Genomic DNA, 55,360 nt, shown 5'->3' on the forward strand with positions numbered 1-55,360 from the left:
GGCGTCAGTTCCAAGGGGCTGGATGCCAAGACAAGGCTCCTGCTGACGCTGGCGGGGCTGACCATGCTGGGGGCACAGAACGACACGCAGATCCGCATGACAGTGCGCCACGCGCTGGAAGCGGGCGCCACCAAAGACGAGATAGCCGAGACCATCGCTCAAATGGCGGTGTTCGCGGGCATCCCCTCCATGAACCGGGCGATGGATTTCGCCCGCGAGGTTCTGGACGAGAGCGAGGAAAAGGATACCGACTCATGAGCATGACGGTGATGTCATTCTACCTGTTCGCGATCTCGGCGCTGGCCGGGGGGCTGTTCACGGTAATCAGCCGAAACCCGGTGCACTCGGTGCTGTGGTTGATCCTTGCCTTCATCAGCTCTGCGGGGCTGTTCGTTCTGCTGGGGGCGGAATTCGTGGCGATGCTGCTGATCATCGTCTATGTCGGCGCCGTGGCAGTGCTGTTCCTGTTCGTCGTGATGATGCTGGACGTGGATTTCGCCGCCCTCAAGGCCGAGATGGCGCGCTACATGCCGCTGGCGCTGCTGATCGGGGTGATCCTGCTGATGCAGTTCGGGCTGGCCTTCGGCAACTGGCAGATGTCGGAAGGGGCCGAAGCCGCGCGCGCGGCGGTCACTCCGGACGGGGTCGAGAATACCGCCGCTTTGGGCATGCTGCTTTACGATAAGTATTTCCTGCTGTTCCAGACATCGGGGCTGATCCTGCTGGTGGCGATGATCGGCGCGATCGTGCTGACGCTGCGGCATCGCTCGGACATCAAGCGGCAGGATGTTCTGGCGCAGATGTATCGCGATCCGGCCAAGGCGATGGAACTCAAGGATGTGAAGCCGGGGCAGGGGCTCTGACCGGCTGAACGGGGGCCGCGCACGGCGCGACCGGACAGATGACAGATATACCCCGAAGCAGGGCTTTGGGGCGCAACAACGAAAAGACGGACGGGCACGGCCCGGAGGGACACGAATGATTGGACTGGAACATTACCTGACGGTTGCGGCGGCGCTGTTCGTCATCGGGATATTCGGCTTATTCCTGAACCGGAAGAACGTGATCATCCTGTTGATGTCGATCGAGCTGATGCTGCTGGCGGTGAATATCAACCTCGTGGCCTTTTCGGCGCATCTGGGGGATCTGGTGGGGCAGGTGTTCACGCTCTTCGTGCTCACGGTTGCCGCCGCCGAGGCCGCGATCGGCCTTGCGATCCTTGTCTGCTTCTTCCGGAACCGCGGCACCATCGCCGTGGAAGACGTCAACGTGATGAAGGGCTGACCCGATGGAACTGACCATTCTTTTTGCGCCTCTCATCGGGGCCATCATCGCAGGCTTCGGCTGGCGGATCATCGGAGATCAGGGCGCACGATGGGTCGCGACGGGCTTGTTGTTCCTGTCTTGCCTTCTGTCTTGGATCGTCTTTCTGGGCCATGACGGCCAGACCGAGATCGTGCATATCCTCGACTGGATCGAATCCGGCACGCTGAATTCCTCCTGGGCGATCCGGCTGGACCGTCTGACCGCGATCATGCTGATCGTCATCACGACCGTCTCGGCGCTCGTGCATCTTTATTCCATGGGCTACATGGCGCATGACGAGAACTTCCGCGAAGGCGAGACCTATCGCCCGCGGTTCTTCGCCTATCTGTCGCTCTTCACCTTCGCGATGCTGATGCTGGTGACGGCGGACAACCTGGCGCAGATGTTCTTCGGCTGGGAAGGTGTGGGCCTGGCCTCGTATCTGCTGATCGGCTTTTACTATCGCAAGCCAAGCGCCAATGCCGCGGCGATCAAGGCCTTCGTGGTCAACCGGGTGGGCGATTTCGGTTTCATCCTGGGGATCATGGCGCTCTATTTCCTGACCGACTCGATCCGGTTCGAGGATATCTTCGCGGCCGCCCCAGAGCTGGCCGAGACGCAACTGACCTTCCTGTGGACGGAATGGAACGCGGCCAATCTGGTGGCCTTCCTTCTGTTCATCGGTGCGATGGGCAAATCGGCGCAGCTGTTTTTGCACACATGGCTCCCGGATGCGATGGAAGGCCCGACCCCGGTGTCGGCGCTGATTCACGCGGCCACTATGGTGACGGCAGGGGTGTTTCTTGTCTGTCGCATGTCGCCGATCATGGAATTCGCGCCCGAAGCGATGGCTTTCGTCACGTTCCTTGGCGCCACTACCGCATTTTTCGCGGCCACCGTCGGGCTTGTGCAGAACGACATCAAGCGCGTGATCGCCTATTCGACCTGTTCGCAGCTTGGCTACATGTTCGTGGCGGCGGGTGTCGGCGTTTATTCGGTGGCGATGTTCCACCTCTTCACCCATGCCTTCTTCAAGGCGATGCTGTTTCTGGGCGCGGGGTCGGTCATCCACGGGATGCATCACGAGCAGGACATGCGCAACTATGGCGGCCTGCGCAAGAAGATGCCCTATACGTTCTGGGCCATGCTGATCGGGACGCTGGCCATCACCGGGGTGGGTATCCCGCTCACCGGCTGGATCGGCTTTGCGGGTTTTGCGTCGAAGGATGCGGTGATTGAATCCGCTTATGCCGCGGGGCCGATGGGCTATGCGTTCTGGATGCTGGTCATCGCGGCGCTGTTCACCAGCTTCTATAGCTGGCGGTTGATGTTCCTGACCTTCTGGGGCACGCCGCGAGGCGACAAGCACACGCATGACCATGCGCATGAAAGCCCCAAGGTGATGTTGATCCCGCTCGGCGTTCTGGCGCTTGGCGCGGTGTTCGCCGGGGCGATCTGGTATGGCAGCTTCTTCGGCAAGACAAACGAGGTGGTTAAGTTCTTCGGCGGCACCTATGGCGAGCCTTCGCAGGAATTGGTCGAGGCGGTGGCGGAACGCAGCCCGAAAGCCTCGGAGCTGCATTATGTCATGGAAAGCGGACCCGGCGAGGCGGCGATCTATATCGCTCCCGAGAACACGATCCTGCATGAGGCGCATTACGTGCCGACATGGGTCAAGCTGTCCCCCTTCGTGGCCATGCTGATAGGTCTGATCGTGGCGATCTGGTTCTACATCTGGGATCCGGCCATGCCGCGCCGTCTGGCCGAGAACCAGCGCCCGCTGTATTTGTTCCTGCTGAACAAGTGGTATTTCGACGAGATCTACGATTTTCTTTTCGTCCGTCCGGCAAAAGCGCTTGGCCAGATGCTTTGGAAGAGAGGCGACGGCGATGTGATCGACGGGTCGATCAACGGCGTGGCGATGGGGATCATCCCCTTCTTCACGCGCCTCGCAGGGCGCGCGCAGTCTGGCTATATTTTCACCTACGCCTTCGCGATGGTGATCGGGATCGCGGTGCTTGTCACCTGGATGAGCTTCATCGGGGGGGCTGAATAATGGATAACCTTCTGTCCATCACAACCTTCATTCCCGCCATCGCCGCAGCGATCCTTGCGATCTTCCTGCGGGGCGAGGACGCCGCGGCACAGCGCAGCGCCAAATGGGTCGCCCTGAGCGCCACATCGCTGACATTCCTCGTGTCGATCTTCATCCTGACCGGGTTCGATCCCAATGATACCGGCTTCCAGATGGTGGAAGAGCGTGAGTGGCTTCTGGGCCTGCAATACAAGATGGGTGTGGATGGGATCAGCGTGCTGTTCGTGATGCTGACGACCTTCATCATGCCGATCACGATCGCTGCGTCCTGGAACGTGACCAAGCGGGTCAAGGAATACATGATCGCCTTCCTGCTTCTTGAAACGCTCATGCTGGGCGTGTTCATGGCGCTGGATCTGGTGCTGTTCTACCTGTTCTTCGAGGCAGGACTCATTCCGATGTTCCTCATCATCGGCATCTGGGGCGGCAAGGAACGGGTCTATGCCTCGTTCAAGTTCTTCCTCTACACCTTCCTCGGCTCGGTTCTGATGCTGATCGCGATGGTGGCGATGTTCTCGGATGCGGGCACGACGGATATCGTGGACCTGATGAACCACCAGTTCGGCTCTGAAAGCTTCTCGGTTCTGGGCATTCATATCGTGGGGGGCATGCAGACGCTGATGTTCATCGCGTTCTTCGCCAGCTTCGCAGTCAAGATGCCGATGTGGCCCGTGCATACCTGGCTGCCGGATGCGCATGTGCAGGCGCCCACCGCGGGGTCGGTCGTGCTGGCCGCGATCCTGCTGAAGATGGGCGGCTACGGTTTCTTGCGCTTCAGCTTGCCGATGTTCCCGGTCGGGGCCGAGTTGCTGACGCCGCTCATTTTGTGGATGTCGGCCATCGCCATCGTCTATACCTCGCTGGTGGCGCTGGCGCAGGAGGACATGAAGAAGCTGATCGCCTATTCCTCGGTCGCGCATATGGGATATGTCACGATGGGGATCTTCTCGGTCAATCAGCAGGGGATCGATGGTGCGATTTTCCAGATGATCAGCCACGGCTTCATCTCGGGTGCGCTGTTCCTGATCGTCGGCGTGATCTATGACCGGATGCACACCCGCGAGATCGACGCCTATGGCGGGCTTGTGAACCGGATGCCGGCTTATGCGCTTATTTTCCTGCTGTTCACCATGGCGAATGTCGGCCTGCCTGGCACCAGCGGCTTCATCGGCGAGTTCCTGACGCTGGTCGGTGTCTTCCAGGTCAACACCTGGGTCGCATTGGTGGCGACCACCGGCGTGATCCTGAGTGCGGCCTATGCGCTCTGGCTTTACCGGCGCGTGATGCTTGGCGATCTGATCAAGGAAAGCCTGAAGTCGATCAACGACATGACCGGGCGCGAGCGGGCGATCTTTGCGCCGCTTGTGGTGATGACCCTGCTTCTGGGCGTCTATCCAAGCCTTGTGACCGATATCATCGGACCCTCGGTGGAAGCCCTGATTTCAAATTACGACACGGCTCTGGTCGAGGCGCATGGCGCCAACCAGCTGGCCGCGGCGCAGCAGTAACGGAGGCCCTGAGACATGCAGGCTGATCTGAATGTTATCCTGCCCGAGATCGTGATCTCGGTCTATGCGATCGCCGCGCTGCTGTTCACGGCCTATACAGGCCGAGACCGTATGGCCGGGATGTTGTTGTGGCTGACCGCAGGTCTGTTCACCGTGATGGCGCTGTGGATCGGTACGACGGGGCAGGGCACGCGCACCGCCTTTGATGGCATGTTCAACGACGATGCCTTTTCGCGCTTTGCCAAGGTGATGATCCTGCTCAGTGCGGCCGCCGTGATGGTGATGGGGCAGGAATACATGATGCGCCGCAAGATACTGCGGTTCGAGTATCCGGTGCTCATCGCGCTCTGCGCGGTTGGCATGATGCTGATGGTCAGCGCGGGCGATCTGATGGCGCTATACATGGGGCTGGAGCTGCAGTCTCTGGCGCTTTATGTCGTGGCCTCGCTGCGCCGTGACAGTGCGAAATCGACCGAAGCCGGTCTGAAATATTTCGTTCTCGGCGCGCTGAGTTCGGGGCTGCTGCTTTATGGGGCGTCCTTGACCTATGGCTACGCGGGCACGACGCTGTTTTCCGGCATCATCGTCGCGGCGGACGGTCAGGCGCCCGTTGGGCTGCTGATTGGCCTTGTGCTGGTGCTGGCGGGTCTTGCCTTCAAGGTTTCGGCGGTGCCGTTTCACATGTGGACACCAGATGTGTATGAGGGCGCGCCGACGCCGATCACCGCCTTCTTCGCCACGGCGCCCAAAGTGGCGGCAATGGCCCTGTTTGCGCGGGTCGTGCATGATGCCTTCGGCAATGTGGTCGGCGACTGGCAGCAGGTGCTTGCGGTGCTGGCGCTGTTGTCGATGTTCCTCGGTGCGGTGGCCGCGATCGGCCAGACCGATATCAAGCGGCTGATGGCCTATTCCTCGATCGCGCATATGGGCTATGCGTTGATGGGGCTTGCGGCAGGGACGGCCTTTGGCGTGCAGTCCATGCTGATCTACATGGCGATCTACGTGACGATGAATATCGGCACCTTCGCCTTCATCCTGTCGATGGAGCGTGATGGCCAGCCGATCACCGAGATCGCGAGCCTCAACATGTATTCCCGTGCCCACCCGGGCCGTGCGCTGGCCATGCTGATCCTGCTGTTCAGCCTCGCGGGCGTGCCGCCGCTCTTGGGTTTTTTCGGCAAGCTCTATGTGCTGCGCGCCGCCTATGAGGGTGGTCTGGCATGGCTTGCCATTGCCGGGGTCATCGCCAGCGTGATCGGTGCGTTTTATTATCTTCGGATCGTGTATTTCATGTATTTTGGGGAAGAGCGGGAACCTCTCGAAACGGCGCGGTCGCCCGTGCAATGGAGCTTCTTGATGGTCTCGGCGGCGTTGATGTTGTTGGGTATTATCAACATGTTCGGGATCGAAGCTATGGCTCAGGCGGCGGCAGCGACCCTTGTCAACTGACCGCGTTCAGCCACGAAACCTTGACCGTGACGCGCCAATGGCGCGTCACTTCGTTTGGGATGGCCGCTGTCCTGCGGTGGCGGTGGGTTCATGATGGGCGCGGTGCGCGGTGACACGACCTGGCCCATGGGCGTGGGGCGACGGGTGCTGGCTGAAGTGGACAGCACCAATGCCGAAGCGGCGCGGCTTGCCCCCGGCCTGTCCGGTCCGGAATGGATACTGGCGCTCAACCAGACCGCCGCGCGCGGAAGGCGCGGCCGGCCGTGGACGCATCCGAAGGGCAATTTCGCCGCCACGCTCGTCATGCGACCGACGGAAAGCCCCGATCAGGTGGCGCTGCGGTCCTTTGTGGCATCGCTGGCCTTGTTCGACGCATTCGTGGCCGCCACCGGGCAGAGCGGTGGGCTGAGCCTGAAATGGCCTAACGACGTGCTTCTCAATGGCGGAAAGCTGGCGGGGATCCTGCTGGAAAGTGCTGGCACCCGCGAGGGGCTGTCGTATTTCGCAATCGGCATCGGTGTGAACCTTGCGCAGGCGCCGGGCCGCGACATGGTCGAAGCGGGGGCGCTGCAGCCTGTGTCGCTTTTGTCCGAGGCCGGTGTAACGATCACTCCAGAAGAGTTTCTGGACCTTCTGGCGCCCGCCTATGCCCGGTACGAGGCGCAATTCACGACCTATGGTTTCGCGCCGATTCGCAGAGAATGGCTGGCGCGGGCGGCGAAACTTGGGCAGACGATCACCGCGCGTACCAGCCGCGATGCGATCACCGGCGTCTTCGAGACGGTGGACGAGGCGGGCAATCTTGTTCTAACTACGCCGCAAACCCGGCACGCCATTCCGGCGGCCGAAGTGTTTTTCTGAAGGAGCGCCAAATGCTTCTGGCCATTGACTGCGGCAATACGAATACCGTGTTTTCGATCTGGGACGGCACGTCCTTCTTGTGCACGTTGCGCACCTCGACCCACCATGCGCGCACGGCAGATGCTTATTTCACGTGGTTTTCGACACTCGTGAAGCATTACGGGATCGAGGCGAACATCACCGATGTCATCATCTCGTCGACGGTGCCACGGGTTGTGTTCAACCTGCGGGTCTTTGCCGACCGGTTCTTTGGATGCCGGCCGCTGGTGGTGGGCAAGCCTGAATGCCTGTTGCCGCATCCGCCCCGGGTCGATCCGGGCACGCAGGTGGGGCCGGACCGGCTGGTGAATTCAGAAGGGGCCTATGAGCGGCATGGAGGCGATCTGATCGTGGTGGATTTCGGCACGGCGACCACATTTGATGTGGTGGCGCAGGATGGCGCTTACGTGGGTGGTGTGATCGCGCCGGGCGTGAACCTGAGCCTCGAGGCGCTGCACATGGCGGCGGCGGCGCTGCCGCATGTGGACGTGACCAAGCCTCAAAAAGTCATTGGAACCAATACGGTAGCCTGTATGCAATCGGGTGTGTTCTGGGGCTATGTGGGGCTGGTCAATGGCGTATGCGAGCGCATCAGGGCTGAGTATGATCGCCCGATGCGGATCATCGGAACGGGCGGTCTGGCCTCGCTTTTCGCGCAGGGCGACATGCTGTTCGACGCGATCGAAGACGATTTGACAATGCACGGGCTGACCGTGATTCATGATTACAACAAGAAGGCACAAACCTCATGAGCAGCGATAGACTGATCTACATGCCCCTTGGCGGGGCCGGCGAAATCGGCATGAACGCCTATGTTTACGGCTATGGACCGAAGGGCAAGGAGAGGTTGATCCTTGTCGATCTGGGGGTGACCTTTCCGGACATGGATTCATCCCCCGGCGTGGACCTGATTTTCCCGGATATTCAATGGCTTGCGGCGCGACGTGAGCAGCTGGAGGCGGTCTTCATCACCCATGCGCACGAAGATCACGTGGGTGCGGTGGCGCATTATTACGAGCAGTTGGGCGCGCCGGTTTATGCGCGGGCGTTCACGGCCAATATTGCGCGACGCAAGATGGAAGAGTTCGGCTATTCCGAAAAGGCGGTGCGGGTTGTGTCGCCCTGGCCCGAAGTGACTAAGGTGGGGCCGTTCACGGTCGGGTTCGTGCCGATTTCTCATTCGATTCCAGAGAGTTCCGGGCTGGTCATCGACACGCCCAAGGGCCGCGTGGTGCATTCGGGGGATTTCAAGATCGACGCCAACCCCGTGGTGGGCGAGCCGTTCGATCCAGAGCTTTGGGCCAGTCTGGCCAAGCCCGGCGTCAAGGCCCTGATGTGCGATTCCACCAATGTTTTCAATACACATGCGGGGCGTTCTGAAAGTACTTTGGCCGAGGATATCCAGGCCCTGATCGCGGGTGCCAAGGGGATGGTCGTGGCCACCACCTTTGCCAGCAACGTGGCACGGCTCAAGACACTGGCCGAGGCGGCGGATCGGGCGGGACGGTCGGTGTGTTTGTTGGGGCGCGCGATGCGTCGGATGATCGAGGCGTCGGTGGAAACGGGGGTTCTGACCTCGTTCCCGAAAACCGTAAGTCCCGAAGAAGCAAAGGATATTCCGCGGGAAAACCTGATGCTGATCGTCACCGGCAGTCAGGGTGAGCGGCGCGCGGCGAGTGCGCAGCTGGCACAGGGGAATTATCTGGGGCTGTCGATGAAAGAGGGCGACATGTTCCTGTTTTCATCCAAGACGATCCCCGGCAATGAACGCGGCGTCATCAAAATCATGAACCAATTCAGTGAGATGGGCGTCGATGTTGTGGACGACTCAGACGGCAAGTATCACGTCTCGGGTCATGCCAACCGACCGGACCTCGAAAAGCTGCACGATTTGCTGCAACCACAGATCGTGGTGCCGATGCATGGCGAGCACCGGCATTTGCGAGAACACGCAAAATTGGCCAATTCCAAGAGGATGCAGGGCGTTCTTGCAGTGAATGGAACGATGGTGGACCTGACCGGGAACCGCGCGGAAATCTGCGACTATGTCGAGACGGGCCGGACCTATCTGGATGGCTCGGTCAAGATCGGGGCGCTGGATGGGATCGTGCGGGATCGTATCCGCATGGCGCTGAACGGGCATGTCACGGTCAATGTGATCCTTGATGAAGAGGATGAGCCCTTGGGCGAACCTTGGTGTGAAATCAAGGGCTTGCCGGAGACGGGCAACAGTCGCGCGCCGCTTGTGGATGTGCTCGAAGAGGATCTTGGCCAGTTTCTCGGACGCGCCGGGGCGAAGGTTCTGACGGATGACGAGAAGCTGGAAGACGCGCTGCGCAAGATCACGCGGCAATCGGCGCAGAACGAGATCGGCAAGCGCCCGGAAGTGACCGTGGTGATCAGCCGTCTGGCCGAGTAGCGGCGTACGATCCGTACGAAACCTACGCGCGTTCAGGACGAAACCGGGCTTCAATCCCGGAAATTGTGTCCATCTTGTACGCAAACACCAAAAAACCTGCCTTGGCCCGAGGGGTGGAGGCAGGTTTTTTTCAATTCGGTGCCTTGAGGCTGCGCGAGGCTGCGCGCCTCAATCGGTGCGGCGTTCCTCGAAGCTTAGAGCGATGAAGCTGGGCATGTGATCGCCCATGCCGACAACCGCGTTGCCGCCGCCGCCGGACCTGCCACGACCACCACCGCTGCCGCTGCCGCCACCGCGGCGAGAGCCGGAGCGCGCGCTGTCTTGCGATCTGTCGTCGCGGCGCGGCTCGGAGGGGCGCTCGGGCGCGGCCTGAACCGGTTCAGGCTGCTGCGGCGCCTCGGCGACGTCGGCCTGCGGGGCAGGTGCTGTGTCGGTCTTTTCGGATTTGGAGCGCGAGGTGCGGCTCCGGCTTCTGCGGGCGGGCTTGTCGTCGGACTTTGCTTCGGGCCGTGCGTCGGGGGATGCGGCGCTGTCCTCGTCGCTGGGCGAGGTGCCGGCAACGGGGTTCTCGAGCCGGGGGATCTGTTTCTGGATCAGCCGTTCGATCGCGTCGAGGTTCTTGTCGTCGCGCGGACCGGAGATCATCATCGCCTTGCCGGACCGGCCGGCGCGGCCGGTGCGCCCGATGCGGTGCACATAGTCTTCGGCATGGCCCGGCACATCGTAGTTGAACACGTGGCTGACCGAGGGCACATCGAGCCCGCGCGCGGCCACGTCGGAGGCCACGAGAATTTTCAGGTCGCCCGCGCGGAAGCCGTCAAGGGTGCGTGTGCGCTGTGATTGATCGAGATCGCCATGGATCGGGGCGGCGTCATAGCCGTGTTTCTTGAGCGACTTGGAGACGATATCCACATCGACCTTGCGGTTGCAGAAGACGATGGCGTTGGTGCAGGCCTCGCCTTCGGCGTCGATGATGGCGCGCAGGATGTCGCGCTTTTCAGAGTCGGCCCGTTCGCGGCGCGAGGGCTTGAACATGACCACGCCCTGTTCGATCGTTTCGGAGGCGGTGGCCTGACGGGCGACTTCGATCCGCACCGGGTTTTGCAGGAAGGTGTTGGTGATGCGTTCGATCTCGGGCGCCATGGTGGCCGAGAAGAAGAAGGTTTGCCGGGTGAAGGGCGTCAGGCTGAAGATGCGTTCGATATCGGGGATGAAGCCCATGTCGAGCATGCGGTCGGCCTCGTCCACGACCATGATCTGAACGCCGGTCAGCAAGAGCTTGCCGCGTTCGAAATGATCCAGCAGGCGACCGGGGGTGCAGATCAGCACATCCACGCCCTTGTCGATCAGCTTGTCCTGTTCCTTGAAGCTGACACCGCCGATCAGCAGCGCCTTGGTCAGCTTGAGGTTCTTGGAATAGGTGTCGAAGTTTTCGGCCACCTGTGCGGCCAGTTCCCGCGTCGGGCAGAGCACAAGGCTGCGCGGCATGCGCGCCCGCGCCCGGCCCCGCGCCAGCAGCGATAGCATGGGCAGGGTGAAGCTGGCGGTCTTGCCGGTGCCCGTCTGGGCGATGCCGAGGATGTCACGGCCTTCGAGGGCAGGGGGGATCGCGCCGGCCTGAATGGGCGTCGGATCTGTGTAGCCTGCTTCTTCGACGGCTTTGAGGACTTTGGGGTTCAGATTGAGATCGGAAAATTTTGTCATGTGTGTCCGTGGTTTGCGGACACTATCCTGGCCCGCACGTCATGTCAGGGTCGGACCCGTCTGGCCCCGTGGCGCATCACGTCTGTGACCCTTGAAGCGGCGTTTACCGGATATTGGGGGGTATGGTCAATGGAGCCGGTTGCTTAGGTGATAATCTGCCCTTGAACATAGGGATAGTTGCCGAAATGGCAACAGTCATGCGTGATCGGGGAAATGGCGGGCGCGTTTGGCGTCAAGATCAAGCGCGATGCGGCGCAGATGGCCGTATGCGTCGAGCCGGGCGCGCAGATCGGGGGTGGCGATGCAGACCTCGGCGAAGAAGTCGGCAAGGGCGGCCTCGCCCCGGTCTTCTTCCAAAAGCGCAAAGAGCGCGTTCATGGTGAGCGCCTCGGGGCCGGAGGCGGGGGGCGGTTTGAGCCCCGCGCGATAGGAGCCTTGCGCCAGCCGGAAGCGGTAGGCCTCGCGCCAGCGGTCCCAGTCGGGGGCATGGAGGTGGCACAGCTCGGTCTCGTCGAGCGTGGCGGGCGATGGGTCCTTGTGGCCGTCGATGAAGGCGTTGTGAATCCGCAGGCTCAGATCGGGGCGGTCGGTGCGCACGAAAATCTTGCCCGCCACATGGCTGAGAAAGCCGCCGTTCAGATGCGGGCCATAGGTGGGATAGATCTCGGCCGTTTCGTTGCGGCGCTGACCGGGGAAGGGGGCGCAGGCCTTGAACCAGGTGACGCCGGGCGGCGGCGGATCGGAGGGATCGGGGGCCATCGCCTCGAGCGGGCGGATGCGGGCGCTGATCGCGTCGGGCGGCAGGGCGGCGAGCTGCGCGGGAAGGGGGCGGGAGGGCCAGAGGAACTCGTCCACGTCGATATGGGCGAGCCAGTCGACCTGCGGGCGCTTTTGCAGGCAATGGGTGGCGTTGATCGACTGGCGCGGCTGATGGGTGTCGGGACGCTTGCCGCGACGGTCCCAATAGGTGGCGTCGCAGAGCGTCACGCGGCATTTGGGATGCGCCTTGAGGGCGGCGAAGGCGTGAGGCGCGGGGGCGTCGAGATAGACATGCACCCGGTGCGCGCCCAGATCGAGATGATGGGCGGCGAAATTCAGGATCGCGGTGGTGTCGGCCTTGATCGTTGCGACAAGGCCCCATGTGGGCGTGCTCATGGCGACAGGATGCGGCGGGCCGGGGCGGGGCGCAAGGTGCTGAATGCGTGATGAAAGCCCCCGGGGGGCCGGGGGCTTTGACGCAAGAGTCCAGCTTGGGTTCTCAGACGGTCTTGCGCCGTTTGATAGCGGCCAGCCCGCCTAGTGCGCCGAGCAGGAGCCAGCCTGCGGCGGGAAGCGGGATCGGGGCCGAAACGGTGGGCTGGGACCTCAGGCCGAAGCTGGAGATCGTGATCGGGTCCTGCACGAAGGCGCCCACGGCGTTTTCACCTTCGAAATTCGTGGCAAAGGCGCGGGCGGTCAGGGTCGAGGTGATGTCGAATGTTTCGCCGGCGCCGAAATCCCCAAGGGCGATGCTGCCGGATAAATCATCGACCGAGAATTCGAAGGCTTCGATGAAGCCGCCGCCGAGGCCGAGCGAGCTGATCGAGGGGGTGAAGTTCTGGACGTTGTCGAAAATGTAGGTCTGGACAAGATCGAAGGAGGCGTTGAAGGTGGCCAGCCCCAGAACGTCGGCGCGGGCGTTGAAGATGTCGGTGCCGTTGATCTGGATCGCGTATTCGAAGGACGCAGCGGTATAGGCGCTGTCGGTGTCTACGAATTCAGGGTCTGGGTTGGCGAAGGGGTTTGTCAGGTTCGGGCCGTATTGGCGGCTGGTCGAGATTTCGGTGGACAGGCCCGACAGCGTGAAGTCGAGCGTATAGGTCCGGGTGCCGTTGGTGGCGTTGGTTTCGCTGAAATCGAGCTGTGCTTCGGAGGTGACCCGCGTGGAGCCGGTGTTTCGGCCGAAGGGGTCGATCACCGCACTGACGGCGGATGTGCCGTCGGCGTTCTGGATGGCGCTGCTGGCGCCGAGCGTTGCCGTCGCGGTGCCATCGGACACGGTTTGGAAGTCGGTCGTTATGATGACGGGGTCGCAGCATCCTTGATTGGCGGATGTCACCGTGGCGGTGCTGACCGTGGTTGCGAGGGCTGCTGTGGTGGAAAGAAACGTGGCGATAACGCCAGATGTGACAATAGAGTGGATACTCATACCGCGTACTCCTAAAAAATTGCGATCGTCAAATAAGCTCCACAACCTTACAGCGATTCGCGGATCGCGCAAGTCGCAAGATTGCTGTCGCAGTTTCAAACTGTCGTCATCGAAATCAGCGATGCGCCCCGCCGGTCGGGTTTCGCGATGCGCAAGCCGCGGCGCGATTTGGCTGGGGTCAGGCCATCATTTCCTTGGTCGCTTGCAAGGTCACGTCTGGGTGATCGCGTTCGATGCGGTCGATGTCCCATTGCAGGCGCGTGAGGTAAACGATGTCGCCGTCATGATCGTGGGCGATATGGCTTTTGTTGGCGGCGGCGAAGGCGTCGACCTTGTCGCGCGGGCCTGCGACCCACCGGGCGGAGGTGAATTGCGACGGCTCGAATCGCACGGGCAGGCCGTATTCAAGCTCGATCCGGCTGCCCAGAACCTCGAATTGCAGCGCGCCCACGACGCCGACGATGAAGCCCGAGCCGAAGGAGGGCTTGAAGACCTTGGCGGCGCCTTCCTCGGCGAATTGCATGAGGGCCTTTTCGAGATGCTTGGCCTTCATCGGATCGCCCGCGCGGCAGGACTGCAGAAGTTCCGGCGCAAAGGACGGAATCCCGGTGACGCGCAGGCTTTCGCCTTCGGTCAGGGTGTCGCCGATGCGCAGCTGGCCGTGATTGGGAATGCCGATGATATCGCCTGCCCATGCCTCTTCGGCAAGTTCGCGGTCGGAGGCGAGAAACAGCACCGGGGCCGACACAGTCATCGGCTTTTTCGAGCGCACATGCATCAGCTTCATGCCGCGCCGGAAATGGCCCGAGGCAAGACGCACGAAGGCCACGCGGTCGCGGTGCTTGGGGTCCATGTTGGCCTGCACCTTGAAGACGAAGCCGGTGACGTTGGTTTCCTCGGGGGCGATCTGGCGCGGTTCGGCAGATTGCGGCTGTGGTTCGGGGCCATAGGTGCCGATCCCGTCCATCAGTTCCTTGACGCCGAAGGAGTTGATCGCGGAGCCGAACCAGATCGGGGTCATATGGCCTTCGAGCACCGATTGCGGGTCGAGGGCGGGCAGCAGTTCGCGGGCCATCTCGACCTCTTCGCGCAGCTGGCCGATTAGGTCGGCGGGCACATGCGCGGCAAGGGCGGGATCGTCCAGACCGTTGATCTTGATGCTTTCGGCCACCTTGTTGCGGTCGGCGCGGTCCATCAGTTCCAGCCGGTCGTTGAGCATGTCGTAACAGCCGATGAAATCGCGGCCCTTGCCGATTGGCCACGAGGCGGGGGTCACGTCGATGGCGAGGTTTTCCTGAATCTCGTCGATGATGTCGAAGGTCTCGCGGCTTTCGCGGTCCATCTTGTTGCAGAAGGTCAGGATCGGCAGATCGCGCAGGCGGCAGACTTCGAACAGCTTGCGCGTCTGGCTTTCGACGCCCTTGGCGCCGTCGATCACCATGACGGCGGCATCCACCGCGGTGAGCGTGCGATAGGTGTCTTCCGAGAAATCCGAGTGACCGGGCGTGTCCACCAGATTGAAGCGGAAGCCGCTGAAATCGAAGGACATGGCCGAGGCCGAGACGGAAATGCCCCGGTCCTTTTCCATCTGCATGAAATCCGAGCGCGTGCGGCGGGCCTCGCCCTTGGCGCGCACTTGCCCGGCCATCTGGATCGCACCGCCATAGAGCAGGAATTTCTCGGTCAGAGTCGTCTTGCCCGCATCGGGATGCGAGATGATCGCGAAGGTGCGGCGCCGCGCGATTTCGGGCGGCAGATCGGGGCGGTTGGGGGTCATGTCCAGCATGGATGCGCATATAGAGGCGCGCGGGAGGCGGTGCAATACGCCAGTGCCGCGCGCAAGGGCCGAAGGATCAGCGCGTGGAGGCGCGGCGCAGGATGGCGGCGGCGTCGGGGTGGTCGAGAAGTTTCTCGCTCACCTCGCAGTCGAGATGGGCGCGCGGCCCGTGGCCGGTGAGCGAATTGGCCAGAGCCTCGCACAGATCGTCGGGCAGGGCCGGGCGGGTGCGGGTATCGACCAGCAGCGTTTCGGCGGCAATGCCTTCGGCATAGATGATCTGATGCTCGTCGAAGAGCAGCTGGAAATAGTCGATGAAGCCGCCGTCTTCGCGCAGCACGGTGTCGCCATTGACCAGATAGCGCGCCCGCACCAGCAATTCGGCCCGGCCCGCGCCGAGAGCGTCGGAGCGCTGATAGATGAAGAGGCGGTGGTCGGGGCTGAGCAGGAGGTCGTTTTCGTTGTGCAGCGTGCCCGCCTTGATGCGGATCGGGGCGAAGTCGCCCACGGCACGCACGGTCGAATGCCCGATCCAGCGCACCGCTTGGGGGCCGTCGTCGCGGGTGAGGACCATGTCGCCCACCTTGAGCGTCTCGATCGGGGCCTGCCGGCCCGAGGCCAGCGTGATATGGGTGCCACGCGAGAAGGACACGCAGGCCACTTCGGCGAATTTCTGGCGCGGGTTGTCGCGGTCGATGCCCACGAGCGCATAGCCGGTGCGCGGGGTCAGTTGCGCCAGAGGCAGGGCATAGACGCCCGCGACATTGCCGGCATCGTCGGTTTCCACGAGCACCAGCAATTCGCTGGTTTGCCCCGAGGCGGACATCAGCGTGAGACAGGAATCAAGATGCAGCGGCGCGCCGGGCTGTCCGGTGGTGGTGTTCTCGGCGATGGTGAAGCGGCCATCGTCATGGGCCAGTACCGACAGGCGGTAGGGCTGCGCGGTCTTGTTCAGCTCATAGGTGTCATCGAGATCAAGCTCGGCCGCGAAGGAGATCGGATCACCCAGATTGGCGCCGTTTACGACGGTGAAGTCGCGGGCCTTGTAGACGGGGATGGATTGCGCGGGCTTCAGGGAACTGTTGGACATGATGATCGTACTGGTGAGGCGCCCGGCTGTTTGCGGCCGCTGAGGCGTTGAAAATAGGCTGATGGCGGCGTGGGGTCAACGCCCTGACGTGCGGCTGGTCAATGCGGGGCGCGCGGTGCTATGCAGTCGACCGGAGAACAACGGCATTATATCGGGAGGATCGACATGGATCTTGGTCTGAAGGGCAAGCGCGCGCTGGTCTGCGCATCGTCGAAGGGGCTTGGGCTGGGCTGTGCAAGGGCGCTGGCCGAGGCGGGTGTGGATCTGGTGATGAATGCGCGCGGCGCCGAGGCGCTGGAGGCATCGGCCCAGGCGATCCGCGATGATTTCGGAGTGCAGGTCACCACGGTGGCCTGCGATGTGACCACCGAGGCGGGTCAGGCGCAGGTGATCGAGGCGGCGGGAGCCGCGGATATTCTGGTGAACAACGCCGGGGGGCCACCGCCGGGCATGTGGACCGACTGGGAGCGTGAGGATTTCATCAAGGCGCTCGATGCCAACATGGTGACGCCCATCGCGCTGATCAAGGCGCTGGTGCCGGGCATGATGGAGCGCGGCTGGGGCCGGGTGGTCAACATCACCTCGCAATCGGTGAAGGCGCCCATTGCGGTGCTGGGCCTGTCGAATTCGGCGCGCGCGGGCCTAACGGGCTATGTGGCCGGCACCGCGCGGCAGGTGGCGGGCAAGGGGGTCACGATCAACAACCTGTTGCCGGGCATCCATGCCACGGACCGGGCCGATGCGCTGGACCGGGGCGTGGCCGAGCGAGAGGGGCTGTCGATGGATGAGGCAAAGGCCAAGCGCTGCGCCACCCTGCCGGTGGGGCGCTATGGCACCAAGGAAGAGTTCGGCGCGGCCTGTGCGTTCCTGTGCAGTCAGCATGCGGGGTTCATCATCGGGCAGAACATCCTGCTGGATGGCGGCGGGGTGAACGCCACGCTGTAAGGCGTGCGCGCGTCACCGGGGTTCACGTTTGCGTTTTCGCAGCTTGCGGCGGCTGGCGCGGGCGGCGGGCGCGGGATACCCCTGTGACACATCAGGATCAAAGGGCCTGTTTTCATGCAGACACTGACAGTGATCGCCGTGTTCGGCGGTGTTATACTCGCCAGCCTCGTGGTGGCGCCGCGCCGCGCCACGATCGAGGGGTTTTTCGGAGGGGCGAGCGCCGAGGGGCGCGCGCCGGGGCTGTGGACCCTGGTGCTCAGTCAGGTCACCACATGGATTTTCGCCCGGTCGCTGATGAATGCCGCGATCCTTGGCTATTTCTATGGCATCTGGGGCGTTCTGGCCTATGCGGCCTATTATGGCTCGTTCCTGACGGGCGGGTTCATCGTGGGCCGCTTGCGCGAGGGCGGCGCGGGGTCGGTGCAGGACTGGCTGGAGGCGCGATTCGGGGCGGCGGGCACCGGGTGCTACAATCTGGTGATCGCGCTGCGGCTCTTGTCTGAGGTCTTTGCCAACCTGCTGGTGGTGGGGCTGATCTTTGGCGCCGCGCTTCCCGCATCGGCGGGGGCCGACACGCTGGCGATCCTTGCGGTGGCGGTGCTGGGGCTGGCCTATAGCGCGTGGGGGGGCTTGAGCGCGTCGCTACGCACGGATGTCCTGCAGATGGTGGTGTTTCTGGTGGTGTTCGCGGCGGCCTTTGTGGCGCTGCTGAGCAGTCCCGAGTTCGATCTGGGCGCGGTGCTGACGGCACCCGGCACGGCGGGGGCGTGGAACGGGCAGGTGCTGCTGCTGGTGGCGTTTTTGCAGGTGTTTTCCTACCCGGCGCATGATCCGGTGATGATGGATCGCGGCTTTATCGCGGACCGGGCCACGACGCGGGCCTCGTTCCTGCATGCGTTCTGGATCTCGTCGCTTTGCATCATCGCCTTTGGCCTTTTCGGGGTGCAGGCGGGGCTGGTGGGGGCTGCTTATGAGGGCGAGCTTCTGGGGACATGGGCGGGCATGTTCCCGCCTTGGGTGTTCGGCGCGCTGCTGGTGTCGCTGCTGATCAGTGCGCTGAGCACGCTTGATTCGGCACTGGCCTCGGCGGCGCGGCTGGTGGTGGATGAGCTGCGGTTGATCCCGCGCAGCCTGACCGGGGGGCGTCTGGCGATGGTGGTGTTCATGGCGCTGGGCACGGTGCTGACGCTGTGGGGCAACCAGACGCTGTTCGATGCGGTCGCGGTGAGCGGCACGGCGAGCATGTTCCTGACGCCGGTTCTGGTGGTCGGGCTGGTGATGGGCCGGGATGTGGCGCTTTGGGCGTATCTGGCCGCTTTTGCGGCGGCAATGCTGGGGGCGCTGGCCTATTTCGCGCGCGAGACCGCGCTGGTGGCGGCGCTGCTGCCGGAGGCGCATAAATACGAGCAGCTTCTGGTGATCTGCGTCGCGGTTCTGCTGGTGGGGTTCGCCGCCGTGCTGGCGGGGGTGCGGCGGCGCGCCTGATCCGCAGCGATCAGCGGGCGCGCAGCGGCTTGCCGTCGGGCAGCGAGATATTGGCCACCTGCTCGGAGATCGGATCGTTCGAGAGCGGGTGCAGCTGCGCGCTGTAATCCTCGGGTGTGCCCATCCGCTCCCACGCGCCGTTCACATAGATTTCAAGCCCGGTGAAGGCGGCCTTGTAGCCCATCTTGGGGCTGCCGGGCACCCAGTAGCCGAGATAGACATGGGGCAGGCCGTTTTCGCGGGCAATCTCGATATGATCGAGGATGAGATAGGTGCCCAAGCTGTCACGAGGGCGGTCGGGGTCGTAGAAGGAATAGACCATGCTGACCCCGTCATCGAGCACGTCGGTCAGGCAGACGGCCACCAGATCGCCGGTTTCGGTGTCGGTATATTCCACGACACGGGTGCGGATCGGCGTTTCCTCGATCATGGCGGCGAATTCGAACGTGTCCATGTCAGCCATGCCGCCATCGGCGTGCCGGTGTTCGAGGTAACGGCGGAAGAGATTGTATTGTTCTTCGGTGGCCCAGGGCGAGGTGGCGCGGCGTTCGAGCCGGGTGTTGCGATTCCATGTGCGGCGCTGGCTGCGCGACATGGAGAAATCGGCCACATTCACCCGCGCCGAGAGGCAGGCAGAGCATTCGGCACAGGCGGGCCGGTAGAGCACGTTCTGCGAGCGACGAAACCCCTGTTTCGACAGGCTGTCATTGAGCCGCTGAGAGCCTTCGCCTTGCAGTGCGGTGAACAATTTGCGTTCCATCCGCCCCTCGAGATAGGGGCAGGGCTGCGGGGCCGTCACGTAGAATTGGGGCGCTATCGGCAGCGTATGGCGCATGGTCTGTCCTTGGTCCTCCGAACGGCACGGTATCAAGCCCGATAGCTTGCGCCAAGGGGGTAAAGACGAGTTGTCAATTCGTGGCGCGACGGTTCAGGGCGACCGTGCCGAGCACGTGATCTGTCAGGCCCTGAGCGCGTGCTGTGGTCAGCATGAGCACTACGGAAATCACCTGAAGAAACGGCAGGGCGAAAGAGAATGTTAGGCCAAGCGTGTGCAGGAAAGCGAGTGTCAGGTCGAATCGGCGCCCGTCCATTCTGCGAAATTCGATCGCCACCAGCCGCATGCCCCAGGTTGCCGAGCCGCGCGCGATGGTCGCCACGCGGTAGCCAAAGCCGACGAACAGCAGCAGCGCCGGAAAGAACAGCAGGCCGGTGAAGGCGGTGAAGGGCAGAATCGCAAGGCAGATCAACAGGATCAGGATCGTGTCCACGATCCAGGCGATCAGGCGCTTTACGGGCACATCCCGATAAAACTCGGGCTGTGTGACGGGGTCGGGGATATGCCAGGAATACTCGGTCATGATGGCGGGGATATAAGGCGTGGGGTGCTCCTGCGGAAGACCCGCGACGCCGAAAGCCGTGTGGGGATGTGGCGAAAGGCGGGGATGGCGTTGATCGCCCGTGTGGCGCTGGCGGTCTAGAATGGTGCCGCAGCGGTCGTGAAGGCCGCGCGCTGCGCGCCCGAAATGCGCAGCAATTCGGCAGGGGCGATCCCGAAGACATGGCGCGGTGTGCCGGCGGCGGCCCAGACCTGTTCGAACTCGTCGAGACGCGGATCGAAAAAGGCGCGCGGCGGTGTCAGATGGCCCACGGGCGATACGCCGCCGATGGCGAAGCCGGTCTGAGCCCGGATCAGCCCGGCATCGGCCTTGCCCAGAGGCTCGCCCGCAAGGGTCGAGGCGCGGTCGGCCTCGACCTGATTGCCGCCGGCGGTGATGAAGAGCACCGCCTCGCCCGACATCTCGCCACGAAAGATGATGGATTTGGCGATCTGGTCGAGCGCGCAGCCCACCAGATCGGCGGCCATCTGCGCGGTCGTGGCCTGACCCACTTCGACGGGCAGGGCGGTGCAGCCGGCGTCCAGCAGGGCTTGGGTCACGCGTTTGAGGCTTTTGCTCATGTGGATGGTCCCGTTTTTCGGCGCACTATTCCAAGGCGTGCGCCGAATTGCCAGCCCCACGACATCCGCAGGTGACACCCCATTGACCCGGTGCGGCGGGGTTGTATCACTGAGGCATGGATTTCGCCGCTCGCATCACCCGCCTTCCCCGCGCCCATGACCCCGAACAGGGGGCCGAGGCGCGCGCGCTGTTTCCGGGGCTGTCGGCCCCGCTGGCCGATCTGGTCGAGGGGGCGGCGGGGTGCAGCCCGTATCTGAAGTCACTGGCCGAGGCCGAGCGCGACTGGCTGCCCAGGGCGCTGGAGGCGCCGGAGGCGGCGCTGGATGCGCTGCAGGACAGCTTGCGCGCCACGGCGCCCGACCTGTTGGCCGGCGCGTTGAGACAGGGCAAGCGGCGGGTGGCGCTGATGATCGGGTTGGCCGATCTGGCTGGTGTCTGGCCGCTCGAGGAGGTGACGGGGCGGCTGACGGAGTTTGCCGATCTGGCCTGCGATCTGGCGATGAAAGCCTGTGTCGGGGCGGAAATCCGGCGCGGCAAGCTGCCCGGCAAGACCGAGGACGATCTGCAGGTGGCGGGCGGCATGGTGGCGCTGGCGATGGGCAAGATGGGGGCGGGGGAGCTGAATTACAGCTCGGATATCGACCTGATCTGCCTGTTCGATGAGACGGGGTTTTCCGAAGGCGACTACCACGAGGCGCGCGCTTCGTTCGTGAGGGCCACGCGCAAGATGGCGGCGATGCTGAACGACCGCACCGCCGAGGGCTATGTGTTTCGCACCGATCTGCGGCTGCGTCCCGATCCGAGTGTGACTCCGGTCTGCATGGCGATGGCCGCCGCCGAGACCTATTATGAAAGTCTGGGGCGCACATGGGAGCGCGCGGCCTATATCAAGGCGCGGCCCTGCGCGGGCGATCTTGAGGCGGGAGCGCGGTTTCTCGAGGTGCTGCGGCCTTTCGTGTGGCGCAAGCATCTGGATTTCGCCGCGATCGAGGACGCGCATAACATGCGGCTGCGCATCCGCGAGCATAAGGGGCTTGGCGGGCGACTGACCTTGCCGGGGCACAACATGAAGCTGGGGCGCGGCGGCATCCGAGAGATCGAGTTCTTTACCCAGACCCGCCAGATCATTGCCGGCGGGCGTGATCCGGATCTGAGGGTGCGCGGCACGGTCGAGGGGCTGGCGAGGCTGGCTGAAAAGGGCTGGGTGCCGGAGGACGCGGCCGATGTGCTGACTGCGCATTACCGCTTTCACCGCGAGGTCGAACACCGCTTGCAGATGCTGCGCGATGCGCAGACCCATGATCTGCCGCAGTCGCAGGACGAGTTCGACCGGCTGGCGGCCTTCATGGGGCGCGACACGCCCGGATTGCAGGCCGAATTGCTGGAGCGGTTGAACGAGGTGCATGAGCTGATCGAGGGGTTTTTCGCCCCCGAGGGCCCGGAGCCTGTGTCGCAGGAGGCCGATGCGCTGTTCGACGACGAGATCATCGGGCGCTGGCCGTCCTATCCGGCGCTGCGTTCGCAGCGGGCGGGGGAGATCTTCGGACGGCTGAAGCCGGATATCCTTGCACGGCTGGCGCGGACGGCCCATCCGCAAGAGGCGCTGCTGGCCTTCGACGGGTTTCTGGCGGGGCTGCCTGCGGGGGTGCAGGTGTTTTCGCTCTTCGAGGCCAATCCGCAGCTTGTCGATCTGCTGGTGGATATTGCGGGCACGTCGCCCAAGCTGGCAGGGCATCTGTCGCGTCATGCGGGGGTGTTCGATGCAGTAATCGCGGGGGATTTCTTTGCCGCATGGCCGGGGCGCGCGGCGCTGGAGGCGGATCTGACGGCGCGCCTGCAGGCCGAGGACGATTACGAGCGCAAGCTGGATGCAGCAAGGCGCTGGAAGAAGGAATGGCATTTCCGGGTGGGCGTGCACCATCTGCGGGGGCTGGTGGATGCGGATGCGGCGGGGCTGCACTATGCCGATCTGGCGGGGGCCGTGATCGGGGCGCTCTGGCCTGTCGTGCGGGCGCAGTTCGCGCAAAAGCACGGCGATTGGCCGGGGCGCGGCGCCGTGGTGCTGGGGATGGGATCGCTTGGCGCCGAGCGGCTGAATGCCGAATCCGATCTGGATCTGATCGTGATCTATGATGCGGACGGGGTCGAAGGCTCGGAGGGGCGCAGGCCGCTGGCGACACGGACTTATTATGCGCGGCTGACGCAGGCGATGATTACCGCGCTGACCGCGCCGATGGCGGAAGGCAAGCTTTACGAGGTGGACATGCGGCTGCGCCCCTCGGGCAATCAGGGGCCGGTGGCGACGGGTTGGAGCGCGTTTCGCGATTATCAGCAGACCGAAGCCTGGGTCTGGGAGCATCTGGCGCTGACCCGTGCGCGGGTGATCGCGGGGCCGAAGGATCTGACCGAGGATGTCGAGGGGTTCCGCGCGGCGCTTCTGGCCGAAAAGGGCAAGGTGGAAGGTGTGATCCGGGAGGCCGCGGCGATGCGCGCCCGGGTCGCCGATGCCAAGCGGCCCGAGGGGCCGTGGGATCCCAAGCTGGGGTCGGGGCGCCTGCAGGAGATCGAGCTGATCGCGCAGGCGGGCAGCCTGATGGCTGGCGAAACGCAGCGCAGCGTCGCGGCGGGGGTGGCCGCCGGTGTCGCGATCGGCTGGCTGGATGACGCGGGCGACCATGCGCTTTTGCGGGCATACGGGCTTTTCTGGCGCGTGTTGCAGGCGTCCAAGCTGCTGAGCGACCGCCCGCTTGATCCGGGCAGGATCGGTGAGGGCGGCACGGCTTTCGTGCTGCGAGAAACCGGCCACGAGACGCTGGCCGATTTGCAGGCCGATCTGGAGGCTGCCGCACACGAGGCAGCGCAGGTCATCGACAGGGCGCTGACCCAAGCGTCAGGGGAGAAGTGAGATGAAGCGCGATCCGATGGACCACAAGGGCCTCATCCGGGAGGCATACCATATCGACGGGATCGGGCCGCCGGAATGCCGCTCGATCTTTCTGGATTGGGCGCTGTCGCTGCCGCATGACACCGATCAGGCCAAGGCGATCGGCGCGATGCTGGAGCGCTACGGGCAGGATGCGCCGGAGCATCCGATGACGCGTGTGCTGCAAGACGGGCTTGCCTCAGCGGGGCCGGCGCGGCGGCGCGGCGGCTGGCGCGCGCGCGACCGCGACCCACAGGCCTGAGTGCTGCGGCAAGCTGGGTTTTGCCGGGCAAAGAGGGCGCCACAGCGCGGCGTTTTGAGGGCATTTTCTGGCCCGATTGGCCGATTGCGCCGCCATTTCATCACGTAAAAACGCCAGACCTGACGAATTTCAGCCCTAATTCCCGGTCATCTTCTTCCTCGATAACACAGGGCGGAAATCGCTCAGGAGGAAGAAATGGTAGCAATTCGTATGATTTCGGTGCTTCTGCTGGGACTGACTGTCTCGGGATGTGCCTCGATTGAAACGGCGACGCGGAACGCGCCTTTGGATGTGGGTGGCCTCGAGGCGCCTGCGGTCGCTGTCGATGTGCGCGACATCAGGGTTTCGGTCCCTGAAACGCTCAGGGTGTCCGAGGCCAATGCCTATCTGCCGGCGGGTGACATCGTGTGGCGTGGCGATCCGCCGGGCAACCGTCATGACCAGGTGAAGGCGATTTTCGAAGAGGCGCTGCAGCGCGGAACGGCGACGATGACCCCGGGGCATCTTCCCGTGGTGGTCGAGGTCGAGGTGGCGCGTTTTCATGCGCTGACCGAAAAGGCGCGCTATACCGTGGGGGGCATGCACGGGTTGCACTTCGTCATGCAGCTGCGCCATGCCGAGACCGGTGCGCTTGTCGGCAAGCCGGAACTGATCAAGGCGAATCTGCGGGGCTTTGGCGGGCAGGCCGCGATCGAGGCGGACCGCATCGGCCAGACCCAGAAAGTGCGCATCACCGATCATCTGGCCAATGTGATCCGTCAGGAACTGAGCGGTCCGGACGGCTATGTGGCGGCCAATCTGAGGTTGGGTGGCCTGAGCGGCCAACTCTGATCTTTTCCAGGACGCGCAAAGGGCTTATGGGGACAGCATGACGCTGTCCCCTTATCCTGTTGTGCGCCTGAAACCCAAGGCGCAGGCCACCCGTGCCGTGAGGCACGGATTTCCCTGGATCTATGACAATGAGCTGGTGACCGACCGGCGCAGCCGGTCGCTGGCGCCGGGCACGATCGCGGTGCTGGAGGATGCCGAGCGCACGCCCCTGGCGCTGGTCGCGGTGAATCCCGGCTCGCGGATCATGGCGCGGGTGCTGGATCGCGACAGTCGCGCCCGGATCGACGAGGGCTGGCTGCGCGCGCGGCTGGTGCGGGCGCTGGCCTTGCGCGAGCGGCTTTATGATGCGCCGTTCTACCGGCTGGTTCATGCCGAGGCGGATGGTCTGCCGGGGGTGGTGATCGACCGATTCGGCGATATCGCGGTGATCCAGCCCAATGCGGCATGGGCGGATGTGCATCTGCCGGCGCTGGTGGCGGCGCTGACCGAGGTGACCGGCGTCAGCACCGTTCTGAAGAATGCGGGCGGACGGGCGAGGGGGCTTGAGGGCCTCGACGATGTGAGCCGGGTCGAGATCGGCACGGCGCCCGGTGCGCCGGTGGCGGTGCCGATGAACGGGGCGCTCTACATGGCCGATCTGGAGGGCGGGCAGAAAACCGGGCTGTTCTTCGATCAGCGTCCGAACCATGCCTTTGCCGCGGGGTTGAGCCGGGGGGCGAAGGTGCTCGATGTGTTTTCGCATGTGGGGGGCTTTGCGCTCGCGGCGCTTGCAGGCGGGGCGGCCAGCGCGCTGGCGGTCGATGGCTCGGCTCCGGCGCTGACGCTGGCGGAAGAGGGCGCGCGCCGGAGCGGGCTTGAGGCGCGGTTTGCCACGCGCCGGGGCGATGCGTTCGATGTGCTGGCGGCCCTGGCCGAGGAGGGCGCGCGATTTGACGTGGTGATCTGTGATCCGCCCGCGTTCGCGCCGTCGAAAAAGGCATTGGAGGCGGGATTGCGCGCCTATGAGCGCGTCGCGCGGATGGCGGCGGTGCTGGTTGAAGAGGGCGGGTTTCTGGGGCTGTGCTCATGCTCGCACGCGGCAGATCTGGGCAAGTTCCGGGGGGCTTGCGTGCGCGGCATCGGGCGGGCGGGACGCGAGGGGCAGCTTGTGCATACCGGATTTGCGGGGCCGGATCATCCGCTGCATCCGCAACTGGCGGAATCGGGCTACCTCAAGGCGTTGTTCTTCCGGCTGTGATGAAGGTCGTACTGGATACCTGCGTGATCTATCCCACGGTGATGCGCCAGATGCTTCTGGGGGTTGCGGCGCGGGGCGTCTATACGCCGCTCTGGTCCGGGCGGATCGTTGGCGAATGGCTGCGCGCGGCGGAAAAACTCGGGATCCATGGGGCAGCACAGGCGCGCGCCGAGGCGGCGATGCTGTCGGCACACTGGCCCGAGGCCGAAGTCAGCTATCCGATGTCACTGGAGGCGCGGCTCTGGCTGCCGGATGCGGCGGATATTCATGTTCTGGCGGCGGCGGTTGCGGGATCGGCGGATGTGATCGTGACGCTGAACGTCAAGGATTTTCCGCGCAACGTGCTGGCCGACGAGGGCATCAGCCGCGCCGATCCGGACAGTTTCCTGCACGGCATCTGGCAGGCGCAACCCGATCTGGTGCAAGCGGTGGCCGATGAGGTTCTGGCCGAGGCCAACCGGCTCTCGGGCAGGACATGGGAGATGCGCGCGCTGCTGAAAAAAGCGCGCCTGCCGCGTTTGGCGAAAGCGGTTGCGGCGGGCTGAGATTTTTCTGCGAAAAATCTGGATTTTGGGGTGGGGAGATTTTTCTGCGAAAAATCCAAGACGGGCGCGGGCGGTACGGGCTCAGCCCTCGATCGCCCATTTCGCTTCGAGTTTTTCGATCGCCGTGATGCGCTCTTCGGTCTTGGGGTGGCTCATCAGCCATGCAGGCACCGCGCCGGCGCGGGCTTCGGTCAGGGCTTCGAGCTTGCGAAACAGCGATTTCTGCGCCTCGGTGCCGATCTGGGCCTTGGTGAGCAGGGCGGCGGCATAGGCGTCGGCCTCGTATTCATCGCCGCGCGAAAGGCGCGCGGCCAGAAGCGTGGTCAGCCCGTTGGCGATCCAGACGCCGATACCGGGCAGAAACTTCGACAAGATCATCGCCATCGCCGTGCGCAGGGCGTTCTGACCCGAAAAGTCGATCATCCGGCGGCGCGTATGACCAAGCGCCACATGGCCCAGCTCATGCGCGATGACCGAGGCTAGCTCTTCGGCGCTGACCTCGCCATTCTGGAATTTGCGATAGAAGCCGCGGGTGATGAAGATGCGCCCGTCCGGGGCGGCAAGGCCATTGACCGGATCGATCTCGTAGATATGGACCCGGATGCGCGGCACATCGAGGGCGTTGGCCAGCCTGTCGGTCATCTGCTTGAGGCGCGGATCGGCCAGTTCCGTCGAGCGCGCGTCAAGTTCACGCCGGGTGCGCCAGACCGAGAACCGGTACATGACGACCGCGTAGAGAATGGCCAGCAGGATGGGCGTGAAACGGATCATGCTGCCTATATGGGGCGGTATGCCGGGGGCGGCAAGATGGCCTGTCCACGGCAGATGCCATATGATGGCGCGATCATCCCGAACAGCTGGCGCCGCCCAGGACGCAGAACTTGGCGCAATGCGGATGGTTGAGCGCCACGTCGCGCTCGGCCTCGGCCAGGGTGGCGCCCAGCTCGAATTCGGGCGCATAGGGCAGAAGCGTGCAGGCCAGCACTGCGGGTTTTGCAGCACCCCGCCGCTTGACCACCATGCGCGAGGAGGCGCACATCACGCTGTCGGGTGTTTTGCCGAGGATATCCCAGCAGGCGGTGGTGATTTCGGGCACTTCGACGCTGTCGTCCATTTCGGGGAAAAGCACGGTCTGGGCGGGGTCATGGGCGTCGATGTCGAAGCCATGCGTCTTGTAAAGTGCGGCGTAGCCCGCGCGCGAGGCCGCGTCGGTTTCGCCCCAGACGGTGCGGCCCGCGACCGCCATGCGAATGCCCGCATCGCGCAGCCAGCACATGCCCTCGATGGTGCGCTTGAAGGCATCCTTGCCGCGCTCTTCATCGTGACGCACCTCGGACCAGTGATCGACCGAGATGCGCAAGGTGAGCGTGTCGCGCCATGTCTTTGCCAGATCCAGCAGCCCGGCCTTGACGCTTTTGCGCATCATCGGGCGCATGGCGTTGGTGAGGATCAGCACCTCGTAGCCGCGTTCGAGGCACGCGCGGGTCATCGAGATCATCTCGGGGTTCATGAACGGCTCGCCGCCGGTGAAGCCGATTTCCCGGATCGGCCAGCCGCGTTCGGTGATCTGATCGAGGTAGTCGAGCACCTCGTCGGCGGTGATATAGACCAGCCGGTCATTGGTGGGCGAGCTTTCAATGTAACAATTGGCGCAGGTGATGTTGCACAGCGTGCCGGTGTTGAACCAGAGCGTTTCTGGCCGAGAGAGAGGCACGCTTGCACGGGTCTGGCCGTCGGCGGTGCGCGCGGGGTCCTGAAACTTGCCGGAATTGGCCTGCGGGAGACTGACGTCCATCATGTATTCGATCCGTTACCTTGTTCGCGCAGAGTGCTAACCCAGTGTGGGCACGAAAGAAACCGGGCGCACCCGCTTTGACGCCATTGTGAACGTGGGTGTGCGTGGTAGACTTTGATTGGTTCGGGAGTTAAACGGTGCCTGTTAACGCTAACATCGACTGGCCGCAGAGCGGCAGGAGGGGTCCAATGGTATCGCGCGTCATCCCGGTCGATCCGTTCGATCTTGTGGTCTTCGGCGGCACGGGCGATCTGGCACGGCGCAAGATCTTGCCAGCGCTGTTCCGCAGGTTTCAGGCCGGGCAGATGGGCGACAGCTCGAGGGTGATCGGGGCGGCACGCTCGGATATGGACGCGGAGGCCTATCGCGGCTTCGTGCGCGCGGCGATCGAGGAGTTCGACCCGCAGGCGGCCAGTGACAGCGCCGCGCTGGAGGAGTTTCTGGGGCGGCTGAGCTATGTCGCGCTGGATGCCAAGGGGACGGCGGGCTGGGACAAGCTGGCGGGCGAGGTGAGTGCCGGGCGCATCCGGGCGTTCTATTTCTCGGTCGGGCCGGGCCTGTTCGGTGATCTGGCTCAGAGGCTGCATGATTACGGCATGGCCGATCACGACAGCCGGATCGTGGTGGAAAAGCCCTTTGGCCGCGATCTGGCCAGTGCGCGGGCGTTGAACCGAGGTCTGGCGCAGCATTTTCAGGAGCATCAGATTTACCGCATCGATCATTATCTGGGCAAGGAGACCGTCCAGAACCTGATGGCGGTGCGCTTTGGCAACATGCTGTTCGAGCCATTGTGGAACAGCCAGTATGTCGATCACATCCAGATCACCGTGGCTGAAAGCGTGGGTGTCGGAGGGCGCGGCGATTACTATGACCGCGCGGGTGCGATGCGCGACATGATGCAAAATCACCTGATGCAGCTTCTGTGCCTGATCGCGATGGAGCCGCCCGCCAAGTTCGACCCGGACGCGGTGCGCGACGAGAAGCTGAAAGTGATCCGTGCGCTGGATCCGGTGGCGCCGGACAATGTGGTGCGCGGCCAGTATCAGGCCGAGGGCGACAAGCCCGATTACTGCACCCAGGTCGAAAATCCCGACAGCCGGACGGAAAGTTTCGTGGCGCTCAAGGCGCATATCTCGAACTGGCGATGGGCGGGCACGCCGTTCTATCTGCGCACGGGCAAGCGCCTGAAGGACCGCGCCAGCGAGATCGCGGTGGTCTTCAAGGAGGCGCCGCATTCGATTTTCGGCGCCGGGGCCGGGCGGCATCGCAATATTCTGACGATCAAGCTGCAACCCAATGAGGGGATCGAGTTGGGCGTGACCATCAAGGAGCCGGGGCCGGGGGGGATGCGTCTGATCGATGTGCCGCTGGACATGACCTTTGCCGAGGCGCTTGGACCGGACAGCGCGGATTTCCCCGATGCCTATGAGCGGTTAATCATGGATGTGATCCGGGGCAACCAGACGCTGTTCATGCGCGGCGATGAGGTCGAGGCGGCCTGGGCCTGGACCGATCCGATTATCGAAGGTTGGGAGGAGCGGAGCGAGGCGCCGCAGCCCTATGCTTCGGGAAGCGCGGGGCCGGATGATTCGCTGATGCTGATGCATCGCGACGGGCGCCGCTGGAGGGAGATAAAGCCATGATATTTCAGGACTATGCCGATCAGGAGATGCTGGTGATCGACGTGGCCAACCGGCTGGTGGGGGATTTGACCGCGACGCTGGAGCATGAGGAGCGGGCGCTGTTCGTGGTGCCGGGCGGCACGACGCCGGGGCCGATTTTCGATGCGCTTTGCGATGTGCGGCTGGACTGGAGCCGGGTGGATGTGATGCTGAGCGACGAGCGGTGGGTGCCGGAGGTGCATGTGCGCTCGAACACCCGTCTGATCCGCGAGCGTCTTTTGGTGGGGCGCGCGGCCGAGGCGCGTTTCCTGCCGCTTTACGCCAAGGCCGACACGCCAGAAGAGGTGCTGGCGGAACTGGAGGCCAATATCGTCCCGCGGCTGCCGATCTCGGTGCTGTTGCTGGGGATGGGCGAGGATATGCACACCGCCTCGCTTTTTCCGGGGGCGGACAATCTGGAGGCGGCGCTGGCCCATGATGCGCCGGTTCTGGTGGCGATGCGCGCGTCGGGCCTGCCGGAGCCGAGGGTGAGCCTTTCGGCGCGGGTGCTGGATGGGGCGCTGAGCAAGCATTTGGTCATCACCGGCAATGCCAAGCGCACGGCTTTGGACCGGGCGCAAAGCAGCACGGCGCTGCAGGCGCCGGTGCGCGCGGTGCTCGAGGATATGGTGGTGCATTGGGCCGTATGAGGGGTGAATCGGCATGTATGACAGGCTGAAGGCATTGGCCGAGGCGCTGAACGCGCAGGATATCGTCACGCTCTTTGCCCAAGATGCGGGACGGGCCGAGGCGTTTTCGCTGCGCCATGACGGGATGCTGCTGGATTATTCCAAGACGCGGATCACCGATGCGGTGCGCGCGGGCCTGATCGATCTGGCGGAGACGCGGCAGGTGGCCGCGCGGCGCGATGCGATGTTTGCGGGGCAGGCGATCAACGAAACCGAAGGCCGCGCCGTGCTGCATAGCGCCCTGCGCAATCTGGAAGCCAAGCCCGTTCTGGTCGAGGGGCGCGACGTGATGCCGGAGGTTCTGGAGACGCTCGCGCGGATGGAGCGTTTTGCCGAGGATCTGCGCGCGGGTCGCATCAAGGGGCAGGGCGGGGCGATCACCGATGTGGTCAATATCGGGATCGGTGGCTCGCATCTGGGACCTGACATGGCGACACGGGCGCTGGCGCCCTATCACGACGGGCCGCGCTGTCATTTCGTGTCGAATGTCGATGGCGCCGATATCCATGATACGCTGCGCGGGCTTGATCCGGGCAGGACGCTGGTGATCGTGGCCTCGAAAACCTTCACCACCATTGAGACGATGACCAATGCGCGCACCGCCCGCGACTGGATGGCGGGTGCGGTGGACGCGCCTGCAGAGCAGTTCGTCGCTGTCTCGAGCGCGCTGGATCGCACGGCGGAGTTCGGCATCGCGCCCGAGCGGGTCTTTGGCTTTGCCGATTGGGTCGGTGGGCGCTATTCGCTCTGGGGGCCGATCGGTTTGCCGCTCTTGATCGCGGTAGGTCCTGCAGATTTTCGGGCATTCCTGAGCGGGGGTGCCGATATGGACGCGCATTTCTGCAAAGCTCCGATGTCTGAAAACATGCCGGTCATGCTGGCGCTGACGGGGCTTTGGCATCATCAGGTCTGCGGCTATCCGACACGCGCGGTGCTGCCCTATGATCAGCGTCTGGCGCGGCTGCCGGCCTATCTGCAACAGCTCGAGATGGAATCGAACGGCAAGCGCGTGACGATGGCGGGCGACGATCTGCAGGGGCCATGCGGCCCGATCGTCTGGGGAGAGCCGGGGACCAACGGACAGCACGCGTTCTATCAGCTGATCCATCAGGGCACGCAAGTGGTGCCGTGCGAGTTCATGGTCGCGGCAACCGGGCACGAGCCCGAGCTTGCGCATCATCACCGCCTTCTGGTGGCCAATTGCCTGGCGCAGTCCGAGGCGCTGATGGTGGGTCGATCGCTGGAGCAGGCCCGCGAGATGATGGCCGCAGCCGGTCTGACAGGCGACGCGCTGGAGCGGCAGGCGCGACACCGGGTGTTTCCGGGCAACCGGCCCTCGACCACCTTGATCTATGACCGGCTGACGCCGCGGCGTTTGGGGCAGGTCATCGCGCTATACGAGCATCGGGTGTTTGTCGAAGGGGTGATCCTTGGGATCAACTCGTTCGATCAATGGGGGGTCGAACTGGGCAAGGTGCTGGCGGGAGAGTTGGAGCCGATCCTGACCGGCGAGGCCTCCGCCGAGGAAAAGGACGGATCGACCCGCGCGCTGGTGGAATTCGTGCGCGGCTGCGCCGGGGGGTAACGCCCGGCCCGCCAGGGGCAGGCGCAGACACGCAAGGGCCGCCGGTTTGGTTACACCTCGGCGTGATTGTTTCGTGACCGCCGGGATTGCCCGGACGGGGGAGCGGGCGTGGCGCCGGGTAGGTTTCCAAATCTGACGGTAATGGGGCCAAGGCTGCCTCATTTTTTCCGTTTAGATGTGGTTGTGTCCCGCAAGGTAATCTTGTGTTGAGGCAGTCCCATGCAGTCGTCCCCCATCTCCGCAGTGTCGCAAAGCCGCGCGCTTGCGCCTGTCTTGTTCACGGCCACGATCTTCTTGTCGGCGTCCTTGCTGTTTTTCGTGCAGCCCTTGTTCACCAAGATCGTGCTTCCGAGGATCGGAGGCTCGCCCGCGGTCTGGACGACCGCGATGCTGTTTTTCCAGCTGGTTCTGATCGCGGGCTATCTCTATGCCCATCTGCTGACGCGGCATCTTTCGGTGCGGGCGCAGCTGATCGTGCATCTGGGGGTCTGGGCCGCGGCGCTTCTGTTTTTGCCGCTGACCGTTCCGCAGGACTGGCAGTTCGATCCGGCAGGCGCGGTGGCGTGGCAGACGCTCCTGCTTTTCGCGGCAGGGGTGGGGCTGCCGTTCTTTGCGCTTTCGGCCAATGCGCCGCTGATCCAGTTCTGGTATGCGCGATCGGGCGGGCCATCGGCATCCGACCCCTATTTTCTTTATGGCGCGAGCAACCTTGGATCGCTGACCGCCTTGCTGGGTTTTCCGCTGCTGGCAGCGCCGTTTCTGGGGGCGGCCAGCATCGGTCTGGGCTGGGCTTGCGGCTTTGTGGCGCTTGGCGCGTTTCTTCTGGCCAGCGGGCTGCAGGCGCGTGAGGGCGGCGCGGTGGCGCGGCCCGTCAGGGCGGCCCAAGCCGCAGCGGACCGGCCCAAGGCGGGCGATATCGTCTGGTGGGCGCTGCTGGCATTCGTGCCCTCGTCGTTGATGCTGGCGGTCACATCCAAGGTCAGTCTGGATGTGGGATCGGTGCCGTTGGTGTGGGTCGTGCCGCTGTCGCTTTATCTGCTGAGTTTCGTCGTCACCTTCTCGAACCGGACGTGGCGGGCGCTGCCCCATGCCGAGACGGGCATGACGGTGGTGCTGATCGTGATGCTGGTGCTGTTGGGGGGAACATCGGGCAAGCATCTGAGCTGGCTGAGTGTGGCCGTCCTGATCGTGGGGTTTTTCCTTGTTGCACTTTATGCGCATCGCAAACTCTATGAGGCGCGGCCCGCGAGCGCGCATCTGACCGCGTTCTACCTGACCATGTCGGTGGGCGGGGCGCTTGGGGGCTTGTTCAATTCGATCATCGGGCCGGTGCTGTTTTCGGGGCTTTATGAAGGTGTTGCCACGCTTCTGGTGGCACGCTTGCTGATGCTGGGTGTCCGCGAGCGCATTGCGCAGGTGCCGGGTGCGTTGCTACGCGGCGCGGCGGTGGCGGGCCTTGCGGCGGTGCCGGCGCTGGCGGCGTGGGCGGTGTTGGGGATCGAGGGTGTGACGATCCTTCTGGCGCTCCTGGCGGTGCCGGGGCTGATCGCGCTTTTGTGGCTGGGACAGGACCGGGTGGCGGGGTTTGGTGCTGCGGTGACGCTGCTGATCGCGGCGTTGTCGGTCTGGCCGGATACGGCGCAGTTCCGCGACCGCAGCTTTTTCGGCACGCATATCGTCGCCAATGAGGATGGCATGCGCATCTATGGCAACGGCACGACGGTGCATGGCGCGCAGCGCCTGTCGGATGACGCGCGGAGCGTGACGCCCGAGCCGCTGTTCTATTATCATCGCAATGGGCCGATGGCGCAGGTCATGACCTCGAAGCGGGGTCAGCAGGCGCAGAGCGTGGGTATTGTCGGTCTGGGGGTCGGCTCATTGGCCTGTTACCGGCAGCCGCATCAGGACTGGCAGTTCTACGAGATCGACCCGATGGTGGACATGGTGGCCCGTATGCCGCATCTGTTCCGGTTCGTTTCGGACTGCGCGCCGGAGGCGCCGACGCATCTGGGCGATGCGCGCATCGTGCTCGAAGATCAGACGGAGCATCGCTATGATATCTTGGTGATCGACGCCTACAGCTCGGATTCGGTGCCGGTGCATCTGACCACCGACGAGGCGATCGCGCTCTATATGGACCGATTGGCGGCAGGGGGTGTGCTGGTTTTCCACATCTCTAATCGCTATTACGAGATCGAGCGCCCGCTTGGCCGCAGTGCCGAGGCGCAGGGACTGGTGGCGCGTCTTCAGGACTACGCCGGCAATGCCGCCAGCGACCCCGGAGATTCACCCTCGAAAGTGGTGATCATGGCGCGTGATGGCGCGGATCTGGGCGATTTGGCGGATGATCCCAGATGGCAGAGCCTTGGCAGCGATGGCGGGCGGCTGTGGACCGATGATTACGCCAACCTGCTGTCGATCCTGAAATGAGCCGGTGGGGCGTCACGCCGTCGGGTCAGTGCGGGGGATGTCGAAGCCGGGGGCTGCGAGGGTAAAGCCGTCGAAGGTGAAGCCCGGAGACACCACGCAGCTGACCAGTGTCCAGTCGCCGGTGCTGCGGGCCATCTGCCAATGGCCGTCGGGCACGATCAACTGCGGCTGTGCGCCCGAGGCCAGATCGGGGCCGAGGATGTGATCGCGGGCGGGGCCGGTATCGGTGGCCGCCAGCGACAGGATCAGCGGCGCGCCCGCATGATAGAGCCAAAGCTCGGCGGCATCGACGCGGTGCCAATGGCTGGCCTCAGTGTCGCGCAACAGGAAATAGATGCAGGTGGCGGTGGGGCGGTCATTGGGGCGGCCCATCATGCTGTCGGCGGCCCATGTCTGCCGGTAATGACCGCCTTCGGGATGCGGGGCCAGGTTCAGCTTGGCTATGATCTCGTCGGCGGTCATCATTATGTCTCTCACATTCCGCTGGCCGGCACGCAATCGACCATGGAGCTGTCGATCTGCTTGACCGGGTCTTCGGCGGTGCATTCTTCGCCGGAGACGGGGTAGCGATCCTCATTGACGCAGGCGGCAAGAAACAGGGCTGCGGTGAGGGTCAGGAAAACTTTCATCAATGCGTCCATTGCTCAAACTCCTTGAAGCGGGCCAGTCCGGCCCGTTGATGGCCCTTCGGGTTTAGCAGGGACGCCCGCGCCGTGACTTGATACGTGTCAAGGCGCGGGGTGTTGGCGCGCGGATCAGCGCAGGATCGAGCGGCCCGCGTATTCTGCGGTGTCGCCGAGCGATTCCTCGATGCGGATCAGCTGGTTGTACTTGGCCAGCCGGTCCGAGCGCGCAAGGCTGCCGGTCTTGATCTGCCCGCAATTCGTGGCGACGGCCAGATCGGCGATGGTGGCGTCCTCGGTTTCGCCCGAGCGGTGCGACATCACGTTGGTCATGCGGGCGCGATGCGCCATGTCCACGGCGCGCAGGGTTTCCGTGAGGGTGCCGATCTGGTTGACCTTGACCAGCATGGAATTGGCGGCACCACGCGAAATGCCTTCGGCCAGACGGGCGGGGTTGGTCACGAACAGATCGTCGCCCACCAGTTGCACCTTGTCGCCGATGGCGTCGGTCAGCATCTTCCAGCCGTCCCAGTCATCCTCGGACATGCCGTCCTCGATCGAGATGATCGGATAATCGGCGCAGAGCGCCTTGAGATACTCGACATTCTCGGCGCTGCTGAGGCTGAGACCTTCGCCCGAAAACTCGTATTTGCCGTTCTTGAAATACTCGGTCGCGGCGCAATCGAGGGCAAGGTGGATATCCTCGCCCGGTGTGTAGCCCGCCTTTTCGATGGAGGCGAGTATGAGGTCCAGAGCCTCGCGCGTCGAGCCAAGCTCGGGCGCGAAGCCGCCTTCGTCGCCAAGGCCGGTGGACAGGCCCTTGGCGGTCAGTTCCTTCTTGAGGGTGTGGAACACTTCGGCGCCCATGCGCACGGCGTCGCGGATGTTGCCCGCGCTGACCGGCATGATCATGAATTCCTGAATGTCGATGGGGTTGTCGGCATGTTCGCCGCCATTGATGATGTTCATCATGGGCACGGGCAGCATCCGCGCCGACGTGCCGCCGACATAGCGGTAGAGCGGCTGAGAGGTGAAATCGGCGGCTGCCTTGGCCACGGCGAGCGACACGCCCAAGATGGCGTTGGCGCCAAGGCGGGCCTTGTTGGGGGTGCCGTCCATTTCGATCATCGTCAGGTCGATGCCGACCTGTTCGGTGGCGTCCATGCCCACCAGTTCCTCGGCGATCTCGCCGTTGACGGCGGCGCAGGCTTCGAGCACGCCCTTGCCCATGTAACGTGCGCTGTCGCCGTCGCGACGCTCGACCGCCTCATGCGCGCCGGTCGATGCGCCCGAGGGCACGGCGGCGCGGCCCATGGTGCCGTCTTCCAGGATCACGTCCACCTCGACGGTGGGATTGCCCCGGCTGTCAAGGATTTCGCGGGCGTGAATGTCGATGATGATGCTCATGGATGTCCCTCAAGGCTAGAACCGGTGTGTCGGGGCTGGCATAGCAACTCTGCCGGGGAATACAACGCTGATAGGGCTAACGCATCGCCGCGTTGTGCCGGGCTTGTCGTTGGGCCTTGCGCCGGAGCCTGCGTTCACGCAGTAGCGTGTAGAGCCCCGACGCGATGATGATCGCGGCGCCCATGAGGGTCAGCGCATCGGGCTGTTCGTCGAAGATCAGCACGGCGATCACCAGAGCGAAGATCAGGCGGGTGTAGCGGAAGGGGGTCACGAAGCTGACTTCGCCCACGCGCATGGCGGCGACGATGGCGTAATAGGCAGCCACTCCCAGCACCAGCGCCAAGGCGATGTCGCGCCAGTTGGCGGCACTGGGGCTGACCGCGCCGCCCGACAGCCACAGCAGGAGTGCTCCGGCGGGGACGATGGTGGCAAAGCCGTAGCTGGACAGTTGCATGGAGGTGACGGTGTGGGGCACCGCACGGGTCGCCAGATCGCGCATGGCAAGGCCGAACACCGCCTGCACCGCGAAAAGCGAGGCGGGCTCGAAGCCGGACAGGCCAGGGCGGATCACCATCAGCACGCCGGCAAAGCCCACGAGGATCGCGCTCCAGCGGCGCCAGCCCACCTGTTCGCGCAGGAAAAGTGCCGCACCAAGCGTCACCGCAAGCGGCGTGGCCTGCAGGATCGCCGAGGCCGAGGAGAGCGGTGTGAGGGCAATGGCGGTGACAAAGCCGATCGTGCCGATCAACTCGCCCAGATTGCGCAGCATCACGGGCCATGTCAGCAGATCGCGCGACAGAAGGGCATGGCCGCGCGACAGCGCCGCCAGCCCGAAGATCACCGCACCGCCCGCGCCGAGCAGCATCAGGATCTGACCCACCGGCAGATCATCGGCCAGGCGCTTGATGAACATGTCTTCCAGCGCGAAACCGGCCATGGCCAGCACCATAAGCGCGCTGCCGCGCAGGTTTTCCATCGGGATGCCTCGGGATAGGGTGGTGTCGGGACTGCCTACGCCTGCCGAAGGGGCAAGACAAGGGGCGTGGATCAGTCCTTTTTCAGCGGCACGCCGTAAAGTTCCAGCCGGTGACCCTTGAGCGTATAGCCCAGTTTGCGGGCGATCTTTTCCTGCAGCGCCTCGATCTCGGGATCGACGAATTCGATCACCTCGCCCGAGTGCATGTCGATCAGGTGGTCGTGATGTTCGCGCTCGGCGTCTTCGTAGCGCGCGCGCCCGTCGCCGAATTCCAGTTTGTCGAGAATGCCCGCCTCTTCGAAGAGCTTGACGGTGCGATAGACCGTGGCGATGGAAATCCTTGGATCGCGGCCCGAGGCGCGGGCATAAAGTTCCTCGACATCGGGGTGATCGTCGGAATCTTCGAGCACCGAGGCGATGATCCGGCGTTGGTCGGTCATGCGCAGGCCCTTGGCCTCGCAGCGGTCGGTGATTGTGTCAGACATGGCCGCCCCCGATATGCGTCTTCGGGGCGTTGGATAGCTTCTCGTTCAAAATGAATCCACCCGTTTTGCGTCCAAAGGTTGACTTATCGCCTCTGAAGGCGCATGTGCAGGTCAACCGACATTTCCTGCCGCGTGAGCAGAGAGACCGTCAATGACCGGTCCCCATATGAAATGTCGCGGAAAGTTCCCAAAATCACGCGTGGGTCCGAACCATTTGACCGATCCGGGGCATGAGGCCGCGGATGGGGTCGGGTGACACCGCGAAAGTCCGGTGCCCTTTGGGCCCGGCAATGGCATTTGGCCTGCAAGGCCTGTGCTTGAAAGGATACGACTTGAACCTGTTCGAGGAAATGGGCCTGCCCGGCCCGCTGGTAAAGAAACTGGCACTGATGGGCATTACCGAACCGACACCGATCCAGACCCATGCGATCCCCTTCGCGCTGGATAGCGAGGATGTCATGGGGCTGGCGCAGACCGGCACCGGCAAGACGGCGGCTTTTGGCCTGCCGCTTCTGGCCAAGCTGATGGAAGAGCCGGGCAAGCCCGCGCCGAAAGCGGTGCGGAGCCTTATCCTTGCACCGACGCGCGAATTGGCCGGCCAGATCCGCGACACGCTGCTGCCGTTGGTCAAGGATACGCCGATCAAGGTGGCGCTTGTGGTCGGTGGCGCGTCTATCGGCGCGCAGATCAAGCGGATGCAGATGGGCACTGATGTGCTGGTCGCGACACCCGGTCGCCTGCTGGATCTTCTGGATCGTCGCGCGCTCAGCCTGTCGGACACGCGTTTTCTGGTGCTGGACGAGGCCGATCAGATGCTCGATCTGGGCTTCATCCATGCGCTGCGCAAGATCGCGGGCCTGCTGCCCTCGACCCGTCAGACCATGCTGTTTTCGGCCACCATGCCCAAGCAGATGGAAGAGATCGCCGGCAGCTATCTGACCCATCCCAAGCGCGTTCAGGTCAGCCCTCCGGGCAAGGCCGCCGACAAGGTCACCCAAGGCGTGCATTTCATCGCCAAGGCGGCCAAGGGCGATCTGCTGGTCGAATTGCTGGACAAGCACCGCGAGGAATTGGCGCTGGTCTTTGCGCGCACCAAGCATGGCTCGGACAAGCTGGCGCGCAAGCTCGAGCAGGCCGGTTATGCCGTGGCCGCGATCCATGGCAACAAGAGCCAGGGTCAGCGCGAACGCGCGCTGCGCGCTTTCCGCGACGGCGAGGTGCGGGTGCTGGTCGCCACCGATGTGGCGGCACGGGGTCTGGATATTCCCGACGTCAAGCATGTGTATAATTTCGATCTGCCCAATGTGCCCGAGAATTACGTGCACCGGATCGGCCGCACCGCACGCGCCGGGCGCGATGGCGCGGCTGTGGCCTTTTGTGCGCCTGACGAAATGGGCGAATTGAAGGACATCCAGAAGGTCATGAAAATGTCCATTCCGGTCCTGTCGGGGCGTGCATGGGAAGAGCTGCCCGATCCAAAAGCAGCGCCTTCGGGGCGTGGCGGTCCACGCCGTGGCCGAGGCGGCGCCAAGGGTGGCGGAGGTCAGGGGCAGGCCAATGGTCATGGCGCCGGTCAGCCGGATCAGGCCCAGGGACGTCCGCGCCGGCGCAGGCGTGGTGGCGGTGGCGGTGGCCCGCGCAAGCAGGCCGCGTGATCGCCCGACGATCCATGCAAAGACAGCGACAGGGCCGGGATCACTCCCGGCCCTTTTGCGGCAGAGCGGCCAGATCGGCCCAGACCGGCAGATGATCCGAGGCGATATGCGCGGGCCGCCCGCGATGCACGCCCGATGACAGCGCCAGCAGATCGGGGCTGAGTGCGATCCGGTCCAGCGGCGCGACGGGCCTTGGCGCCGGATAGGAGGCCGCGGCGGGCAGGAAGCGCACCAGCTTGACCGCCGCATCCAGCGCCGCCCCATTGCCCCATTCGTTGAAATCCCCGGCAAAGACGGTGGGCATCGGCGGCAGCTGCCGCAGCGCGCGATTGATCGCGCCCAGTTGCAGCAGACGATAGCGCCGCACCAGTCCCAGATGCAGCCCGATCACCCGAAGTGCTCCGATGGGTGTGTCCAGATCGGCCCGGATCGCACCGCGCGGCTCGAGACCCGGAAGCTCGATATGCGCGGTCTCGATCGCTTGCACCCCGTCCCGTACCAGCATCGCATTGCCATGCCATCCAAGCGACCCGCCGGGCTGGCCGAAGGGCAGGATGTGCCAGCCCTCCTCTTCGACCATGTCATGCGGCAAAGCGGCCGGACGGGGGGCCAAGCGCTTGTCCACCTCTTGCAGAACCACCACATCCGCTTGCAAGGCATTGATCACGCGCAAACTGCGATCCGGCCTCCGGCGAAGGTCCAGTCCGACGCATTTTTGCAGATTATAGGTTGCAATCCGGAAGGGTGCTGCGGTCATGATTGGAGTAAAGCCATGAAAAAGGGGGCTTGCTCAACGTGTTTTCGGATCAGACATGGCTTGCGCGGCTGATTTGGTCGGCCCTCGCGGCGGTGATGCTTTGGGCCATATGGCAGCGCCAGTTCGAGCTGTCCTTCGTCGCGCTGGCGACGCTTGGGCTGTCTCTGGCGCCTGTATATGTCGCGAAATGGGCGGATATCTTCGTGCCCCCCAGCTTTATCGCGGCGCTGGCGATCTTCGTGGGCGGCACGTTGTTTCTGGGCGAGGTGTTCGACTTCTACGAGCGGCTCTGGTGGTGGGACATGGCCATGCATGCCAGTTCGGCCATCGGCTTTGGCCTGATCGGCTTCGTGCTGGTCTTCATGATGTTCCAGGGCGACCGCTTCGCCGCGCCGCCAGTGGGTGTGGCGGTGTTCGCGTTCTGCTTTGCGGTCACCATCGGCACCATGTGGGAGGTGTTCGAGTTCGCGGTGGATCAGCTCTTTGGTCTGAACATGCAGAAATCCGGGCTGATGGACACGATGGGCGATCTGATCGTGAATACGGGCGGTGCCGTAATCGGCGCGGCGGCGGGTTTCGGCTATCTCAAGGGGCAGGCGCGCGGCGGATTGGCGGCGGTGATCGACGAATTCGTGCAGCGCAATCCGCGCCTTTTTCGGCGCTGGAAAAAATAAACACTTCCAGATAGTTGCGTGCCTCAAGTGCCGCAGAATGTCTGGCGCACCACCTCGGCCGGTTCGGGTGGGTGGGTCAGGTCTCGGGCGCCCTCCTGCGACGTGAACGGATCGGCGAGCACGTCAAGAAGCCGCTCGAACGGCGCGAAATCGCCCGCGACCGCGGCCGCGATCATCTGCTCGACCCGGTGGTTGCGCGGGATATAGACCGGGTTCGCCTGGCGCATGACACGTGCCGGGTCATCCTCGGTCGCGATCCGTTTTTGCCAGCCGGCCTCCCAGGCGTCGAAGTCGCCGGGGTCGAGGAACTGATCGCGCGCCCCACCATCGCTCAAGGCGCTGAATGTGTTGGTGAAATCGGCGCGGTTTTCGGCCATGGCCTGCAGCAGCCCGGTGATCAGCGGCGTGTCCTCGGCGGTGGCCTCGGACAGTCCTATCTTGCGCCCATAGGCCTGCAGCCAATGGGCATGTATGCGGTCGGGCATGGCGTGGATGGCCTGCGTGAACTCTTCGATGGTGGCGTCCTGATCGGGCATCAGCGGGACCAGCGCCGTGGCCAGTTGCGCCATGTTCCACACGATCACATTGGGCTGGTTGGAAAAGGCATAGCGCCCATGCGCATCGATCGAGCTGTAGACCGTGTCGGGGTGGAACATGTCCATGAAGGCACAGGGGCCGTAATCGATGGTTTCCCCCGAAATGGTGGTGTTGTCGGTGTTCATCACGCCATGAATGAAGCCCACCGACATCCAGTGTGCCACCAGACGCGCCTGTGCCTCGATCACCGCCTCAAGCAGATCGGCGGGGTTTCGGGCGTGTGGATAGTGCCGCTCCACCACATGCTCGAAAAGCGCCTGCAGCCCCGGGACATCCCGGCGCGCGGCGAAATACTGGAAGGTGCCGACGCGGATATGGCTTTGGGCCACCCGGGCGAGGATCGCGCCGGGCAGGGCGCCAGTTTCGCGATAGACGCTTTCGCCGGTGGTGATGGCGGCCAAGGCCCGGCTGGTGGGGATGCCAAGCGCATGCATCGCCTCGCTCAGCACGTATTCGCGCAGCACAGGACCCAGCCATGCGCGCCCGTCGCCCATCCGGCTATAGGGGGTGGGACCTGAACCTTTCAGTTGAATATCAAGGCGTTGGCCACCCGGTGTGACCACTTCGCCCAACAGGTTCGCGCGCCCGTCGCCCAGTTGCGGCGAGAATCCCCCGAACTGATGCCCGGCATAGGCCTGCGCCAGTGGTGCGGCGCCTTCGGGCGGGCGGTTGCCGGAAAAGGCCTGCGCCATATCCTCGGGTGTGCCGGGGGTGATGCCCATATCGGCGGCCAAGCCTGCGTTGAAGGCAATGAGGCACGGCGCCTTGACCGGCACCGGGTCAAGCCGGGTGAAAAACCTGTCGGGCAGGTGCGCGTAGCTGTTGTCGAAGGGGATATGCAAGCTCATGGCGTCAACATAATCACTGCTGCGCGAAACGCTAGAGGGCGCGTGTCATGCGCTCTGATCCGGGGCCGGGCACGAATCTCAGCCGGCTGAAGAAGCGATGCGCGCGCTCGTCCCCGCGATCCGGCTCGGCATGCAGCGCAATCAGGCCCGCACCGGCCAAGGCCTTGGGAAGGCTTGTCAAAACCTCGCTGCCGATGCCGCGCTGGCGGACACCGGGACGAATATAGATCTCCTCGACCGTGCCAGTGAGCCCGCCTTGCGCCAGCGACCAGCCAAACACCAGAACCACATATCCGATCGGCGCGCGCCCCGGGCCGATGAGATAGACCGCGCCATGCGGCGAGCCCTCCATCAGCGGGGCGAGCGCGGCGCGGCGACCTTCCTCGGTCTGGTCGATGCCGCGTTCGGCATGGCAATCGCCCACCAGCCGGCTGAGGCGGTCCAGATCGTCGGCGCGGGCAAGGGTCAGTTGGGTCAAGGGTCGGGTTCCATCGCAAGTGTCGGCGCAGACCGTGGGGGGGATGGGCCGGAATGTCCACCTTGCATCGGTGCTGATCGGCGCGGTTTCGCCCGAATCGGCCCAAAGCCCTTGGTTAACAGGCGAAACCCGCTGCGGCATCGCGTCGGTATCACGTCGGTATCGCGTCGGTATCGGGCAGCGCGCGCCGCGTGTTACCTGAGCGGGCGTTGCGTGCTTCTTCTTGGCCTAAATACCCCCGGGGGAGTCGTTGAAATCCCCTTCGGATTTCCAACGATGGGGGCAGAGCCCCCGAACGTCTCCCCGCGTCAGCCGGTGCCGCGTTCCTCGGCCTTGGCGCGGTTCCACAGGGCGTCCATTTCCGCCAGATCGCTGTCTTCGGGGCGTTTGCCGGCCTCGGCCAGCAGGGCTTCGATGCGCGAAAAGCGGCGGGTGAACTTGGCGTTGGCGGCGCGCAGGGCGGATTCGGGATCGACCTTCATGTGACGCGCCAGATTGGCCATGACGAACAGCAGGTCGCCGAATTCCTCTTCGACCTTGTCATGGGTCAGGGTGTCGGCGGCCTCGCGCAGCTCGGCGGCCTCTTCGGTGATCTTGTCGATCACCTGTGCCGTGTCGGGCCAGTCGAAGCCCACGCGCGCCGCACGTTTTTGCAGCTTGACCGCGCGCATCAGCGCCGGAAGGCCCGCAGCCACCCCGTCGAGCACGCCGGTCTGCGCCTTGGCCGCGCGTTCGGCGGCCTTGATCGCCTCCCAGTCGCGGGTCTGCTGGGCGGCGGTCTTGTCGCGGCTTTCATCGCCGAAGACATGCGGATGGCGGGCCACCATCTTGTCGGCGATGGCGCTGGCCACCGCGTCGAAGGTAAAGAGCCCGCGGTCGTCGGCGATCTGGGCATGGAACACCACCTGCAGCAGCAGATCCCCCAGCTCGTCGCGCAGATCGCCCCAATCAGCGCGGGCGATGGCATCGGCCACCTCATGGGCCTCTTCGATCGTGTAGGGCGCGATGGTGTCGAAATCCTGTTCGATATCCCAGGGGCATCCGGTGTCGGGATCGCGCAGGCGGCGCATGATCTCGAGCAGGCGGGCAAGCCCGTCCTGAGGGTCGGCGGGGAGGGCCGGGTCGTTCGGCATTGCAGGCGGGTCCTTTCTGCGGGTCTAGGAAAATCTGACGCCGATCGACAAAGGAGTCCAGCCGATGGCCGCGATCAACCGAATTGCCGCGTTCGCCGAGGACATGACGGCAGGGCGCAGGCATCTGCACCGGCATCCCGAATTGGGGCTGCATCATCCGGGCTTCGAGTTCAACGACCGTGTGGCGCCGGTGGGCGCGTCGTTCTTTGCACGGCTGGTCGAGCGCGCGCAGCCACCGGGCTGAAGCGGAATTGGGCAGGTACGCCTGGAGGGCAATGGGGGTGCTAGAAGGTCGGCCCCGGGAACAGGCGGCAGGTTGAACCCGGGGCCGTAGCCATGCGCATCTCTTGGATCGGCCAGAGGGTCAGGCCGCAGGGGGTGGCCTAGAAAAGCCAGCCGAAAAGCGCACGGAAAATCATGATCCAGACCACCAGACCACCAAGCACACTGGGCAGTATCCACCAGCCCGAGGGCCAGTTTCCGCTGTCGCGCACATGCCCGTCGGGCATTGGCTGTCCGGAGAACGACTCTGAACCGGCTTGGGGATCACGGGGCCTGACGCCGATCAAGTGGCCGTCAAGGCGGGGGGATGAGACGCGACGCGCGTCTTTCAAGTCAGTCAACTGGTAAACCATTCAATAATCCTCAAATTCAAGAATAGCCGGTTTCAAAGTTATGCTCCACCTTAATCGGTGCAGGTCCGGCTGGCTTGCGTGCAAAGGGGGGGCGATCACCCTCTTTTGTCCCTGGATGTGGCCTTGGGGGAGCTGTGGTGTCCAAAGCTGCGGGTATTGTATCTTTCGATCAAGTCGGGATTCGAAATTGCGGCAATACACCCGCTTTGGAGTGCGCATTTCTCTTACGCCGATCAGGGGCGCCTTTCGGTGCGGGGCAAGCATCCTCAGTGCGGGCGACAGGCTTAGAGATAGCGCGACAAGGCGCTGTGCCTGTGTCCATGATGGCCTTAACATTTGTTCCATGTGAGGGCGAGACCATGAAACGTGAGCTGATAAACGGCGTGACCAAGATCGCGGCGCGGAACGCTTCCGAGCGAAATGGCGGCTTCAAGGCGGCCGTCAAGGCCTGCCCTTGTACGGTGCTTGTCATTGACGTGTCGGAAGGTCCGCTCGGTCATGGCGGTCTGCAATACCCCGATGTGGTGATCGTATCGGTCCCGACGCATACCGCGTTCGATCTGGGCCATGGCGGCTGGATCGCGCAAGAGACGCGCTTCCCGGTGCTGATCCATCTCGAGGCTTATGACGAAGTGGCCGAGGCGCTGGCGCTCAGACTGGGTGCACAGGACGTGGTCTATTCAGAACAGCCCACGCGGGCGATCACCGAGCGTATCGCCGCCGTGTATCGCCGTTGGACGATGGGCATGCGCCCTGCCGCGCAAGAGCAGACTATTGCGCGCCGCGCGGAAGCCGCAACCGATGATGCATCGGTGGTGCAGGTCGATGCCAGCAACTACTCGATGTTTTTCGGGCGCCGCCAGGTGGTGTTCACCGGCATGGAGATCTGTCTTCTGCGGGAGCTGGCGACACGGCTCGGCACTCTGGTCAGCCGCGAAACGCTGGTGGACGCGCTCCGGCAGTCCGGGTTCAACGGGTCGGTCCGCGGTATCGACAGCCATATCAAGCGCATTCGGGGCAAGATCGCCGATGCGGGCTGCGATGCGGGGTTCCTGTCGAGCGTCTATGGCGGCGGCTACATGATGTGCCGCGGCAACAAGGATATTGTTGTGGTCGGCTGAGCCGACCCTGCGAAAACATCTGTGGCGGGGCGTAGTACGAGAGACTCTTCCGGTGCAACACTCCGCTGACTTGGCGACGCTGGAAGTTGCGGGGCAACCGAGCTCTGCAGCTTGTCGTTGCTATCGAAAGATATGCTGCTGTGTCCTTCGTAGATTTTGGCGAAATTGTGTTCATTGGTGCGGACTTGAGCAGTATTCCCTGACCCCATCTGTGGATTGGTGACTGTGGTGCCCGTTGTGAAACATTTCTTGCTGCCCAGTGGCGTGCCTGGCATCGGTTACAGTCCAGCATTGAGCCGCGAACAGCGGCGTTTCGTGGCCCTTTCGATCATCACCCTGCGGTTTGCCTTGCCCTCGGCGGCGATCTGGGTTGTCGCATCGTGGTTGATCGGGTCGGTCACGTTGACCATTGGGTCGTGCCTCATCCTTTTCTGCTGTCTAATCGGCTACGGTCTGCATATGATCGAGCGCCATGAGCTGGCCAAGTTCGTCTGGCTGGGGGGTACGTCGTGCTCGCTGGCCTATGGTGCGACGGCGGTTGATCCGGCGGGCGGTTTGCCGTTCATTTTCGTGCCGCTCGCAGTGCTGCCTTTCCTGATTTATTCGCTGCGGCGTCAGCGTTTGATGCTTTGGGGCATGACCGCCTTGCCGCTGGTTCTGTGGTTGGCGTTGAGCTGCCCCCAGTGAAGTGGTCCACCAACCGGGATAGGATTATCCCGCAATTTGGAGGACCAGAGAATGGCTGGGAAACGAGAAACGCCAGAAGACATCGTATCGAAACTTCGGCAAATCGAAGTGTTGCAAGGGCAAGGCATGACGGTCGCGGACGCGTCGCGCCATATCGGCATCACAGAGCAAACGTTCTATCGGTGGCGCAAACAATATGGCGGAATGAGCCGCGGGCAGCTGAAGCGGCTGAAGGAACTTGAGAAAGAGAACCAGCGCCTGAGGCGCGCGGTCTCGGATCTGACGCTGGACAAGCTGATCCTCACCGAGGCCGCAAAGGGAAACTTCTGAGCCCTTCACGTCGCCGCAGATGCATCGACCACGTGCGGCAGGGGCTCGGCATATCGGAACGCCGCGCCTGCCGCACCTTGGGACAGCACAGATCCACGCAGCGCAAGGTGCCGCGTGGCCGGCCAGACGAAGAGCGCCTGACCGAGGACATCATCGAATTGGCCAGGCAATACGGTCGCTACGGCTATCGCCCCGTGACCGCGCTGCTCAACCAGTCGGGCTGGCACGTGAACCACAAGCGGGTTGAGCGCATCTGGAAACGTGAAGGGCTGAAGGTTCCACCGAAGCAAAAGAAGAAAAGCCGGCTCTGGCTGAACGATGGATCATGTATCCGGCTTCGACCGGAGCGTCCAAACCATGTCTGGTCCTATGACTTCATGCAGGACCGGACAGCGGACGGCCGCACCTATCGCATTCTCAACATCATAGACGAGTTCACCAGGGAGGCGCTGATGATCCGCATAGACCGAAAGCTCAACTCGACCGATGTGCTTGATGCGCTGACGGACCTGTTCATCCTCCGCGGCCCGCCGGACTACATACGATCCGACAACGTCCTATGCGCGGAATAATTGGCTGATTTGGCATCAGGTCATTGTCGTATCGAGGTGCCTCGACACGTACATAAACTGGCTCAGTTCGGCGATTTGGTCAACGACAGTCTCTCCCATAACAAACACAGAGTACGCTGTTGCGGCTCTCACCGTCCTTAAGACGAGATCATTGGGTCGCTAACACAGAAGGCCTGAACATTATCTACGAGGTCAGATGTCTGCCTCCACGGCCCTTACAGAGAAAGGTCCTTCTGCGATCGATCACCCCTCAAAGAAGGGGCGATAGGGTTCGCCGTGATTGACCACGGCGTGTACGGTGCGCGCCATCTTGGCCGCGATCGCGGTGTAGGCCTTCCGGCGCAGATGGGCGTTGTGTCGATCCTTGGAGATGTAACGTTCGAACTTGTCGCGGAAGCTGTTAGTCCGCTTTAGAACGGCGGTCTGACCGGCCATGCAGAGCGTGCGCCGCAGCCGGGCATTGCCGTACTTTGAGATCCGGCTCTGTCCGCGAAACATGCCAGACTGGACGGTGGCGAGGTCCATGCCGCAAAACTTCAAGAACTGTCGATGGTGTCGGAACCGACGCAGGTCGCCTGCTTCGGCCAAGATGGTCATTGCGTTGATTGGGCCGATGCCGGGAATGGTGGTCAGCAGCTGATAGTCGGGTAGGTCCGACAACAACTCGACGGCCCGTGCCTCGATAACATCGCGCTGCCGGATGAGGCTACGCCCCTCGGCAAGAACAAGGCGGAACATGCGCACCGCGTCAGAATCTGCCTGAACTGGCAAGCCGACCGAAGCGGCCGCAGTGGCGTAAATATCGGAAAGTAATTGCTCTTTCGAAACCCTTCGGCCAACGACATCCCAGGCGTCGGCGATGAAGGCCTCGCGGCTCATGGCCGAGATCATATGTGGCGATGGGTACTTCTCAAGGAATGCCAGGAACCAATCCGTCCGTGAGCTTCGATGAAATCGTTCAGCCTCGGGAAAATACAGTGGCAGGTAGTGGGTGAGAATGCGGTGCCACAGCTCGGTCTTCGATCGAGAGACGATCTCGTGCGTCTTCGAGAGTTCCTGGATGTCGGCGGTCCCGACCACCATCGGATCGTGAAAGAACTGCACGGCGCCGATCTCCAGCATGTGAAGGATGACCTGGGCGTCCTTGGGATCATTCTTGTCCCAACTGTTGTGCAGGGCCTCCCGTGTTCGAGCCAGGCCGACGGACGAGACGAGCTTCAGCTCGAACCCGGCCTGCCCGAGATGATGCGCCAACGTTCGGTGGTAGTTGCCGGTCGCTTCGAACCCTATCCGCACCGGCAGGTCGTAGCTGGCAAGGGTTGCGGACAAACGCTGGAAGTCGTCAAGCGTGTTCAGGATCGTCATTCGGCGACGGCGCTTTTTGCCAGGGATGCCGATCAGCACCTCATGGCGATACTTGGAAATATCGATGGCGACTAGCAAGGTCGAAGCGGTAATATCGGTGGCGGTCATAGCCGGTCTCCTCAGCAGTGTGGTTATGCAAAACCACTGTTGAGACCTGAGACCGGTTATGGCCACACGCTGCGCTATTTGGGGGCTGCGCGCGTGGCCATAACCTCAAAAACAGCGTGCTTCCCGACGTGCTACGGTCCCGAGTTCGTGGCTCAGAAGGTCCGGGACTGGATCGCCGCAGTAGGTGCCAAGGCTGCGTTCATCGAGCCAGGATCGCCTTGGGAGAATGGATACTGCGAGAGCTTCAATGCACGCTTCCGGGACGAGTTGCTCAATGGCGAGCTCTTCTACTCAATAAAGGAGGCAAGGATCATCATCGAAGACTGGAGAAGACACTACAACACCGTTCGGCCTCACAGCGCCCTTGGATACCGGCCTCCCGCACCGGAAAGCATCGTTCAGATGGACCAGAGGCCGGTCATGCACTAACAATCAACTTGGACCAATTAGTGGGGGCAGCTCAGGGGCGTCACGCAACACGGTCATTCTCGGCGTGACGGCACTGGTGTCGCGCGACGATCCGGAGTTGCGATCCTGCGGCATGCAGGAGGTTCTTGGAAAACCCATGAAGCTCGGCGATCTGGAGGCCGCTTTTGCGCGGCATCTGGCGATTTATGACGACGAGGACGAGGATGAGGCAGAGGATGACAGCTTCGATCCGATGCAGGCGTTGAGTGTTCTGGTGGGCCAAGACACGGCCCATGCGCTGGTGCGGCAATGTTTTGAAGATGCACAGCTGGCGCTTGAGAGTTTGCGCGACACCGAGCTCGAGGCGACCGAGCGCGCAAGGATGATCCATTCGGCGGTCGGCTCGACGGGACTTGTCGGGTTGCGGCTGCTGAGCGATGCGCTGTCGCGGTCCGAACGCGCGGTACTGAGTGATGGCCCTCTGGACTTGAGCGAGCTGGTGGACGAGGTGGCCGAGGAAATGGCCTCGGCGCGGGAGGTCTTTGCATCGGCTCTGTGATCGGCAGGCGGGGTGCGGGGTCAGCCTTGCCAGCTGCGGCGCCGACCGCTGTCGATATGCACGAAGCTGGCATAGGTTCCGATGCCGCCGGGCAACAGCTGCCGCGCCAGAGCGCCGATCCGACGCGGCGGGACGCCGGGCAGGACGAAATCTATGGCCTGGCCTGTGAGGTGCAGGGAATTGCGCGCGGCGCCGATGCCCTTGCGCCGCAAGTCGGCGTTGGTTTCGCGGGTTCTGTAGCCTGAATTGATCTGAACCGTGCCGCTCCAGCCAAGGCGCGTGGCTTCGCGCACGACAAGCGCCAGAGAGCCGGTCACGAAAGGATCAATCGGGATGACTCTGTTGCGGCGCCAGTCACGCAGGAAGTGATCCAGCGTGTCGGGATGCTCTGGCACTAGTCGGCCATTGACGGGATGAAAGCGGACCAGCAGCTCTTCGGCGGTGTGCGCATTGCGCATCGAGACCTGCACATGGTCAGCGGGAAGCGGTGCAGGGGGCGCGGGCTCGGGCGTTGGTGCCGGCTCGGCCGTGACGTGGTCGCGCGGAGGGGTGCCAAGGCCGGGGGCCTGCTTTTGCAGGTCGATAAGGGGGCGGCCCGAGGTGCCAAGCAGCGACTGGCCATCGGAGGACGCGATGAACCCATGGGCCGCGCCGGGGCCGAGGCAGGCGAGGGCGGAGACAAGGAGGGATCGTCGAGAAAGATTGGTCTGGCTCATGCCGGGGTTTTTGCAAACCCTGTGCCAGAGGCTTTGTTGGGAGGCTCTTTTTCACAAGCGCCTGACGCGGATGAGACTTGTGTGAAAAGCAAACACACTGCCCGGGCCTGTGGCGCGCTCGGGCAGTGTGCTTTTCTTATGATCCTCAGAACCGCTCGTATCCGCGCGGATCGTGATCGGCCCCGCTGGAACGACCGTTGCCGTTCAGCCCGTTGAGCGAAGGCTTGCTGCCCTGCGGCGCGGGGGCGGACATGCGCATCATGTCCAGAACGCGCTGCCGGTCTTGGGTGCTGAGGCCCGCCATCAGATCCGCGGATCCCGCAGGCGCATCGGCACGTTCGCGAAGGCTGAACCGGCTGAGGCGATTGTTTACCCCGTCTGTCGCCGCTTCCATTTGCGAGGCCGCTGTCGCCAGTTCCTCGGACTGGGCCGAGACCTCCATGCCGGTCTTGGACAATTCGCCCACGGCTTGCGAGATCTGAGCGATGCCTTCGGCCTGTTCACGGCTGCTGAGGGCGATCTGATGGGCGGTTTCCTCGATCTTCTTGACCTCGCCGCTGATTTTCTTGAAGGCGTCTTCGGAGGCTTCCGAGCCTTTCACGCCGCGTTCCACATTGGCGGTGGCCGCTTCGATCAGGTCCGCGGTTTCCCGGGCTGCCTTGGCGGAGCGCTGTGCGAGGTTGCGCACCTCCTGTGCCACGACGGCAAAGCCGCGCCCATGTTCGCCAGCGCGTGCCGCTTCGACGGCGGCGTTGAGCGACAGCAGGTTCGTCTGGAAGGCGATTTCGTCGATCACCTTGATGATCTTGGCGATTTCAACAGAGGAATTGCGGATCGACTGCATCGCTTCGGCCATGTCATCAATGGTTTTCAGTCCGCGTGTGCCGATTTCATCGGCCGATTGAACGACCTTGAGCATCGTCTGGCTTGCATCGGCGTTTGCGCGCACGACGGCATCTGTTTCCTCGACCGAGGACGAGATTTCCTCGACCGCGCTAGACTGGATCTGCGAGGTGGCCGCGAGGTTGCGTGCGGATGCGTTGACCTCGTTGGTGGCGCTGACGATCTGGCCGGCCTGCGATTTGATATCCGCCAGCGTCGCGTTCAGCCCGCCATAGGCCGTTGCCATCGCTTCGATGATCGCACGATAGCTGCCCTGAAACTTGTTGGGCTCGATGTGGCGGTCAAGCTGGCCATGCGCCATTGCAACCGCGAGCTGCTCGATTTCGCCGGTCACGCTCCGGAAGGCATCACGGGCGGATTCGACCGCGTCGTTGAGGAAGGTCTGTTCGTTCGGGAGTTTTTCCATCACGAATTCGAAATCGCCCTCGGCCAGCGACTTGAGGCAGGAGACCATAAGACGCTTGCGAGAGATGTGCCCCTCGACCATTGCATTGACGACGTTTGCGACATCCGCGAAATCGCCGGAGAGTTCTTCGGCGGCGATGCGCTGGCTGATATAGCCGTCCATATGTGCGGAGGACATCTGCCGCAAACCGCCGACCAGCTTTTCGAGCTGGAGCGCAGTTTCCGACGAGGCCGTCTGGTCTTGCCATTCGACGATGATGGCCGTTGCCTTGTTGTTCTTGTCGAAGCGGGGTGTTGCCTTGAAGGCCAGACGCTTGCCACCCACGGTGAACGCGCCGTCATGCCGGTCGCGCATGTTTTCCATGATGTTGCGCTGATAGGAGGGATTCTTGTGGAAAACGTCGATCGACTTGCCGACGACGTCATTCGCTTGGAAATGCGGGAGGTCCTTGCGGATATCCGCCTCGATCAACTGGAACATCTCGATTGCGGCCTTGTTCACGTATCGGATGACCATGTCCTGATCGGCGATCATCACCGGGCTCGACAGGTGATCGAGAGCTTCGAGCGGATCGGCCGGCTTCCATGTATCGGTTTTGCGTTGATTTTCAGACATTATATTTTCACCACAGCATTGTTGCGGCGCGCGGATGCGGCTTTTGGGCTCCGCTCGTTGCACCATGACATTGCCAACGGCAAAAGCTGGGCCATGTAAGGATATCTAAGGGGTGCGCGTCGATACTTTCGATAAAACGCGCGCGCGCCGCGGTGGACGTGGTGGGCTGGAACCCCCGGTGGCGTGGCGGATGGGCAAGCAAAACGGTGGCTTGTATATGACGGCGAGCGCCCATACCCATCACGCCAGATATGTCTGTGATGGGAAAGGTCGTGTCGATGAAATGGGGTTTTGTGGCTTCTTGTGTCGTTCTGGTGCTGGTGGTGGCGCTTGGGGTCTATGTGCGGATCGCGCCCTCGGATCCGGCGCGCTGGCACCAGATGCCGGACGGGATCACCAACCGCGATTACGATGGCGGCGCGATGCGCGTGATCGGAGCGGGTCAGAACGGGCTTGAGCGGCTGCACGAGATCATCCTTCGGTCACCGCGCACCGAGGTTCTTGCCGGATCGCCCGATGAGGGGATGATCACCTATGTGAGCCGGTCGCGCGTGTTCGGTTTTCCCGATTACACGACGGTGCGGCAAGCCGGCCCGCAGCTTGAACTTCACGGGCGCTTGCGTTTTGGCAAGTCAGATCTTGGGGTGAATGCCGCCCGCATCGACGGCTGGCTGCAGGCGTTCGCGCAGGGATGACGACAGGCACCCTTGGGATATTTCGCGCCACATCGGATTGTTGAGCGACATCTGGCATTGCGCCATGAAGCTGCGCCCGCCCACATGAAGACAGATCATTTCGCCCATTTCCACGCGTTTTCCGTTGCTGTCGGTGCAGTAGCAATCCACCGTCTTGCCGCCGAGCGTCTGGTCGGCAAGGGCGGGGGTTGCCAGCAGAAACAGTGCGATCACCATCCTCATGGTGATGAGAATAGCACAGGCTTTCGCCTTGACCAAACCCCGCGAACGCGGCAGATGCGATGACCATGGTACCCTTGGACAGATTGAACGAGATCCTGCAACGCTTCGAGTATCTCGAGGCGCAGATGTCTGCGGGCGGCGGAGATATCGCCAAGCTGGGCCGTGAATATGCCGAGCTGCGTCCGGTGGTCGAGGAAATCCGCGCCTATCGGCAGGTTCTGGACGATCTCGAGGCGGCGCGCGCGATGCTGGCGGACCCGGAAATGCGCGATCTGGCCGAGGAAGAGCTGACCGCGCTGCAAGCGCGAAAGCCCAAGCTGGAAGAGCAGCTGCAACTGGCCTTGTTGCCCAAAGACAAGGCCGATGCACGCCCGGCGATCCTTGAAATCCGGCCCGGAACGGGCGGCGAGGAAGCGGCGCTGTTTGCGGGCGATCTTCTGCGGATGTATCACCGCTATGCCGAGGCTCGGGGCTGGAGCTTCGAGATCATCGAGCAAAACGAGACCGAGTTGGGGGGCATCAAGGAGGTGATCGCACGTGTCGCGGGCGATCATGTCTTTGCAAGGCTGAAGTTCGAATCCGGTGTGCACAGGGTGCAACGGGTGCCGGAAACCGAAAGCGGCGGGCGCATCCATACCAGTGCCGCGACCGTCGCCGTTCTGCCCGAGGCCGAGGATGTGGATGTGCAGATCGATCCGGGCGATCTGCGGATCGACACGATGCGTAGTTCCGGCGCGGGCGGTCAGCATGTCAACACGACGGATTCGGCGGTGCGGATCACGCATCTGCCCACCGGGATCGTCGTGACCAGTTCGGAAAAATCGCAACACCGCAATCGTGAGATCGCGATGCAGGTGCTCAAGACCCGGCTTTATGACTTGGAACGCCAGCGCGCGGCCGATGAACGCTCGGCCAGCCGTGCGGCGCAGGTGGGGACGGGCGATCGCTCGGAGCGCATTCGGACGTATAATTTCCCGCAAGGACGGATGACCGACCACAGGATCAACCTGACGCTCTACAAGCTGGACCAGGTCATGCAGGGCGATCTGGACGAGGTGATCGACGCCTTGCGCGCGGATGCCCAGGCCACGCTTTTGGCGGAGATGGGCGGGTGAGCGGATCGGTTCAGGACGGGCTGAGACGCCTGACCATGGATCTGGCGCAAGGCGGGGTGGATGATCCGGCGCGCGAGGCGCGGCTGATCCTTGCGCATGTGCTGGATGTGGCGCCGGGCCGGATGACCATGCTGGCGCCCGAGCCTTTGCAGGCGGGCGCTCTGGCGGCGGCTGCGGGGCTGGCGCAGCGCCGGGCTGCGGGCGAGCCGATGGCGCATCTTCTGGGATACCGCGAATTTTACGGGCGGCGCTTTGCGGTCGATGCCCGGGTTCTGGACCCGAGGCCCGAGACGGAAACCCTTGTGGAACGCGCCCTTGCCGTGGCGTTCAGCCGGGTTCTGGATCTCGGGACAGGGTCTGGCTGCATTCTGCTGAGCCTGCTGGCGGAACGGCCGGATGCCACGGGTGTGGGTGTGGATCTGTCGGAGGATGCCTTGGAGGTGGCGCGGCGCAATGCGGCGCGGCTGGATCTGAGCGCGCGCTGCGAGT

Annotated in this window: 53 protein-coding genes and 2 pseudogenes (2 of these 55 cut by a window edge); 31 read left to right on the top strand and 24 right to left on the bottom strand. The window is 63.5% G+C overall.

Going from position 1 to position 55,360, the window contains the following annotated elements; genetic code table 11:
* The 9 genes from RAZWK3B_RS10485 to RAZWK3B_RS10525 all read left to right on the top strand — a co-directional run.
* Positions 1-258, top strand: partial view of a carboxymuconolactone decarboxylase family protein gene (locus RAZWK3B_RS10485; protein WP_007814900.1) — the 3' portion only. 156 nt of this gene lie to the left of the window's left edge; the window shows 258 of its 414 coding nt (coding positions 157-414); its start codon lies beyond the left edge, outside the window; the stop codon is at positions 256-258.
* Between the two features lie 2 nt (positions 259-260).
* Positions 261-863, top strand: coding sequence for an NADH-quinone oxidoreductase subunit J (locus tag RAZWK3B_RS10490; RefSeq protein WP_502685149.1), 603 nt, complete (start codon positions 261-263; stop codon positions 861-863).
* Positions 864-978: 115 nt separating this feature from the next.
* Positions 979-1,284: an NADH-quinone oxidoreductase subunit NuoK gene (gene nuoK, locus RAZWK3B_RS10495; protein ID WP_007814905.1), complete on the top strand. Its 306-nt coding sequence runs from the start codon at positions 979-981 to the stop codon at positions 1,282-1,284.
* Positions 1,285-1,288: 4 nt separating this feature from the next.
* Positions 1,289-3,361 (top strand): NADH-quinone oxidoreductase subunit L, encoded by a 2,073-nt coding sequence (nuoL, locus tag RAZWK3B_RS10500; protein ID WP_007814906.1) that lies wholly within the window; start codon positions 1,289-1,291, stop codon positions 3,359-3,361.
* On the top strand, positions 3,361-4,908 hold the full coding sequence (locus RAZWK3B_RS10505) for an NADH-quinone oxidoreductase subunit M (protein WP_007814908.1): 1,548 nt from the start codon (positions 3,361-3,363) through the stop codon (positions 4,906-4,908). Before nuoL ends, RAZWK3B_RS10505 begins: the two co-directional genes overlap by 1 nt.
* 15 nt (positions 4,909-4,923) lie before the next feature.
* Complete coding sequence (nuoN, locus tag RAZWK3B_RS10510) at positions 4,924-6,357, top strand: NADH-quinone oxidoreductase subunit NuoN (protein WP_007814910.1); 1,434 nt, start codon at positions 4,924-4,926, stop codon at positions 6,355-6,357.
* Between the two features lie 90 nt (positions 6,358-6,447).
* Positions 6,448-7,218 (top strand): biotin--[acetyl-CoA-carboxylase] ligase, encoded by a 771-nt coding sequence (locus tag RAZWK3B_RS10515; RefSeq protein ID WP_007814911.1) that lies wholly within the window; start codon positions 6,448-6,450, stop codon positions 7,216-7,218.
* 11 nt (positions 7,219-7,229) lie between these two features.
* Positions 7,230-8,009, top strand: a complete 780-nt coding sequence (locus RAZWK3B_RS10520) for a type III pantothenate kinase (RefSeq protein ID WP_007814913.1) — start codon at positions 7,230-7,232, stop codon at positions 8,007-8,009.
* A complete protein-coding gene (locus tag RAZWK3B_RS10525) occupies positions 8,006-9,676 on the top strand; it encodes a ribonuclease J (protein ID WP_007814915.1) in 1,671 nt (556 codons plus the stop codon). Before RAZWK3B_RS10520 ends, RAZWK3B_RS10525 begins: the two co-directional genes overlap by 4 nt.
* A 168-nt stretch (positions 9,677-9,844) precedes the next feature.
* On the opposite strand, the gene RAZWK3B_RS10530 is transcribed toward RAZWK3B_RS10525, so the two are convergent.
* From RAZWK3B_RS10530 to RAZWK3B_RS10550, 5 genes are all read right to left on the bottom strand, one after another.
* Positions 9,845-11,380 carry a DEAD/DEAH box helicase gene (locus RAZWK3B_RS10530; protein ID WP_007814917.1) on the bottom strand — a complete coding sequence of 512 codons (1,536 nt, stop codon included), beginning with the start codon at positions 11,378-11,380 and terminating at the stop codon, positions 9,845-9,847.
* Between the two features lie 195 nt (positions 11,381-11,575).
* Positions 11,576-12,535: a glycosyltransferase family 2 protein gene (locus RAZWK3B_RS10535; protein WP_007814919.1), complete on the bottom strand. Its 960-nt coding sequence runs from the start codon at positions 12,533-12,535 to the stop codon at positions 11,576-11,578.
* A gap of 103 nt (positions 12,536-12,638) precedes the next feature.
* Complete coding sequence (locus RAZWK3B_RS10540) at positions 12,639-13,568, bottom strand: VPLPA-CTERM sorting domain-containing protein (RefSeq protein WP_007814921.1); 930 nt, start codon at positions 13,566-13,568, stop codon at positions 12,639-12,641.
* Between the two features lie 178 nt (positions 13,569-13,746).
* Positions 13,747-15,354: a peptide chain release factor 3 gene (locus tag RAZWK3B_RS10545; protein WP_007814923.1), complete on the bottom strand. Its 1,608-nt coding sequence runs from the start codon at positions 15,352-15,354 to the stop codon at positions 13,747-13,749.
* Between the two features lie 67 nt (positions 15,355-15,421).
* The gene (locus tag RAZWK3B_RS10550; protein ID WP_007814924.1) at positions 15,422-16,435 is read right to left on the bottom strand and encodes a Hint domain-containing protein; all 1,014 of its coding nucleotides are present in this window, start codon (positions 16,433-16,435) and stop codon (positions 15,422-15,424) included.
* A gap of 165 nt (positions 16,436-16,600) precedes the next feature.
* Between RAZWK3B_RS10550 and RAZWK3B_RS10555 the strand changes: the two genes are divergently transcribed.
* Positions 16,601-17,380 (top strand): SDR family oxidoreductase, encoded by a 780-nt coding sequence (locus RAZWK3B_RS10555; protein ID WP_007814926.1) that lies wholly within the window; start codon positions 16,601-16,603, stop codon positions 17,378-17,380.
* A 114-nt stretch (positions 17,381-17,494) separates the two neighbouring features.
* The gene (locus RAZWK3B_RS10560) at positions 17,495-18,865 is read left to right on the top strand and encodes an SLC5/6 family protein (protein ID WP_007814927.1); all 1,371 of its coding nucleotides are present in this window, start codon (positions 17,495-17,497) and stop codon (positions 18,863-18,865) included.
* 10 nt (positions 18,866-18,875) lie between these two features.
* On the opposite strand, the gene RAZWK3B_RS10565 is transcribed toward RAZWK3B_RS10560, so the two are convergent.
* The 3 genes from RAZWK3B_RS10565 to RAZWK3B_RS10575 all read right to left on the bottom strand — a co-directional run bounded on the left by RAZWK3B_RS10565 (position 18,876) and on the right by RAZWK3B_RS10575 (position 20,822).
* Positions 18,876-19,700, bottom strand: a complete 825-nt coding sequence (locus RAZWK3B_RS10565; protein ID WP_007814930.1) for an arginyltransferase — start codon at positions 19,698-19,700, stop codon at positions 18,876-18,878.
* A 73-nt stretch (positions 19,701-19,773) separates the two neighbouring features.
* Positions 19,774-20,223 carry an RDD family protein gene (locus RAZWK3B_RS10570; protein WP_007814934.1) on the bottom strand — a complete coding sequence of 150 codons (450 nt, stop codon included), beginning with the start codon at positions 20,221-20,223 and terminating at the stop codon, positions 19,774-19,776.
* A 116-nt stretch (positions 20,224-20,339) separates the two neighbouring features.
* Entirely contained in the window at positions 20,340-20,822 is a 483-nt protein-coding gene (locus RAZWK3B_RS10575; RefSeq protein WP_007814937.1) for a YbaK/EbsC family protein, read from the bottom strand.
* Between the two features lie 116 nt (positions 20,823-20,938).
* Between RAZWK3B_RS10575 and glnE the strand changes: the two genes are divergently transcribed.
* The 5 genes from glnE (at position 20,939) to RAZWK3B_RS10600 (ending at position 26,621) form a co-directional block, all read left to right on the top strand.
* Positions 20,939-23,728, top strand: a complete 2,790-nt coding sequence (gene glnE, locus RAZWK3B_RS10580; RefSeq protein ID WP_007814939.1) for a bifunctional [glutamate--ammonia ligase]-adenylyl-L-tyrosine phosphorylase/[glutamate--ammonia-ligase] adenylyltransferase — start codon at positions 20,939-20,941, stop codon at positions 23,726-23,728.
* Between the two features lies 1 nt (position 23,729).
* A complete protein-coding gene (locus RAZWK3B_RS10585; protein WP_007814940.1) occupies positions 23,730-24,008 on the top strand; it encodes a hypothetical protein in 279 nt (92 codons plus the stop codon).
* 195 nt (positions 24,009-24,203) lie between these two features.
* Complete coding sequence (locus tag RAZWK3B_RS10590) at positions 24,204-24,839, top strand: DUF6778 family protein (protein ID WP_037295591.1); 636 nt, start codon at positions 24,204-24,206, stop codon at positions 24,837-24,839.
* 37 nt (positions 24,840-24,876) lie between these two features.
* Positions 24,877-26,076, top strand: a complete 1,200-nt coding sequence (locus RAZWK3B_RS10595; protein WP_007814944.1) for an RSP_2647 family RNA methyltransferase — start codon at positions 24,877-24,879, stop codon at positions 26,074-26,076.
* Positions 26,076-26,621, top strand: a complete 546-nt coding sequence (locus RAZWK3B_RS10600; RefSeq protein WP_007814948.1) for an RSP_2648 family PIN domain-containing protein — start codon at positions 26,076-26,078, stop codon at positions 26,619-26,621. Before RAZWK3B_RS10595 ends, RAZWK3B_RS10600 begins: the two co-directional genes overlap by 1 nt.
* A gap of 81 nt (positions 26,622-26,702) precedes the next feature.
* Here RAZWK3B_RS10600 and RAZWK3B_RS10605 read toward each other — a convergent pair whose 3' ends face one another.
* Both RAZWK3B_RS10605 and RAZWK3B_RS10610 read right to left on the bottom strand, forming a co-directional pair.
* On the bottom strand, positions 26,703-27,392 hold the full coding sequence (locus tag RAZWK3B_RS10605) for a M48 family metalloprotease (RefSeq protein WP_007814949.1): 690 nt from the start codon (positions 27,390-27,392) through the stop codon (positions 26,703-26,705).
* Positions 27,393-27,465: 73 nt separating this feature from the next.
* Complete coding sequence (locus RAZWK3B_RS10610) at positions 27,466-28,419, bottom strand: radical SAM protein (protein ID WP_007814951.1); 954 nt, start codon at positions 28,417-28,419, stop codon at positions 27,466-27,468.
* 185 nt (positions 28,420-28,604) lie between these two features.
* On the opposite strand from RAZWK3B_RS10610, the gene zwf reads away from it, so the two are divergent.
* The 4 genes from zwf to RAZWK3B_RS10630 all read left to right on the top strand — a co-directional run bounded on the left by zwf (position 28,605) and on the right by RAZWK3B_RS10630 (position 34,781).
* On the top strand, positions 28,605-30,059 hold the full coding sequence (gene zwf, locus RAZWK3B_RS10615; protein ID WP_007814953.1) for a glucose-6-phosphate dehydrogenase: 1,455 nt from the start codon (positions 28,605-28,607) through the stop codon (positions 30,057-30,059).
* Positions 30,056-30,727, top strand: a complete 672-nt coding sequence (gene pgl / locus RAZWK3B_RS10620) for a 6-phosphogluconolactonase (RefSeq protein ID WP_007814955.1) — start codon at positions 30,056-30,058, stop codon at positions 30,725-30,727. Before zwf ends, pgl begins: the two co-directional genes overlap by 4 nt.
* A 13-nt stretch (positions 30,728-30,740) precedes the next feature.
* The gene (gene pgi / locus RAZWK3B_RS10625; RefSeq protein ID WP_007814957.1) at positions 30,741-32,351 is read left to right on the top strand and encodes a glucose-6-phosphate isomerase; all 1,611 of its coding nucleotides are present in this window, start codon (positions 30,741-30,743) and stop codon (positions 32,349-32,351) included.
* Positions 32,352-32,570: 219 nt separating this feature from the next.
* Complete coding sequence (locus RAZWK3B_RS10630; protein WP_007814959.1) at positions 32,571-34,781, top strand: spermidine synthase; 2,211 nt, start codon at positions 32,571-32,573, stop codon at positions 34,779-34,781.
* A gap of 12 nt (positions 34,782-34,793) precedes the next feature.
* Here the strand turns inward: RAZWK3B_RS10630 and RAZWK3B_RS10635 are convergent, their stop codons facing one another.
* The 5 genes from RAZWK3B_RS10635 to RAZWK3B_RS10650 all read right to left on the bottom strand — a co-directional run bounded on the left by RAZWK3B_RS10635 (position 34,794) and on the right by RAZWK3B_RS10650 (position 38,272).
* Positions 34,794-35,243, bottom strand: a complete 450-nt coding sequence (locus RAZWK3B_RS10635; protein ID WP_037295636.1) for a cupin domain-containing protein — start codon at positions 35,241-35,243, stop codon at positions 34,794-34,796.
* 11 nt (positions 35,244-35,254) lie between these two features.
* A complete protein-coding gene (locus tag RAZWK3B_RS21450) occupies positions 35,255-35,422 on the bottom strand; it encodes a hypothetical protein (RefSeq protein ID WP_007814963.1) in 168 nt (55 codons plus the stop codon).
* A gap of 114 nt (positions 35,423-35,536) precedes the next feature.
* Positions 35,537-36,811, bottom strand: a complete 1,275-nt coding sequence (gene eno, locus RAZWK3B_RS10640; RefSeq protein WP_007814967.1) for a phosphopyruvate hydratase — start codon at positions 36,809-36,811, stop codon at positions 35,537-35,539.
* Between the two features lie 76 nt (positions 36,812-36,887).
* Entirely contained in the window at positions 36,888-37,787 is a 900-nt protein-coding gene (locus RAZWK3B_RS10645) for a DMT family transporter (protein WP_007814968.1), read from the bottom strand.
* 71 nt (positions 37,788-37,858) lie between these two features.
* Positions 37,859-38,272 carry a Fur family transcriptional regulator gene (locus RAZWK3B_RS10650; RefSeq protein WP_007814970.1) on the bottom strand — a complete coding sequence of 138 codons (414 nt, stop codon included), beginning with the start codon at positions 38,270-38,272 and terminating at the stop codon, positions 37,859-37,861.
* A gap of 290 nt (positions 38,273-38,562) precedes the next feature.
* Between RAZWK3B_RS10650 and RAZWK3B_RS10655 the strand changes: the two genes are divergently transcribed.
* Positions 38,563-39,927 (top strand): DEAD/DEAH box helicase, encoded by a 1,365-nt coding sequence (locus tag RAZWK3B_RS10655; RefSeq protein WP_050774222.1) that lies wholly within the window; start codon positions 38,563-38,565, stop codon positions 39,925-39,927.
* A gap of 40 nt (positions 39,928-39,967) precedes the next feature.
* Here the strand turns inward: RAZWK3B_RS10655 and RAZWK3B_RS10660 are convergent, their stop codons facing one another.
* A complete protein-coding gene (locus RAZWK3B_RS10660) occupies positions 39,968-40,684 on the bottom strand; it encodes an endonuclease/exonuclease/phosphatase family protein (RefSeq protein WP_037295592.1) in 717 nt (238 codons plus the stop codon).
* A 38-nt stretch (positions 40,685-40,722) separates the two neighbouring features.
* Here RAZWK3B_RS10660 and RAZWK3B_RS10665 point away from each other — a divergent pair, with 38 nt between their 5' ends.
* A complete protein-coding gene (locus tag RAZWK3B_RS10665) occupies positions 40,723-41,358 on the top strand; it encodes a DUF2238 domain-containing protein (RefSeq protein ID WP_037295639.1) in 636 nt (211 codons plus the stop codon).
* Positions 41,359-41,381: 23 nt separating this feature from the next.
* Here the strand turns inward: RAZWK3B_RS10665 and RAZWK3B_RS10670 are convergent, their stop codons facing one another.
* From RAZWK3B_RS10670 to mazG, 3 genes are all read right to left on the bottom strand, one after another.
* Positions 41,382-42,803: a protein adenylyltransferase SelO gene (locus tag RAZWK3B_RS10670; protein WP_007814978.1), complete on the bottom strand. Its 1,422-nt coding sequence runs from the start codon at positions 42,801-42,803 to the stop codon at positions 41,382-41,384.
* A gap of 31 nt (positions 42,804-42,834) precedes the next feature.
* On the bottom strand, positions 42,835-43,281 hold the full coding sequence (locus tag RAZWK3B_RS10675; protein ID WP_037295593.1) for a GNAT family N-acetyltransferase: 447 nt from the start codon (positions 43,279-43,281) through the stop codon (positions 42,835-42,837).
* Between the two features lie 308 nt (positions 43,282-43,589).
* Positions 43,590-44,414, bottom strand: a complete 825-nt coding sequence (gene mazG / locus RAZWK3B_RS10680) for a nucleoside triphosphate pyrophosphohydrolase (protein ID WP_007814983.1) — start codon at positions 44,412-44,414, stop codon at positions 43,590-43,592.
* 64 nt (positions 44,415-44,478) lie between these two features.
* On the opposite strand from mazG, the gene RAZWK3B_RS10685 reads away from it, so the two are divergent.
* A complete protein-coding gene (locus RAZWK3B_RS10685) occupies positions 44,479-44,658 on the top strand; it encodes a hypothetical protein (protein WP_007814985.1) in 180 nt (59 codons plus the stop codon).
* A gap of 139 nt (positions 44,659-44,797) precedes the next feature.
* Here the strand turns inward: RAZWK3B_RS10685 and RAZWK3B_RS21830 are convergent, their stop codons facing one another.
* Positions 44,798-44,923 (bottom strand): hypothetical protein, encoded by a 126-nt coding sequence (locus RAZWK3B_RS21830; protein WP_007814986.1) that lies wholly within the window; start codon positions 44,921-44,923, stop codon positions 44,798-44,800.
* A gap of 485 nt (positions 44,924-45,408) precedes the next feature.
* On the opposite strand from RAZWK3B_RS21830, the gene RAZWK3B_RS10690 reads away from it, so the two are divergent.
* From RAZWK3B_RS10690 to RAZWK3B_RS20585, 3 genes and pseudogenes are all read left to right on the top strand, one after another.
* Complete coding sequence (locus tag RAZWK3B_RS10690; RefSeq protein WP_007814988.1) at positions 45,409-46,170, top strand: response regulator transcription factor; 762 nt, start codon at positions 45,409-45,411, stop codon at positions 46,168-46,170.
* Positions 46,171-46,407: 237 nt separating this feature from the next.
* On the top strand, positions 46,408-46,857 hold the full coding sequence (locus RAZWK3B_RS10695; RefSeq protein WP_198133278.1) for a hypothetical protein: 450 nt from the start codon (positions 46,408-46,410) through the stop codon (positions 46,855-46,857).
* Between the two features lie 51 nt (positions 46,858-46,908).
* Positions 46,909-47,741: pseudogene (locus RAZWK3B_RS20585) on the top strand (IS3 family transposase); the annotation flags it as partial.
* 261 nt (positions 47,742-48,002) lie between these two features.
* Here RAZWK3B_RS20585 and RAZWK3B_RS10710 read toward each other — a convergent pair.
* On the bottom strand, positions 48,003-49,232 hold the full coding sequence (locus RAZWK3B_RS10710) for an IS110 family RNA-guided transposase (RefSeq protein ID WP_007814993.1): 1,230 nt from the start codon (positions 49,230-49,232) through the stop codon (positions 48,003-48,005).
* A 135-nt stretch (positions 49,233-49,367) separates the two neighbouring features.
* Here RAZWK3B_RS10710 and RAZWK3B_RS10715 point away from each other — a divergent pair.
* Together RAZWK3B_RS10715 and RAZWK3B_RS10720 are read left to right on the top strand one after the other, a co-directional pair.
* Positions 49,368-49,661: pseudogene (locus RAZWK3B_RS10715) on the top strand (integrase core domain-containing protein); the annotation flags it as partial.
* Positions 49,662-49,725: 64 nt separating this feature from the next.
* The gene (locus tag RAZWK3B_RS10720; RefSeq protein ID WP_037295594.1) at positions 49,726-50,199 is read left to right on the top strand and encodes a hypothetical protein; all 474 of its coding nucleotides are present in this window, start codon (positions 49,726-49,728) and stop codon (positions 50,197-50,199) included.
* Positions 50,200-50,219: 20 nt separating this feature from the next.
* On the opposite strand, the gene RAZWK3B_RS20215 is transcribed toward RAZWK3B_RS10720, so the two are convergent.
* Together RAZWK3B_RS20215 and RAZWK3B_RS10730 are read right to left on the bottom strand one after the other, a co-directional pair.
* Positions 50,220-50,915: a YcbK family protein gene (locus RAZWK3B_RS20215; RefSeq protein WP_007814996.1), complete on the bottom strand. Its 696-nt coding sequence runs from the start codon at positions 50,913-50,915 to the stop codon at positions 50,220-50,222.
* 145 nt (positions 50,916-51,060) lie between these two features.
* On the bottom strand, positions 51,061-52,839 hold the full coding sequence (locus tag RAZWK3B_RS10730; protein ID WP_007814998.1) for a methyl-accepting chemotaxis protein: 1,779 nt from the start codon (positions 52,837-52,839) through the stop codon (positions 51,061-51,063).
* Positions 52,840-53,099: 260 nt separating this feature from the next.
* Here RAZWK3B_RS10730 and RAZWK3B_RS10735 point away from each other — a divergent pair, with 260 nt between their 5' ends.
* A complete protein-coding gene (locus RAZWK3B_RS10735) occupies positions 53,100-53,534 on the top strand; it encodes a DUF1499 domain-containing protein (protein WP_007815000.1) in 435 nt (144 codons plus the stop codon).
* Here RAZWK3B_RS10735 and RAZWK3B_RS10740 read toward each other — a convergent pair.
* Positions 53,472-53,750, bottom strand: coding sequence for a hypothetical protein (locus tag RAZWK3B_RS10740; RefSeq protein WP_007815002.1), 279 nt, complete (start codon positions 53,748-53,750; stop codon positions 53,472-53,474). The two genes, RAZWK3B_RS10735 and RAZWK3B_RS10740, sit on opposite strands and share 63 nt — an antisense overlap.
* Before the next feature lie 71 nt (positions 53,751-53,821).
* On the opposite strand from RAZWK3B_RS10740, the gene prfA reads away from it, so the two are divergent.
* Both prfA and prmC read left to right on the top strand, forming a co-directional pair.
* Positions 53,822-54,871, top strand: a complete 1,050-nt coding sequence (gene prfA, locus RAZWK3B_RS10745; protein WP_037295650.1) for a peptide chain release factor 1 — start codon at positions 53,822-53,824, stop codon at positions 54,869-54,871.
* Positions 54,868-55,360, top strand: partial view of a peptide chain release factor N(5)-glutamine methyltransferase gene (gene prmC / locus RAZWK3B_RS10750; protein WP_007815006.1) — the 5' portion only. 344 nt of this gene lie beyond the right edge of the window; the window shows 493 of its 837 coding nt (coding positions 1-493); its start codon is at positions 54,868-54,870; its stop codon lies off the right edge, out of view. The genes prfA and prmC overlap by 4 nt, the downstream gene beginning before the upstream one ends.

This window comes from Roseobacter sp. AzwK-3b (assembly GCF_000170875.1).
Classification (GTDB): Bacteria; Pseudomonadota; Alphaproteobacteria; order Rhodobacterales; family Rhodobacteraceae; genus Roseovarius; species Roseovarius litoreus.

Excerpts from the sequence above, each read along its gene's own strand:
- RAZWK3B_RS10730 (WP_007814998.1), bottom strand. The coding sequence starts at position 52,839 with ATGTCTGAAAATCAACGCAAAACCGATACATGGAAGCCGGCCGATCCG.
- RAZWK3B_RS10540 (WP_007814921.1), bottom strand. The coding sequence starts at position 13,568 with ATGAGTATCCACTCTATTGTCACATCTGGCGTTATCGCCACGTTTCTT.
- pgi (WP_007814957.1), top strand. The coding sequence starts at position 30,741 with ATGTATGACAGGCTGAAGGCATTGGCCGAGGCGCTGAACGCGCAGGAT.
- RAZWK3B_RS10710 (WP_007814993.1), bottom strand. The coding sequence starts at position 49,232 with ATGACCGCCACCGATATTACCGCTTCGACCTTGCTAGTCGCCATCGAT.
- RAZWK3B_RS10630 (WP_007814959.1), top strand. The coding sequence starts at position 32,571 with ATGCAGTCGTCCCCCATCTCCGCAGTGTCGCAAAGCCGCGCGCTTGCG.
- nuoL (WP_007814906.1), top strand. The coding sequence starts at position 1,289 with ATGGAACTGACCATTCTTTTTGCGCCTCTCATCGGGGCCATCATCGCA.
- nuoN (WP_007814910.1), top strand. The coding sequence starts at position 4,924 with ATGCAGGCTGATCTGAATGTTATCCTGCCCGAGATCGTGATCTCGGTC.
- RAZWK3B_RS10610 (WP_007814951.1), bottom strand. The coding sequence starts at position 28,419 with ATGATGGACGTCAGTCTCCCGCAGGCCAATTCCGGCAAGTTTCAGGAC.
- RAZWK3B_RS10690 (WP_007814988.1), top strand. The coding sequence starts at position 45,409 with ATGAAACGTGAGCTGATAAACGGCGTGACCAAGATCGCGGCGCGGAAC.
- RAZWK3B_RS10505 (WP_007814908.1), top strand. The coding sequence starts at position 3,361 with ATGGATAACCTTCTGTCCATCACAACCTTCATTCCCGCCATCGCCGCA.
- RAZWK3B_RS20215 (WP_007814996.1), bottom strand. The coding sequence starts at position 50,915 with ATGAGCCAGACCAATCTTTCTCGACGATCCCTCCTTGTCTCCGCCCTC.
- RAZWK3B_RS10600 (WP_007814948.1), top strand. The coding sequence starts at position 26,076 with ATGAAGGTCGTACTGGATACCTGCGTGATCTATCCCACGGTGATGCGC.
- RAZWK3B_RS10565 (WP_007814930.1), bottom strand. The coding sequence starts at position 19,700 with ATGCGCCATACGCTGCCGATAGCGCCCCAATTCTACGTGACGGCCCCG.
- prfA (WP_037295650.1), top strand. The coding sequence starts at position 53,822 with ATGGTACCCTTGGACAGATTGAACGAGATCCTGCAACGCTTCGAGTAT.
- RAZWK3B_RS10515 (WP_007814911.1), top strand. The coding sequence starts at position 6,448 with ATGATGGGCGCGGTGCGCGGTGACACGACCTGGCCCATGGGCGTGGGG.
- RAZWK3B_RS10740 (WP_007815002.1), bottom strand. The coding sequence starts at position 53,750 with ATGGTGATCGCACTGTTTCTGCTGGCAACCCCCGCCCTTGCCGACCAG.
- RAZWK3B_RS10590 (WP_037295591.1), top strand. The coding sequence starts at position 24,204 with ATGGTAGCAATTCGTATGATTTCGGTGCTTCTGCTGGGACTGACTGTC.
- eno (WP_007814967.1), bottom strand. The coding sequence starts at position 36,811 with ATGAGCATCATCATCGACATTCACGCCCGCGAAATCCTTGACAGCCGG.
- nuoK (WP_007814905.1), top strand. The coding sequence starts at position 979 with ATGATTGGACTGGAACATTACCTGACGGTTGCGGCGGCGCTGTTCGTC.
- RAZWK3B_RS10570 (WP_007814934.1), bottom strand. The coding sequence starts at position 20,223 with ATGACCGAGTATTCCTGGCATATCCCCGACCCCGTCACACAGCCCGAG.
- RAZWK3B_RS10555 (WP_007814926.1), top strand. The coding sequence starts at position 16,601 with ATGGATCTTGGTCTGAAGGGCAAGCGCGCGCTGGTCTGCGCATCGTCG.
- RAZWK3B_RS10560 (WP_007814927.1), top strand. The coding sequence starts at position 17,495 with ATGCAGACACTGACAGTGATCGCCGTGTTCGGCGGTGTTATACTCGCC.
- RAZWK3B_RS10545 (WP_007814923.1), bottom strand. The coding sequence starts at position 15,354 with ATGCTGGACATGACCCCCAACCGCCCCGATCTGCCGCCCGAAATCGCG.
- RAZWK3B_RS10530 (WP_007814917.1), bottom strand. The coding sequence starts at position 11,380 with ATGACAAAATTTTCCGATCTCAATCTGAACCCCAAAGTCCTCAAAGCC.
- RAZWK3B_RS10535 (WP_007814919.1), bottom strand. The coding sequence starts at position 12,535 with ATGAGCACGCCCACATGGGGCCTTGTCGCAACGATCAAGGCCGACACC.
- RAZWK3B_RS10585 (WP_007814940.1), top strand. The coding sequence starts at position 23,730 with ATGAAGCGCGATCCGATGGACCACAAGGGCCTCATCCGGGAGGCATAC.
- RAZWK3B_RS10655 (WP_050774222.1), top strand. The coding sequence starts at position 38,563 with ATGGCATTTGGCCTGCAAGGCCTGTGCTTGAAAGGATACGACTTGAAC.
- RAZWK3B_RS10490 (WP_502685149.1), top strand. The coding sequence starts at position 261 with ATGACGGTGATGTCATTCTACCTGTTCGCGATCTCGGCGCTGGCCGGG.
- RAZWK3B_RS10650 (WP_007814970.1), bottom strand. The coding sequence starts at position 38,272 with ATGTCTGACACAATCACCGACCGCTGCGAGGCCAAGGGCCTGCGCATG.
- RAZWK3B_RS10670 (WP_007814978.1), bottom strand. The coding sequence starts at position 42,803 with ATGAGCTTGCATATCCCCTTCGACAACAGCTACGCGCACCTGCCCGAC.
- RAZWK3B_RS10605 (WP_007814949.1), bottom strand. The coding sequence starts at position 27,392 with ATGATCCGTTTCACGCCCATCCTGCTGGCCATTCTCTACGCGGTCGTC.
- RAZWK3B_RS10520 (WP_007814913.1), top strand. The coding sequence starts at position 7,230 with ATGCTTCTGGCCATTGACTGCGGCAATACGAATACCGTGTTTTCGATC.
- glnE (WP_007814939.1), top strand. The coding sequence starts at position 20,939 with ATGGATTTCGCCGCTCGCATCACCCGCCTTCCCCGCGCCCATGACCCC.
- RAZWK3B_RS10525 (WP_007814915.1), top strand. The coding sequence starts at position 8,006 with ATGAGCAGCGATAGACTGATCTACATGCCCCTTGGCGGGGCCGGCGAA.
- RAZWK3B_RS10550 (WP_007814924.1), bottom strand. The coding sequence starts at position 16,435 with ATGTCCAACAGTTCCCTGAAGCCCGCGCAATCCATCCCCGTCTACAAG.
- mazG (WP_007814983.1), bottom strand. The coding sequence starts at position 44,414 with ATGCCGAACGACCCGGCCCTCCCCGCCGACCCTCAGGACGGGCTTGCC.
- pgl (WP_007814955.1), top strand. The coding sequence starts at position 30,056 with ATGATATTTCAGGACTATGCCGATCAGGAGATGCTGGTGATCGACGTG.
- RAZWK3B_RS10660 (WP_037295592.1), bottom strand. The coding sequence starts at position 40,684 with ATGACCGCAGCACCCTTCCGGATTGCAACCTATAATCTGCAAAAATGC.
- RAZWK3B_RS10575 (WP_007814937.1), bottom strand. The coding sequence starts at position 20,822 with ATGAGCAAAAGCCTCAAACGCGTGACCCAAGCCCTGCTGGACGCCGGC.
- RAZWK3B_RS10735 (WP_007815000.1), top strand. The coding sequence starts at position 53,100 with ATGGGAAAGGTCGTGTCGATGAAATGGGGTTTTGTGGCTTCTTGTGTC.
- RAZWK3B_RS21450 (WP_007814963.1), bottom strand. The coding sequence starts at position 35,422 with ATGGACGCATTGATGAAAGTTTTCCTGACCCTCACCGCAGCCCTGTTT.
- RAZWK3B_RS10635 (WP_037295636.1), bottom strand. The coding sequence starts at position 35,243 with ATGACCGCCGACGAGATCATAGCCAAGCTGAACCTGGCCCCGCATCCC.
- RAZWK3B_RS10685 (WP_007814985.1), top strand. The coding sequence starts at position 44,479 with ATGGCCGCGATCAACCGAATTGCCGCGTTCGCCGAGGACATGACGGCA.
- RAZWK3B_RS10645 (WP_007814968.1), bottom strand. The coding sequence starts at position 37,787 with ATGGAAAACCTGCGCGGCAGCGCGCTTATGGTGCTGGCCATGGCCGGT.
- RAZWK3B_RS21830 (WP_007814986.1), bottom strand. The coding sequence starts at position 44,923 with ATGCCCGACGGGCATGTGCGCGACAGCGGAAACTGGCCCTCGGGCTGG.
- zwf (WP_007814953.1), top strand. The coding sequence starts at position 28,605 with ATGGTATCGCGCGTCATCCCGGTCGATCCGTTCGATCTTGTGGTCTTC.
- RAZWK3B_RS10595 (WP_007814944.1), top strand. The coding sequence starts at position 24,877 with ATGACGCTGTCCCCTTATCCTGTTGTGCGCCTGAAACCCAAGGCGCAG.